At 74.7% G+C, this 56,025-nt stretch carries 49 protein-coding genes, 1 tRNA gene, 1 pseudogene and 1 riboswitch (2 of these 52 cut by a window edge); of the genes and pseudogenes, 27 read left to right on the top strand and 24 right to left on the bottom strand.

What is annotated here, in order from left to right; all coding sequences use genetic code 11:
* On the bottom strand, positions 1-548 hold the 5' portion of the coding sequence (locus ACGF15_RS23085) for a glycosyltransferase family 4 protein (protein ID WP_362614177.1). The gene continues 766 nt to the left of window position 1, outside the view; only the first 548 of its 1,314 coding nucleotides appear in the window; it begins with the start codon at positions 546-548; its stop codon lies beyond the left edge, outside the window.
* A 275-nt stretch (positions 549-823) separates the two neighbouring features.
* Between ACGF15_RS23085 and ACGF15_RS23080 the strand changes: the two genes are divergently transcribed.
* The 7 genes from ACGF15_RS23080 to ACGF15_RS23050 all read left to right on the top strand — a co-directional run bounded on the left by ACGF15_RS23080 (position 824) and on the right by ACGF15_RS23050 (position 8,584).
* On the top strand, positions 824-1,489 hold the full coding sequence (locus ACGF15_RS23080; protein WP_345610129.1) for a TetR family transcriptional regulator: 666 nt from the start codon (positions 824-826) through the stop codon (positions 1,487-1,489).
* Positions 1,490-1,789: 300 nt separating this feature from the next.
* Positions 1,790-3,049, top strand: coding sequence for a prenyltransferase/squalene oxidase repeat-containing protein (locus ACGF15_RS23075; RefSeq protein ID WP_392801530.1), 1,260 nt, complete (start codon positions 1,790-1,792; stop codon positions 3,047-3,049).
* Positions 3,049-3,744 carry an SCO2322 family protein gene (locus ACGF15_RS23070; RefSeq protein ID WP_345610133.1) on the top strand — a complete coding sequence of 232 codons (696 nt, stop codon included), beginning with the start codon at positions 3,049-3,051 and terminating at the stop codon, positions 3,742-3,744. The genes ACGF15_RS23075 and ACGF15_RS23070 overlap by 1 nt, the downstream gene beginning before the upstream one ends.
* The gene (locus ACGF15_RS23065) at positions 3,741-5,063 is read left to right on the top strand and encodes an energy-coupling factor transporter transmembrane component T (RefSeq protein ID WP_392801527.1); all 1,323 of its coding nucleotides are present in this window, start codon (positions 3,741-3,743) and stop codon (positions 5,061-5,063) included. Before ACGF15_RS23070 ends, ACGF15_RS23065 begins: the two co-directional genes overlap by 4 nt.
* Positions 5,060-6,943, top strand: a complete 1,884-nt coding sequence (locus tag ACGF15_RS23060) for an ABC transporter ATP-binding protein (protein WP_392801524.1) — start codon at positions 5,060-5,062, stop codon at positions 6,941-6,943. The genes ACGF15_RS23065 and ACGF15_RS23060 overlap by 4 nt, the downstream gene beginning before the upstream one ends.
* A 71-nt stretch (positions 6,944-7,014) precedes the next feature.
* Complete coding sequence (locus ACGF15_RS23055; protein WP_345610139.1) at positions 7,015-7,833, top strand: ECF transporter S component; 819 nt, start codon at positions 7,015-7,017, stop codon at positions 7,831-7,833.
* Between the two features lie 325 nt (positions 7,834-8,158).
* On the top strand, positions 8,159-8,584 hold the full coding sequence (locus ACGF15_RS23050; protein WP_345610141.1) for a transglycosylase SLT domain-containing protein: 426 nt from the start codon (positions 8,159-8,161) through the stop codon (positions 8,582-8,584).
* Positions 8,585-8,681: 97 nt separating this feature from the next.
* Here ACGF15_RS23050 and ACGF15_RS23045 read toward each other — a convergent pair whose 3' ends face one another.
* The 4 genes from ACGF15_RS23045 to ACGF15_RS23030 all read right to left on the bottom strand — a co-directional run bounded on the left by ACGF15_RS23045 (position 8,682) and on the right by ACGF15_RS23030 (position 13,983).
* A complete protein-coding gene (locus ACGF15_RS23045; RefSeq protein ID WP_345610145.1) occupies positions 8,682-9,296 on the bottom strand; it encodes a hypothetical protein in 615 nt (204 codons plus the stop codon).
* The gene (locus ACGF15_RS23040; RefSeq protein WP_392801519.1) at positions 9,293-11,173 is read right to left on the bottom strand and encodes an alpha/beta hydrolase; all 1,881 of its coding nucleotides are present in this window, start codon (positions 11,171-11,173) and stop codon (positions 9,293-9,295) included. Before ACGF15_RS23040 ends, ACGF15_RS23045 begins: the two co-directional genes overlap by 4 nt.
* Positions 11,170-11,604: an amino acid ABC transporter permease gene (locus ACGF15_RS23035; RefSeq protein WP_345610149.1), complete on the bottom strand. Its 435-nt coding sequence runs from the start codon at positions 11,602-11,604 to the stop codon at positions 11,170-11,172. Before ACGF15_RS23035 ends, ACGF15_RS23040 begins: the two co-directional genes overlap by 4 nt.
* Before the next feature lie 306 nt (positions 11,605-11,910).
* Entirely contained in the window at positions 11,911-13,983 is a 2,073-nt protein-coding gene (locus ACGF15_RS23030) for a bifunctional glycosyltransferase 87/phosphatase PAP2 family protein (RefSeq protein WP_392801516.1), read from the bottom strand.
* A gap of 328 nt (positions 13,984-14,311) precedes the next feature.
* Between ACGF15_RS23030 and ACGF15_RS23025 the strand changes: the two genes are divergently transcribed.
* The 3 genes and pseudogenes from ACGF15_RS23025 to ACGF15_RS23015 all read left to right on the top strand — a co-directional run.
* Positions 14,312-14,983 (top strand): O-methyltransferase, encoded by a 672-nt coding sequence (locus tag ACGF15_RS23025; RefSeq protein ID WP_392801513.1) that lies wholly within the window; start codon positions 14,312-14,314, stop codon positions 14,981-14,983.
* Between the two features lie 174 nt (positions 14,984-15,157).
* A complete protein-coding gene (locus tag ACGF15_RS23020; RefSeq protein WP_362611612.1) occupies positions 15,158-15,535 on the top strand; it encodes an antibiotic biosynthesis monooxygenase in 378 nt (125 codons plus the stop codon).
* A gap of 108 nt (positions 15,536-15,643) precedes the next feature.
* Positions 15,644-16,120, top strand: a pseudogene (locus tag ACGF15_RS23015) (GNAT family N-acetyltransferase); the annotation flags it as partial.
* Between the two features lie 135 nt (positions 16,121-16,255).
* Here the strand turns inward: ACGF15_RS23015 and ACGF15_RS23010 are convergent.
* Positions 16,256-18,343 carry a DHA2 family efflux MFS transporter permease subunit gene (locus ACGF15_RS23010; protein WP_392801509.1) on the bottom strand — a complete coding sequence of 696 codons (2,088 nt, stop codon included), beginning with the start codon at positions 18,341-18,343 and terminating at the stop codon, positions 16,256-16,258.
* Positions 18,344-18,751: 408 nt separating this feature from the next.
* Here ACGF15_RS23010 and ACGF15_RS23005 point away from each other — a divergent pair, with 408 nt between their 5' ends.
* On the top strand, positions 18,752-19,972 hold the full coding sequence (locus ACGF15_RS23005; RefSeq protein WP_392801506.1) for a peptidoglycan-binding protein: 1,221 nt from the start codon (positions 18,752-18,754) through the stop codon (positions 19,970-19,972).
* A 240-nt stretch (positions 19,973-20,212) separates the two neighbouring features.
* Entirely contained in the window at positions 20,213-20,878 is a 666-nt protein-coding gene (locus ACGF15_RS23000; RefSeq protein WP_392801503.1) for an HAD-IA family hydrolase, read from the top strand.
* A 79-nt stretch (positions 20,879-20,957) separates the two neighbouring features.
* Here the strand turns inward: ACGF15_RS23000 and ACGF15_RS22995 are convergent, their stop codons facing one another.
* Positions 20,958-21,542, bottom strand: coding sequence for a TMEM165/GDT1 family protein (locus tag ACGF15_RS22995; protein WP_392801500.1), 585 nt, complete (start codon positions 21,540-21,542; stop codon positions 20,958-20,960).
* 504 nt (positions 21,543-22,046) lie between these two features.
* On the opposite strand from ACGF15_RS22995, the gene ACGF15_RS22990 reads away from it, so the two are divergent.
* Together ACGF15_RS22990 and ACGF15_RS22985 are read left to right on the top strand one after the other, a co-directional pair.
* On the top strand, positions 22,047-22,700 hold the full coding sequence (locus ACGF15_RS22990) for an HNH endonuclease family protein (protein WP_345610164.1): 654 nt from the start codon (positions 22,047-22,049) through the stop codon (positions 22,698-22,700).
* Between the two features lie 372 nt (positions 22,701-23,072).
* Positions 23,073-23,729 (top strand): VTT domain-containing protein, encoded by a 657-nt coding sequence (locus tag ACGF15_RS22985; protein ID WP_345610166.1) that lies wholly within the window; start codon positions 23,073-23,075, stop codon positions 23,727-23,729.
* Here the strand turns inward: ACGF15_RS22985 and ACGF15_RS22980 are convergent.
* On the bottom strand, positions 23,692-23,940 hold the full coding sequence (locus ACGF15_RS22980; protein WP_345610168.1) for a DUF2277 domain-containing protein: 249 nt from the start codon (positions 23,938-23,940) through the stop codon (positions 23,692-23,694). The two genes, ACGF15_RS22985 and ACGF15_RS22980, sit on opposite strands and share 38 nt — an antisense overlap.
* A 208-nt stretch (positions 23,941-24,148) precedes the next feature.
* Here ACGF15_RS22980 and cbiE point away from each other — a divergent pair, with 208 nt between their 5' ends.
* Complete coding sequence (cbiE, locus tag ACGF15_RS22975) at positions 24,149-25,417, top strand: precorrin-6y C5,15-methyltransferase (decarboxylating) subunit CbiE (RefSeq protein ID WP_392801495.1); 1,269 nt, start codon at positions 24,149-24,151, stop codon at positions 25,415-25,417.
* The gene (gene cobM, locus ACGF15_RS22970) at positions 25,414-26,163 is read left to right on the top strand and encodes a precorrin-4 C(11)-methyltransferase (protein ID WP_345610172.1); all 750 of its coding nucleotides are present in this window, start codon (positions 25,414-25,416) and stop codon (positions 26,161-26,163) included. The genes cbiE and cobM overlap by 4 nt, the downstream gene beginning before the upstream one ends.
* Positions 26,164-26,251: 88 nt before the next feature.
* On the opposite strand, the gene ACGF15_RS22965 is transcribed toward cobM, so the two are convergent.
* Complete coding sequence (locus ACGF15_RS22965; RefSeq protein ID WP_345610174.1) at positions 26,252-27,394, bottom strand: cobalt-precorrin-5B (C(1))-methyltransferase; 1,143 nt, start codon at positions 27,392-27,394, stop codon at positions 26,252-26,254.
* A gap of 11 nt (positions 27,395-27,405) precedes the next feature.
* Here ACGF15_RS22965 and ACGF15_RS22960 point away from each other — a divergent pair, with 11 nt between their 5' ends.
* On the top strand, positions 27,406-28,230 hold the full coding sequence (locus tag ACGF15_RS22960) for a cobalt-precorrin-6A reductase (RefSeq protein WP_392801491.1): 825 nt from the start codon (positions 27,406-27,408) through the stop codon (positions 28,228-28,230).
* A 174-nt stretch (positions 28,231-28,404) separates the two neighbouring features.
* On the opposite strand, the gene ACGF15_RS22955 is transcribed toward ACGF15_RS22960, so the two are convergent.
* The 3 genes from ACGF15_RS22955 to ACGF15_RS22945 are packed head-to-tail and all read right to left on the bottom strand — an operon-like array spanning position 28,405 to position 32,137.
* On the bottom strand, positions 28,405-30,069 hold the full coding sequence (locus tag ACGF15_RS22955; RefSeq protein ID WP_392801488.1) for a precorrin-2 C(20)-methyltransferase: 1,665 nt from the start codon (positions 30,067-30,069) through the stop codon (positions 28,405-28,407).
* Between the two features lie 2 nt (positions 30,070-30,071).
* Positions 30,072-30,713, bottom strand: coding sequence for a precorrin-8X methylmutase (locus ACGF15_RS22950; protein ID WP_345610178.1), 642 nt, complete (start codon positions 30,711-30,713; stop codon positions 30,072-30,074).
* The gene (locus ACGF15_RS22945; protein WP_392801485.1) at positions 30,710-32,137 is read right to left on the bottom strand and encodes a cobalamin biosynthesis protein CobG; all 1,428 of its coding nucleotides are present in this window, start codon (positions 32,135-32,137) and stop codon (positions 30,710-30,712) included. The genes ACGF15_RS22950 and ACGF15_RS22945 overlap by 4 nt, the downstream gene beginning before the upstream one ends.
* Positions 32,138-32,250: 113 nt before the next feature.
* Positions 32,251-32,323: riboswitch (cobalamin riboswitch) on the top strand.
* A gap of 54 nt (positions 32,324-32,377) precedes the next feature.
* On the opposite strand from ACGF15_RS22945, the gene cobN reads away from it, so the two are divergent.
* On the top strand, positions 32,378-36,013 hold the full coding sequence (cobN, locus tag ACGF15_RS22940) for a cobaltochelatase subunit CobN (protein WP_362606801.1): 3,636 nt from the start codon (positions 32,378-32,380) through the stop codon (positions 36,011-36,013).
* A 368-nt stretch (positions 36,014-36,381) separates the two neighbouring features.
* On the opposite strand, the gene ACGF15_RS22935 is transcribed toward cobN, so the two are convergent.
* Positions 36,382-37,020, bottom strand: a complete 639-nt coding sequence (locus tag ACGF15_RS22935) for a flavin reductase family protein (protein ID WP_392801482.1) — start codon at positions 37,018-37,020, stop codon at positions 36,382-36,384.
* A 492-nt stretch (positions 37,021-37,512) separates the two neighbouring features.
* On the opposite strand from ACGF15_RS22935, the gene ACGF15_RS22930 reads away from it, so the two are divergent.
* Positions 37,513-37,908: a hypothetical protein gene (locus tag ACGF15_RS22930; protein WP_392801479.1), complete on the top strand. Its 396-nt coding sequence runs from the start codon at positions 37,513-37,515 to the stop codon at positions 37,906-37,908.
* Positions 37,909-38,012: 104 nt separating this feature from the next.
* Here ACGF15_RS22930 and ACGF15_RS22925 read toward each other — a convergent pair whose 3' ends face one another.
* The 3 genes from ACGF15_RS22925 to ACGF15_RS22915 form a co-directional block, all read right to left on the bottom strand.
* Entirely contained in the window at positions 38,013-38,378 is a 366-nt protein-coding gene (locus ACGF15_RS22925) for a PH domain-containing protein (protein WP_256523863.1), read from the bottom strand.
* Between the two features lie 224 nt (positions 38,379-38,602).
* A complete protein-coding gene (locus tag ACGF15_RS22920; protein WP_362606811.1) occupies positions 38,603-38,920 on the bottom strand; it encodes a hypothetical protein in 318 nt (105 codons plus the stop codon).
* 496 nt (positions 38,921-39,416) lie between these two features.
* Complete coding sequence (locus ACGF15_RS22915) at positions 39,417-40,478, bottom strand: HNH endonuclease (protein WP_362606814.1); 1,062 nt, start codon at positions 40,476-40,478, stop codon at positions 39,417-39,419.
* Between the two features lie 175 nt (positions 40,479-40,653).
* Here ACGF15_RS22915 and ACGF15_RS22910 point away from each other — a divergent pair, with 175 nt between their 5' ends.
* Positions 40,654-41,247 (top strand): hypothetical protein, encoded by a 594-nt coding sequence (locus tag ACGF15_RS22910; protein WP_362606817.1) that lies wholly within the window; start codon positions 40,654-40,656, stop codon positions 41,245-41,247.
* Positions 41,248-41,435: 188 nt separating this feature from the next.
* On the opposite strand, the gene ACGF15_RS22905 is transcribed toward ACGF15_RS22910, so the two are convergent.
* Complete coding sequence (locus ACGF15_RS22905; RefSeq protein WP_362606820.1) at positions 41,436-41,726, bottom strand: hypothetical protein; 291 nt, start codon at positions 41,724-41,726, stop codon at positions 41,436-41,438.
* Positions 41,727-42,309: 583 nt separating this feature from the next.
* Entirely contained in the window at positions 42,310-42,693 is a 384-nt protein-coding gene (locus ACGF15_RS22900) for a hypothetical protein (protein WP_392801473.1), read from the bottom strand.
* 159 nt (positions 42,694-42,852) lie between these two features.
* On the opposite strand from ACGF15_RS22900, the gene ACGF15_RS22895 reads away from it, so the two are divergent.
* Positions 42,853-43,386: an SMI1/KNR4 family protein gene (locus ACGF15_RS22895; protein WP_392801470.1), complete on the top strand. Its 534-nt coding sequence runs from the start codon at positions 42,853-42,855 to the stop codon at positions 43,384-43,386.
* 70 nt (positions 43,387-43,456) lie between these two features.
* On the opposite strand, the gene ACGF15_RS22890 is transcribed toward ACGF15_RS22895, so the two are convergent.
* Positions 43,457-43,531, bottom strand: a tRNA-Val gene (locus tag ACGF15_RS22890).
* A gap of 182 nt (positions 43,532-43,713) precedes the next feature.
* Here ACGF15_RS22890 and ACGF15_RS22885 point away from each other — a divergent pair.
* The 5 genes from ACGF15_RS22885 (at position 43,714) to ACGF15_RS22865 (ending at position 48,271) form a co-directional block, all read left to right on the top strand.
* Entirely contained in the window at positions 43,714-44,490 is a 777-nt protein-coding gene (locus tag ACGF15_RS22885; RefSeq protein ID WP_392801467.1) for a DUF4097 family beta strand repeat-containing protein, read from the top strand.
* Positions 44,491-44,567: 77 nt separating this feature from the next.
* The gene (locus ACGF15_RS22880) at positions 44,568-45,938 is read left to right on the top strand and encodes a hypothetical protein (RefSeq protein WP_392801464.1); all 1,371 of its coding nucleotides are present in this window, start codon (positions 44,568-44,570) and stop codon (positions 45,936-45,938) included.
* A gap of 513 nt (positions 45,939-46,451) precedes the next feature.
* Entirely contained in the window at positions 46,452-47,021 is a 570-nt protein-coding gene (locus tag ACGF15_RS22875) for a DUF4383 domain-containing protein (RefSeq protein ID WP_345610205.1), read from the top strand.
* 103 nt (positions 47,022-47,124) lie between these two features.
* Positions 47,125-47,349: a zinc ribbon domain-containing protein gene (locus tag ACGF15_RS22870; RefSeq protein WP_362606836.1), complete on the top strand. Its 225-nt coding sequence runs from the start codon at positions 47,125-47,127 to the stop codon at positions 47,347-47,349.
* Positions 47,350-47,602: 253 nt separating this feature from the next.
* The gene (locus tag ACGF15_RS22865) at positions 47,603-48,271 is read left to right on the top strand and encodes a DedA family protein (RefSeq protein ID WP_392801461.1); all 669 of its coding nucleotides are present in this window, start codon (positions 47,603-47,605) and stop codon (positions 48,269-48,271) included.
* 98 nt (positions 48,272-48,369) lie between these two features.
* Here the strand turns inward: ACGF15_RS22865 and ACGF15_RS22860 are convergent, their stop codons facing one another.
* The 3 genes from ACGF15_RS22860 to ACGF15_RS22850 form a co-directional block, all read right to left on the bottom strand.
* Positions 48,370-49,230 carry an HAD family hydrolase gene (locus ACGF15_RS22860; RefSeq protein ID WP_392801458.1) on the bottom strand — a complete coding sequence of 287 codons (861 nt, stop codon included), beginning with the start codon at positions 49,228-49,230 and terminating at the stop codon, positions 48,370-48,372.
* Entirely contained in the window at positions 49,227-51,776 is a 2,550-nt protein-coding gene (locus ACGF15_RS22855; protein ID WP_392801455.1) for a phosphoribosyltransferase, read from the bottom strand. The genes ACGF15_RS22860 and ACGF15_RS22855 overlap by 4 nt, the downstream gene beginning before the upstream one ends.
* A 132-nt stretch (positions 51,777-51,908) precedes the next feature.
* Entirely contained in the window at positions 51,909-53,081 is a 1,173-nt protein-coding gene (locus tag ACGF15_RS22850) for an HpcH/HpaI aldolase/citrate lyase family protein (RefSeq protein ID WP_345610215.1), read from the bottom strand.
* A gap of 199 nt (positions 53,082-53,280) precedes the next feature.
* Here ACGF15_RS22850 and ACGF15_RS22845 point away from each other — a divergent pair, with 199 nt between their 5' ends.
* Positions 53,281-54,138, top strand: a complete 858-nt coding sequence (locus ACGF15_RS22845) for a TerD family protein (RefSeq protein ID WP_392801453.1) — start codon at positions 53,281-53,283, stop codon at positions 54,136-54,138.
* A gap of 125 nt (positions 54,139-54,263) precedes the next feature.
* Here the strand turns inward: ACGF15_RS22845 and ACGF15_RS22840 are convergent, their stop codons facing one another.
* Both ACGF15_RS22840 and ACGF15_RS22835 read right to left on the bottom strand, forming a co-directional pair.
* Positions 54,264-54,998, bottom strand: a complete 735-nt coding sequence (locus ACGF15_RS22840; RefSeq protein WP_345610219.1) for a Tellurium resistance — start codon at positions 54,996-54,998, stop codon at positions 54,264-54,266.
* Positions 54,999-55,151: 153 nt separating this feature from the next.
* Positions 55,152-56,025, bottom strand: the 3' portion of a protein-coding gene (locus ACGF15_RS22835; protein ID WP_345610221.1) for a DUF475 domain-containing protein. The gene runs 266 nt beyond the window's last position; only the last 874 of its 1,140 coding nucleotides appear in the window; its start codon lies beyond the right edge, outside the window; the stop codon is at positions 55,152-55,154.

Here is a 56,025-nt window from a genome sequence, read left to right as displayed (position 1 = left end):
ACCGACAGGCGGCGCTTGAGGTCGGCGGCCGCGTCGAGGTCCAGGCGCCGGTCCACCGTGATGGGGTGGTGGATGGTGGTCACCAGCGGGGCGCCCACGTCGCCGAGCAGGCCGTAGCCGAGGGTCTGGTTGTCGTGGACGACGTCGAAGTCCCCGCGGCGGGCGCGCAGGTGGCGGCGGGCGCGCAGGGAGAAGGTCAACGGCTCGGGGAAGCCGCCCGTCCACATGGTGGCGACCTCCAGCGCGTCGATCCAGTCGCGGTACTCGCCGCGGCCGGGCGTGCGGAAGGGGTCGGGCTGGCGGTAGAGGTCCAGGCTCGGCAGCTCGGTGAGCGGGACGCCCTCGTCGAGTTCCGGGTAGGGCTGGGCCCCGATGACCTCGACGCGGTGCCCGAGGCGGGCCAGCTCCCGGGAGAGGTGGCGGACGTAGACGCCCTGGCCCCCGCAGAACGGGTTCCCCTTGTATGTGAGCAGGGCGATGCGCAGCGGTGCGTCACCGTCGGCGGCCGCGTCTGCACGGGGCCCGGTCTGTATGGCCTCTGCGGTCACCCACGGCCCCCTTCTCACTGCGTTTCCGGCGGAGCGTAGTCGGTCGCGCTAACCTAGAACAAGTTTCAGACTTGATCGTCCGAGTGCTCCGAATCTACCGGCAGGTAGCGCACCTGTGACCGGCGGATCAGGTGATTCACGCCACGGCCGGGGGCACTCGTGCGGCACCATGCTGTGCCATCCGGGCACCGGCCCCGGAGCGCGTGCCCACCGGCACCGGACGGCGCCGGGACGCCACCCGGCGACGAGGGAACGACGACCACGGAACGGGACCCATGACAGGGCGAGCACGGCCGGCGGGGGCGGACGCCCCGCCCCTGACCGAGCGCCAGGAGGAGCGGCGGCGCCGGATCCTGCACGCCAGTACGCACCTGGCGGGACGGGGCGGCTTCGACGCGGTCCAGATGCGGGAGGTCGCCGAGGCCGCGGGGGTCGCCCTCGGCACGCTCTACCGCTACTTCCCCTCCAAGATCCACCTGCTGGTGGCGACCATGCAGGACCAGCTCCAGCACCTCCACGCGACCCTGGCCAGACACCCGCCCGGCGGCGCCGACCCGGCGGACCGGGTGGCGGAGACCCTGATGCGGGCGTTCCGGGCGCTCCAGCGGGAACCGCACCTGGCCGACGCGATGGTCAGGGCGCTGATCTTCGCGGACCGCAGCGTCAGCCAGGAGGTCGACGCGGTCTCCCGCCAGACCACCGCGATCATCCTGGACGCCACCGGGCTGGCGGACCCCACACCGCAGCAGCTGTCCGCGGTGCGCGTCATCGAGCACACCTGGCACTCGACCCTGATCACCTGGCTGTCGGGCCGGGCCTCGATCGCACAGGTCCGCGCCGACATCGAGACGGCGTGCCGCCTGATCGACCTCCCGGCGGACGGCCCGTCCGGGCCGGGGGACGCGAGCGGTGCGGCCAGGTCACCCTCGGGATCCCGGTGACCGGCCGGTAGAGTGGGCGGGTCGTCATCACGCCCGTACGGGGCGGGTCCGGAGCCCTCCGGCCCGCCCCGTCCGTTCGGCCGCGCGCCGGAGCGGGCAGCCCGGGGATGCCCCGTGCGTGCGCAAACGGCTCCGGCCGGGGCGCGCCGCGCGGCCCCCGTACGCGGTCGTGACCGGCTCGTGCCGCCGGCGGACCCGCCGGCGGCCAGGCACCGTCCAGGCACGCGGGGCCGGAGCCCGGTGCCGCTCTGCGCGCCCGCGCCCCGGCGGTCCGCGGGTCCACGCAGGAGAGGCACACCCATGACCACCGTCCGCCGCGGCGCAGCCGCGCTCGCCGCAGCCGCCGTGCTCGGCACAGGCTTCGCACCGGCGGCCCTGGCCGCCCCGTCGCCCTCCCCCTCGCCCTCCGCCGACCTCCCCGCGGGGCTGTACGGCACCGGCGACCCGACCTACGACGGCGTCTGGCGGCAGTCCCTGGCACTGCTCGCCCAGGACACCGCCGGGGTGACCCCCGCCGACCAGGCCGTCGCCTTCCTCACCGGCCAGCAGTGCGCCGACGGCGCCTTCGCCGCCTACCGGCCCGACCCCTCCGCCGCCTGCGACGCGAAGATCAAGCCGGACACCAACTCCTCCGGCGCCGCGGCACAGGCCCTCGCCGCGCTCGGCGGGCAGGACGCGGCCGTGGCCAAGACCGTCGGCTGGCTGAAGTCCGTCCAGAACGACGACGGCGGCTGGGGCTTCTACCCCGGCGACGCCAGCGACGCCAACTCGACCTCCGCGGTGATCGGCGCCCTCGCGGCGGCGGGCGAGAAGCCGGCCGAGGTGACCTCGAAGGGCGGCAGGTCGCCCTACGACTCGCTGCTCACCTTCGCCCTGCCCTGCAGCGGGGACGACGGCGGGGCCTTCGAGTACCAGAAGGGCACACCCGGCTTCATCGCCGACTCCACCGCCGCCGCCGTGACCGCGGCCAACGGCCGCGGGCTGGTCGTACCGCCCGCCACGGGCACCGGCGGCCAGGACGCGGAGTGCGGCAGCGGTGCGGACCTCGCGGACGCCGCGCGCAACGGCGCCGCCTACCTGGCGGGCGAGATGGCCGGGACGGGCCACCTGGACACCCCGCCGATGCCGGGCGCCGAGGACTCCGACCCGGCCCCCGACTACGGCAACACCGCCGACGCCGTCGTGGCGCTCAGCGCGCAGGACGTGCCCCGGCAGGCGGCGAAGCCGCTGGACTGGCTGAAGAAGAACGGCGCCTCCTGGGCCGAGCAGGCCGGTCCCGCCGCCTGGGCGCAGCTCGTCCTGGCGGCCCACGCCACCGGCACCGACCCCCGCGACTTCGGCGGCACCGACCTGGTCGCCGGCCTCAACGCCACCGGCCCCGCCCCGAAGAGCGGCGACGCCTCGGCGCAGCCGGAGGCCAACGGCTCCGAGGCCGCCGGCGAGGAGGCCGGGGACGACGACGGCGGCTCGCTGACCACCTGGTGGATCGTGGGCGTGTTCTTCATCGCCGCGGTGGGCGTGGGCTTCCTGTTCAGCGGCCGCAGGAAGAACCAGGGCTGATGCTCCGCCGGTCCACCGCATGGCTGTCCCTCCTCGGGCTGGGCGCACTGCTCGCCGGACTCGCCGCCGCGCCCGCGCAGGCGGCCGGCTACCGGTACTGGTCCTTCTGGCAGGGCGAGGGCGGCGCCTGGCACTACGCCACCGAGGGGCCGGCGACCGCCCGTCCGGCCGACGGGGCGGTGGACGGCTACCGCTTCTCGGTCAGCGAGGACAGCGGGGACGCCGCCACCCCCCGTGAGGCACCGGACTTCGAGGCGGTGTGCGGCACCACCCCCGCCGCGGCGGGGACCAAGCGGGTGGCCGTGGTGATCGACCCCGGCACGCCCGAGGACGCCCCCTCCGGGCAGCGTCCGCCGGCCCGGCGCTCGGCCTGCGCGCAGGTCGGCACCGACGCGACCTCGGCCGAGGCGCTGGCGCAGGTGGCGAAGCCGCTGCGGTACGACGGCAGCGCGCTGCTCTGCGCGATCGGCGGCTATCCGCGCACCGGCTGCGGCGAGCAGGTGGACTCCTCCCGCACGGCCGGAGCGGACGCCGACTCCGCGGAGGCGTCCGCGCCGGAATCCGGCCCCGCGTCCGGCGGGACCGGCTCCGGCGACGGCGGGCAGGGCCCCTCGCTGGGCGTCTGGGCGGGCATGGCCGCCGTCCTCGGGCTGGGCGCGGCCGCCCTGTGGCGGGCCCGCCGACGCCGCGGATGACCGGGGGACCCCTCCGGGGGCGCCCCGCGCCCCGGCCGGAGGGTGCCGCGGGCAGGGCGGACACACAGGCCCCCGAGGAGGGGACGGGGACGCCCCCGACCGCCCCGGGCGCGGCCCCGGGCGCGGGCGAACCAGGTGCCCCGGGCGCGCCCGGGGCCGGCCCGGCGCGGGGCGCAGCCGGCCGGCAGCTCGGCCGCGCCGCCGGCCGGCTGCGCGCCCCGGTGGGCAGCCGCGGCAACGCCCTCCACGCGGGGGCCTGGTGGCTGTGGGCCGTGGGGCTCGCGGTCGCCGCCTCGCGCACCACCAACCCGCTGCTCCTCGGGCTGCTCGTGGGGGTGGCGGGCTATGTGGTCGCGGCGCGCCGCACCGACGCGCCCTGGGCCCGCTCCTACGGCGCGTTCGTCAAGCTGGGGCTGTTCGTCATCGCGCTGAGGGTGGCCTTCTCGGCGCTGCTGGGCTCCCCGATCCCCGGCACGCACACGCTCTTCACCCTCCCCGAGGTCCCGGTGCCCGGCTGGGCCGAGGGCATCCGCCTCGGCGGCCGGGTGACGGGCGAGCAACTGCTGTTCGCCTTCTACGACGGCGCCAAGCTCGCCACCCTGCTGATCTGCGTGGGCGCGGCGAACGCCCTCGCCAGCCCGGCACGGCTGCTGAAGTCGCTCCCGGGCGCCCTGTACGAGGCCGGTGTGGCGGTGGTCGTCGCCATGACCTTCGCGCCGAACATGGTCGCCGACGTCTTCCGGCTGCGCACCGCCCGCCGGCTGCGCGGGCGGCCCACCGGCGGGGTGCGGGCGGTCGCGCAGATCGGCCTGCCCGTCCTGGAGGGCGCCCTGGAGCGTTCGGTCGCCCTGGCCGCCTCGATGGACGCGCGGGGCTACGGGCGGACCGCGCAGGTGCCGGCCGGCGTCCGGCGGACCACCAACGCCCTCACGCTGGGCGGCCTGCTGGGGGTGTGCGCGGGCTCCTACGGGCTGCTCGCCGCCGAAGGCGCGCGCTACGGCCTGCCGCTGACGGCCGCGGGCCTCGCCGCGGCGGCGGCCGGACTCCGGCTCGGCGGGCGGCGCTCGGTGCGCAGCCGGTACCGGCCCGACCGCTGGGGTGCGCGCGCCTGGCTGGTCGCCGGTTCCGGCGCGGCGGTGGCGGCGCTGATGATCCATGCGGGCACCGTCGCCCCGGAGGCCCTGCATCCCGGGGTCGTTCCGCCCACCGTTCCCGAACTCCCCCTGTGGCCGGCCCTGTCGGTGCTGGTCGGGCTGCTGCCCGCCTGGGTCGCCCCGCTGCCCCCCGCTCCCCCCGGACCCCAGGAGTCGTCCCCGTGATCCGTTTCGACGACGTGACGGTGACCTACGCCGACGCGTCCGCCCCCACGCTGGAGCGGGTGGACCTGACGGTGCCCGAGGGGGAGCTGGTGCTGCTGGTCGGCCCGTCCGGCTCGGGCAAGTCGACGCTGCTGGGGGCCGTCTCGGGGCTGGTCCCGCACTTCACGGGCGGCACGCTGCGCGGCCGGGTCACGGTCTGCGGGCGGGACACCCGTACCCACAGGCCCCGGGAGCTCTCCGACGTCGTCGGCACCGTGGGACAGGACCCGCGGGCCCATTTCGTCACCGACACCGTCGAGGACGAGCTCGCGTACGGCATGGAGTCCCTCGGACTCCCCGCGGACGTGATGCGCCGCCGGGTGGAGGAGACGCTCGACCTGCTGGGGCTGGCCGAGCTGCGGGACCGGCCGATCGCGACCCTGTCCGGCGGCCAGCAGCAGCGGGTGGCCATCGGCTCGGTGCTCACCACGCACCCCCGGGTACTGGTGCTGGACGAGCCGACGTCGGCGCTCGACCCCGCCGCCGCGGAGGAGGTGCTCTCGGTGCTCCAGCGCCTGGTGCACGACCTCGGGACCACGGTGCTGATGGCGGAGCACCGCCTGGAGCGCGTGGTGCAGTACGCGGACCGGGTGGTGCTGCTGCCGGGGGCCGGCGAGGCGCCGGTGACCGGCTCACCCGCCGAGGTGATGGCCGTCTCGCCGGTCCACCCCCCGGTGGTGGCGCTGGGACGGCTCGCGGGCTGGTCGCCCCTGCCCCTGTCGGTGCGGGACGCCCGGAGGCTGGCCCCCGCCCTGCGCGACCGCCTGGCGGACCTCTCCCCCGCCGCTGCGGAGCACACGGGCGGGCCCGCCGTCCCGGCGGCTCCGGCCGAGGGGGCCCGGGTGGCCCTCCCGCCGGAGCCGGCCGGGGAGGCCGCAGAGGCGGAGGAGCCCGGTGTCCCGCCGGAGCCGGCCGGGGGTGGCGCAGAGGCGGAGGAGCCCGGTGTCCGCTCCGGGTCCTCACCCCGCCGCGGGCCCCTGCGGCGGGTCCTGGACCGCCTCCGGACGGGCTCCGAGGGCCCCCGCGCCCACGCACCGGCCCCCGCGCCCCGCACGCCGGGCGCCGGGGGTCCGCCCGCCGCGCGCCTGCGCGGGCTCACCGTCCGCCGCGACCGCGTCGAGGCGCTGCGCGGCATCGACCTCACCGTCTCCGCGGGCGAGACCGTGGCCCTGATGGGCCGCAACGGCGCGGGGAAGTCGACCCTGCTCGGCAGTCTGGTGGGCCTGGTCGAGCCGACGTCGGGCACCGTCGCCGCCGGGGGGATGACACCCCGCCGCACCCCGCCCCGCGAGCTGATCCGCCAGGTCGGGCTGGTCCCCCAGGACCCCCGCGACCTGCTGTACACCGAGACGGTGTCGGCCGAGTGCGCGGCGGCCGACGCCGACGCGGGCGCCGCCGTGGGCACCTGCCTGGGGCTGGTCGGCACTTTGCTGCCCGACGTCGGCGGCGCCACGCACCCGCGCGACCTCTCCGAGGGGCAGCGCCTCGCGCTGGCCCTGGCCGTCGTGCTGACCGCGCGTCCGCCGCTGATCCTCCTCGACGAGCCGACCCGCGGCCTCGACTACGCGGCGAAGGGCCGTCTGGTGGGCCTGCTGCGGGGCCTGGCCCGGGAAGGCCACTCGATCGTGCTGGCCACCCACGACGTGGAGCTGGCCGCGGAGCTGGCACACCGGGTGGTGATCCTCGCGGACGGCGAGGTGGTGGCCGACGGGCCCACGGCGGAGGTGGTCGTCTCCTCCCCGTCCTTCGCCCCGCAGGTCGCCAAGGTCCTCGCCCCGCAGCGGTGGCTCACGGTCTCCGAGGTGGCCACGGCACTGACCGGACGGGAGGACCACCGGTGACCGCGGCCGGCGGACCGCACGGCGGAGGCGCAGCAGGCGGAGGCGGAGGCGGCACCGTCGCGGACGGGCGCGTGCGCCCCGTCCGCCTGGGGCCCCGCTCCGTGGCCGCGCTGGTCCTGATCAGCGCGATCGGCGCGATGTTCTTCGGCTGGCCGCTGCTGGCCGACGCGGGATCGGGGCTCGCGGCGCACGCCGGGGACGCGCCCTGGCTGCTCGCCGTCCTGCTGCCGCTCCTGGTCGCCGTGGTCGTCGCCACGATCGCGGACAGCGGCATGGACGCCAAGGCGGTGGCCATGCTCGGGGTGCTGGCCGCCGTCGGGGCCGCCCTGCGGCCGCTGGGGGCGGGGACGGCGGGCCTGGAGCCGATGTTCTTCCTGATGGTGCTCAGCGGGCGGGTCCTCGGGCCCGGCTTCGGCTTCGTCCTCGGGTCGGTCACGATGTTCGCGTCCGCCCTGCTCACGGGCGGGGTCGGGCCGTGGATGCCGTTCCAGATGCTGGCCATGGGCTGGTTCACCCTGGGGGCCGGGCTGCTGCCCGGGGCGGACCGGCTGCGGGGGCGGACGGAGCTGCTGATGCTGGCCGGGTACGGGGCACTGGCCGCGTTCGCCTACGGGACGGTCATGAACCTCTACGGCTGGACCGTGATCACGGGCATGGCCACGGGGATCTCCTTCCACCCCGGGGACCCGCTGCACGAGAACCTGGTGCGGTTCCTGGCGTACTGCGCCGCCACCTCGCTCGGCTGGGACCTGGGGCGCGCGGTGCTGACGGTGGTGCTGACCCTGACGCTCGGCGGCACACTGCTGAGGGCGCTGCGGAGGGCGACCCGGCGGGCCGCGTTCGAGGCGCGGGTCACATTCGAGGAGGCCCGGACGGACCGGGCGGGGTGAGGCGCCCCACAGGGTCGCCGGCCGGTACGAGGCAGCATCGTAGCCACCCGGGACGGGGGCGGGCGGCGTTCCGCGGCCCGGACGCCGGGCCGGAGGGACGTCACCCCGAAGGGGCGACTTGCCCGTTTAGACCCTGATGCGATATGCGGTAGTACATGGGGGTCATTGCCACGGTTCGCGGCGGGGGCTAAGACTGGTCCGGTCGCCGGGCACCCCGCACCTGACAGCGGGGAGCCCACGGGTGGCCCGGACCCCCTCGTACGCCCTACGCCCGGGGGTCCGGCCTGCCCGGCGGCACCCCCGCCCCCGACGTTAGGCAACCCTCTTGTCCCGCTCCGTCCTCCGCCGCTTCGCCGACCGCCCGAAGACCGCTCTCGCCGGCTCCGCCCTGGTACTGGCCACCGCCGGCATGGCCGTCGGCATGAACCCGGCCACCGCCGCTGCCGCGCCCGCCGAGCCGAGCGGGTCGCCCAAGGCGATCGCCCAGAAGATGATCAAGGACGAGGCGCAGTTCGCCTGCTTCGACCGGATCGTGACGCACGAGTCCAACTGGGACGTGGACGCCACCAACGCCTCCAGCGGCGCCTACGGCCTGGTCCAGGCCCTGCCGGGCGGCAAGATGGCCTCCGCGGGCTCCGACTGGCGCACCAACCCCGCCACCCAGATCGAGTGGGGCCTGGACTACATGAAGGACCGCTACGGCAGCCCCTGCGGCGCCTGGTCCGCCTGGCAGGCCCAGGGCTGGTACTGAGCCCCGGCCTGATTCCGGCACCCCTGGCCGAGGGCCCCGGTCGCACGAGCGACCGGGGCCCTCGGCCGCGAGCACATGCCTGCGGGACCCGGCCTCCTCAGCCCGCACCGCCGGAGGGCGACGGCACGGGGGTGCCGGCGGACCAGAAGGGGGACTCGATGTACGGCAGACCCGTGGCCTCGGGGCTGTCCGGGTCGAACGGCTCCCTGTCCGGCTCCACGACCTCGGACTCCGTCACGCAGTTCGACGCGACGCTGAAGAACGCCTGGCCCTTGTAACCGATCTTGACGGTCAGCTGGAACCCCTCGGGGCTGTTCGCGAAGACCGCGGGGTTCTCCTTGCTCGGCCGGACCGTCGAGATCTCGTACCCCTGGGCCTTCCAGTGCCGCTCGACCACGCCCACGAAGCTCCCCCGGCGCTCCGGAGAGATCACGGTGACCACATACCGCCGACGGATTACCTGCCCCGCCCCCGTGGCGTCGTTCTTGAAGTCCGTGCAGATGCTGTCGGTGGACGGCCCGCGCCGCGCCTCCACACCGGGCCGGACGGCGGCCAGGGTGGCGTCGAGGATCTCGTCCGCCCGGTCGGACGCCTGCTGCATGTTCACGGTCTGCTCTCTCCCCTGGTCGCGGCCACCGGAGTCCCCACCGGCCGGACCGCAGCCGGAGGCGGCGAGCGCCACCAGGGCCACGGCGACTGCGCGATACCTCATCGATGCCTCTCCATCACGACGTTCTGCGGCTGCCCCGACACCACCGCGGCGATGTTCTCGGCCGAGGCGCGGTCCCTCTCGGGGTTGAAGTAGTTGGAGTGCGCCGGCGTCGGCCCCTCGCCGTCGATCAAGGGCCGGGGGCCGTCGTCCACCACGAACCGATGTGCGCCGAAGGCCTCGCTCGCGGGGTCCTTGCCGAACCAGATGTCGTCGTCACCCTGATCGGCGATGTCCGCCGCCAGATAGGCGAGCGGTGGTGACGCGGAGAGGAGCGCGCCGACCGCCGCCTCCTTCTTCGAGGGCAGCATCGTCACCGGGTCGTTCTCGGCGGCGCCCACGAACACGTGGTCCTTGCCGACCCCGAGGTCCTGCGCCCGGTCGACCCCGACGCCCGGGCTGCCGACGAGGACGATGTCGTCGGCCCCCGGTATCCCGCCGCTCTCCTGGGTGGCCGCACCCACGAGCCGAGAGCCGTAGGAGTGGCCGATGGCCGTCAGGTGCGGGTCCGCGTGGTCGTTGGTGGCGGAGAGGCCGCTCATGAAGGAGTTGTACGCAGGGGCTCCCTTCTCGGCGGGTGCGGAGGACATCACTTCGATGTTGTCGAGCAGGTTGGGCGCGTCGGCGCCGTCGAGTTGCGGGGGGTCGTAGCCGAGCCAGACCAGGGCGGCGCTGGAGGGGTCGTTCTCCCGGGCCAGGACAGCCGTGTCGTAGGCCCTCCTGACGTCGTTGCGGGCGAAATGGTCGTCCAGGGCCGTCCCCAGGCCGGGGACGTAGGCGGCGACGTTCCGCGACGTGTCCGGGTTGCCGACGGCGACGATGGCGCGCCCCGTGCCCTCGTCCCCGATGCCCAGCAGCATCATCGGGGGCTCCTTGGGGTCCTTGAGACGGGCCGCTGCGTTGAGTTCCAGCTGATGGCGGATTTCCTTCAGCCCCCCGTACCGGGCCTCCTCCGCCTCGCCCCTCCGCTCGGCGTAGGCGGCGATCAGCAGATCGAGGTTCTCCCGGTTCGCCTCGTCGCGCACGACGGCCGGAACGCCGTCCAGGTTGCCGATGACGTCGGGGTAGCTCGCGAGGTACTCGGTGCGCTGGGCGTCGCTCAGGCCGTCCCACCACGCCCTGCGTTCGGCCGGCGTCGCGTCCATCGGGATCTCACGCTTCACCTGCTCGTACGCGGCGTCGCGGACGGCCTCCATGTCGGCGGCGGCGTCCGCCCATGTCCCGGCGTCGACGGTGAGTCCCTCCGGCGCCCTGAGCTTGGCGAGCGTCTGCCGGTACCGCTCGTCGACCTGGCGGGCCTCGCGCATCGCCCGGGCGATCCGGTCGGCGACGCCCTGCGCGACGGCGTGGTGCGGGTTGGGGTTGAGGAGCTGCGTCGAGCCCGGTCCGAGCCCGGGCGTGAGCAGCCGCGGGCCGCCGGGTGCGTAGGGACCGACGGGAGGGGCGAGCGGACTGACGCGGCCCCCCACGGTGCCGCCGGGGACGGGGGCGCCGGTCAGCTCGTTCGTGCCGCCGGCCGGATAGGTGACGCTGCCGTCGTCGTGGACGGTGAAGCCGTGGGCCGCGGCGTCGTCCAGCGCCCCGGTCAGGGTGCTCCTCGGCGCGGCCAGGTCGGCGGAGAGCCCGCTGACGGCGGTACGGACCAGGCCGCACTCGGTCGTGATGTAGTCGTAGTTGCGGCTCAGGCGCTTGAACCTGCCCACGGCCGCGGTGGCGGACTCGCCCTCCTGGGACTTGGACAACGCCCCGGCCAGGTCCCCGTCGACGCGGGTCTGTGCGGCGTCGGCGAACCGGGACACGGCGCCCCATCCCTCGGCCGCCTCGTCCAACTCCGTCAGCTTCAGGTCGCGCAGCTGCTGCCACGTCAGGGCGGACGTCACCGGCCCTCACTCTTCTTCGGCGTGTGGACCGCGTCGGCCTTCGCCCCGGTCGCGGTGTCCACGCCTCCCAGGTCCGTGGCCACCTGTCGGAGCTTCGGTTCGAGCGAACGGCACTCGTCCCGAACGGAGTCGAGACGCTTCTCCCAGGAGTCGAGGACGGTGCGGAGCTCTGCGAGACTCGCGAGGCCGGTGAGGCCCGCGGTCATACCCGCATGCCCCTTGGACAGATCGCCCTTGGCCTTGCCCGTGTCGGTGCCGAGGTGGCCCGCGGTGACCGCCGCGCGGGTCCAGGGCTTCGCGGAGTGCCTGAGTCCGCCGGCCTCCCCGGCGGCCCCGCCGCCCGCTTCGGCGGGTCTCCCGTCCAGCTGGACGGCGGTCGACCCGCTCGCGCCCCGTGACTCCTTCAGCTGTTCCCACTCGTCCCAGGCCATGTCCGATCGCCCCCGTGGCTCGTCGGTGCTCGACCGTCCGCCGCAGGAGCGGTGCCCGTGGTACGGCGGACCGCGCCCGGCGGACGGCACTGTGGACGAACCATCCTAGGCCGCCCTGCCATGAGCACGATCGCGAGGGCGGGCGCGCCGGGCTGCGGCGCTCCGTCCGGTCGGCGTCGGCCGACGGAGGCGCAGCCCGGCGGTGGGATCGGCCCGGCCCGGCGGGGTGCGCCGCTGCGCCCACGGTGACGCGGTGGTCCGTCTCCGGCCGCCGCAGCGGTCACGCTCCCCCTGGGCCCGGCGGATTCACGCGCGTGCGGGCTCGGGCTCGTCCGAGCCGCCGGGCGCGGCCTGTGCCCGGCCGCCCGGCGCCTCCGCCGCGGCGGCACCGTCCGGGCGCGCCGGGGCCTGCGGGGGCACCGCGCCCGGCGGCAGGCGCAGCCTGCGCGGCCCGGACAGCAGATAGGTCAGCCCGAAGCCGAGGCCGACGACGGCCGCGCCGCCGACCGCGTCCAGGACCCAGTGGTTGGCCGTCGCCACGATCGCGCAGACCGTGAGCAGCGGGTGCAGCAGGGCAAGGAGCTTCATCCACAGCCTCGGCGCGAGGGCCACCACCACCAGGCCGCACCACAGGGACCACCCGAAGTGCAGGGACGGCATGGCCGCGTACTGGTTGGTGACCGCGGTCATGGCGCCGTAGTCGGGGTTGGCCAGGTCCTGGGGGCCGTGGACGGTGTCGATGTACCCGAGGCTCGGCATCAGGCGCGGCGGGGCCAGCGGGAACAGCCAGAAGCCGAGCAGCGCGAGCAGGGTGGCGAAGGCCAGCGAGGCGCGCGCCCAGCGGTAGTCGGAGGGCCGCCGCACATAGAGCACCCCGAGGATGCTCAGGGGCACCACGAAGTGGAAGGACGTGTAGTAGAAGTTGAAGAACCCCTCCACCCACGGCAGGTCGACCACGGCCCGGTTGGCCCAGTACTCGATGTCGATGCCGAGGGCGCCCTCCAGCGACAGCACCTGGCGGGCATGGGACTCGGCGGCGTCCACGCTCCCGGTCGCGGCGGCGCGGATGTGCGAGTAGGCGGAGTAGCCCACCCGTATCACGAGCAGTTCGAGGAGCAGGTTCGGGCGGCTGAGCACCCTCCGCCAGAACGGCAGCAGCGGCACCCGGCTCCAGCGTGCGGCCACGGGGGCGGCGTACTCGGTGGGGACGGGACGGCGGAAGTGCGGGGAGCCGAGGCTCAGGAAGGGGACCGCGCAGGCGGCGGCGAGCGCGGCGACCAGCAGGGCGTTGTCGCGCAGCGGGTGCAGCGGCGCCATGTTGGGCAGCAGCATCGAGCCCGGCAGCGTCACCACCAGCACGACCAGCACGGGCCACAGCATCCGGTCCGAGGCCCGGGTGCCCACCCGTCCGACGACGGCGAGCAGGATCCACAGCAGTTGGTGCTGCCAGGCGGTGGGGGAGACCGCGACGGCCGCGCAGCCGGTGATCGCGACGGCGAGCAGCAGCTGGCCGTCGCGGGCGTAGCGGACCGCCCGCCGCAGGGCCACGGCGACGACGGCGGCCGCGAGCACCAGGTAGAGCGCGATCTCCAGCGGCCCGGTCAGGCCCAGGCGGAGCAGTGCCCCGTGCAGCGACTGGTTGGCGAGGCTGTCGGGCCGGGCGCCCAGTCCCGCCCCGGCGGCATGGTGCACCCAGTACGCCCAGGAGTCGCCGGGCAGCGCTGCCCAGGCGAGCGCGGTGAGCCCCGCGAAGGTCCCGGCGGTGCTCGCCGCGGCCCTGCGGCGGCCGGTGAGCCACAGCAGGGGCGCGAACAGCAGCACCGTCGGCTGGAGGGCCGCGCCGAGGCCGATCAGCAGGCCGCCGCTGCGCTCGCCCCGGGCGGCGAAGCAGCCGAGGAGCACCAGGAGCACGGGGATGATGCTGGTCTGCCCCAGGTGGAAGCTGTTGCGCACGGGCAGGGAGAGCATGAGCAGGCTGATGGCGACCGGGGCGGCCAGCAGCGTGCTGCGGCGGGAGACGGGTACGGGCAGGGCGCGTGCCACCACCAGGCCGATCGCGACGACGAGCAGCAGCGTGCCGAAGGTCCAGGCGACGCCCAGGCTCTGCTCGGCGGAGCGGGCGAAGGGCTTGAGCACCAGTCCCGCGAAGGGGGTGCCGGTGAAGCGGTCGCCGTCGTACAGGGAGCCGCCGACGTGCAGGACCCCGTGCTCGCCGATCCAGGTCTCCAGGTCCGTCAGGCGCTCGCCGGGGGGCCGGGTCAGCACGGCGGTGGCCTGCCGTACGCCGAGCACCGCGGCCACGAGCCACAGGACGGCCCTCGCCGCGCCGATTCTGGATTCCGTCGCGCTCCCGCGCACGCTGTGCTCCGCGTTCACCACGTCGCGCCGCGCCTCCCCACCATGGTCCGTCCGCCGTCAGGGCGTCCACCGAAGCGTCGCACCGCCCCGTGGAGGAGACTCAGGCAACCCCCTCTTCACCTGACCGTCACCCTGTCCACTGTCTTGATTTCGCTTCCCGGTCGCACCCGGAGGCAGCGGCGGGCGGGGACGCGCCGCGTCGGCGGCCCCGTCACAGGAGGTATGCGGGGGAACATACAAGAAACGCGGGGTACCCGTGCGCCGTGCGACCCGGCCGGCGGACACGCGGAACCGTCCCGGCGGGGGCGGGCCCTCGCCGGGGACACGGGGGCGGGCTTACGTTGGCGGCATGACGACCGATCAGTGGAACCCTGTCGACGACTACCTCGGTGAGCTCCTCGTGGGGCCGGACGAGGTCCTGGCCGAGACCCTGGAGGCGAGCGAGGCGGCGGGGCTGCCGTCGATCGCCGTGGCTCCGAACCAGGGCAAGCTGCTGAACCTGCTGGCACGCGTCCGGGGGGCGCGCACGATCCTGGAGATCGGGACGCTCGGCGGCTACAGCACGATCTGGCTGGCGCGCGCGCTGCCCGAGGACGGGCGGATGATCTCGCTGGAGTACGACGCCCGCCACGCGGAGGTGGCGCGGGCGAACCTGGCGCGCGCGGGGCTGGACCACGTCGCCGAGGTCCGCACCGGAGCGGCGCTGGACCTGCTGCCGCGCATCGAGAAGGAGCCGGGCGCGGGCCCCTTCGACCTGGTCTTCATCGACGCGGACAAGGTCAACAACGCCGCGTACGTGGAGTGGGCGCTGCGGCTGAGCCGCCCCGGCAGCGTGATCGTCGTGGACAACGTGGTGCGCGGCGGCGCCGTGGTGGACGCGGGGAGCGGGGACCCGGCGGTGGTGGGTACGCGGCGGATGTTCGACCTGGTGGCCCGGGAGCCTCGACTGGACGCGACGGCCTTCCAGACGGTGGGGGCCAAGGGCTGGGACGGCCTCCTGGTGGCCCTGGTGACCGCCTGAGCGGTGGCCCGCCGCCCGCCCGCGCCCGCCGCCCGCCGCCCGCCGCCCGCCGAGAGGGCACTCCGACCGGGGCCGGTCGGGGTCCGGTCGGGGCGGGCGGGCCGGGCCCGCTGTGCGGAGACCGGGGTACGCCTCACACCGCCGTGACGGGCGGGTGTAGGAGACTGCTCACGCATGATCACGCCCAGGTCGCCGTCGCGGCGGCCGCATGTCGAAAGGTGCCACGTGCCGAGCATCGTGAAGATCAATGTGCTGACCGTCCCGGACGAGCAGCGGGAGACCCTGGAGAAGCGGTTCGCCTCGCGCGCGGGCGCGGTCGAGTCCTCCGACGGCTTCGAGTGGTTCGAGCTGCTGCGCCCGGTGGAGGGCACCGACCGGTACCTCGTCTACACCCGCTGGCGCGACGAGGCCTCGTTCCAGGCGTGGATGGAGGGCCCGATGAAGGCGGCCCACCGGGGCGGCGGCGACGCGGGCGGCCGTCCCGCGCCCGCGGCCTCGGACTCCCAGGTGTGGTCCTTCGAGGTCGTGCAGCAGGCGGCCCCGAAGTCCTGAGCGCTGCCGTGCCGGGCCGGAAGGGGGTCCGCCCGGCACGGTCTCCCTAGTTCCCCGCGGGCAGAAATCCGCTCGACGGCCGGTCCGGGCCGGCGGTAGGCAGGGACCATGACGCAGTGGAGCTTTGCCGCCGAGCCCTTCGACAGCCCGGAGTCCCTGGAGCTGCGGCGCGACTACTACGCCGATGTCGCGGGGAGCTACTGGGGACGGCCCGCCACCCGGGCTGAGGTCGACGAGGGACTCGCGGGCGACGGCGCGGAGCTGCTGACGCCGCCGACCGGCCTGTTCGTGCTCGGGCGCCGCGGCGGCTCTCCCGCGGCCTGCGGCGGTGTGCTGATGCTGGAGGACGGACGGGCGGAGCTGACCCGGGTGTTCGTGCGGCCCGGCCACCGCGGCCGCGCGGGCGCCGGGCTGCTGCTGGAGCGGCTGGAGCGGGAGGCGCGCGCGCTGGGGGCGCACCGGATGGTGCTGAACACCCGGCTCGATCTGCTGGCCGCCCGGGCGCTGTACCGGCGGCACGGCTACACCGACGTCCCCGCGTACTGCAGCGGCCCCTACGCGGAGGTCTGGTTGGGCAAGGAACTCCCCGGCGGGGAACCGCCCGCTGGGGGACTCCCCGGCGGGGAACCGCCCGCTGGGGGACTCCCCGGCGGGGAACCGCCCGGCGGGCGCCGGGAGGCCGCGGCCGGACGGCGCTGACGCGGTGCGCCCGGCGGCGGCTCAGTGCCTGCGGTGCGGGTGGCGCGGGTAGGAGGCCGCGGGCCGCTCGTGGTCCCCGCGGGCGTACTCGTGGGGCCGTTCGGCGTCCGATCCGCAGAGTTCGGCGCTCAGGTCGTGGACCAGTCGGACCAGGTCCGTCGGCCGGTCGGGGCCCCACCAGTCACCGAGCAGTTCCGCGAGCGACTGCTCGCGCGCGGCCGAGAGGCGGACGGCCGCCTCGGCCCCCTCGTCGGTGAGCAGCAGGGAGACGCCGCCCTCGCGGCGGGCGAGACCGCGCCCCTCGACCTCCCGTGCCGCCTCGGTGATGATCCGCAGGGGTACGGGGGTCGTCTCGGCGAGCCGGGCCGGCTCGACCAGTCCGTGGCGCCGGATGCGCAGCAGCAGCCAGCTGGAGGCCGGCAGCAGGTCGTAGCCGGCGCGCTCGGTGATCCGCTCGTAGATGTGCCGTCGGCCCTCCCGTGACCCGAGGACGGACAGGGCGCGGGCCACCTCGTCGTGCGAGGAGCGCTCGACCGGGTTGGAGGCGAGGGTCTCGGTGGTGTCCGGTGCGGTGACGGATCCGCGCAGCGGGTCCTCGCGGAGGAACAGGGCGACGACGAAGGCCACCGCCACGACGGGCACGGCGTAGAGGAACACGTCGGTGATGGCGGTGGCGTAGGCGTGGAGCACGGACGGCCTGAGCGCGGCCGGGAGTTCGGCGATGGCACGCGGGTCGGCGGCCAGTTCCGCGGGGCCCGCCCCGGCCGGGACCTGCCGCCCGGCGAGGGCGCCGGCGAGCTTGTCCTCGAGCCGGTTGGTGAAGACCGTGCCGAAGACGGCGACGCCGAAGGAGGCGCCGATGGACCGGAAGAAGGTCGCTCCGGAGGTGGCGACTCCGAGGTCCTCGTAGCCGACGGCGTTCTGCACGACGAGGACCAGGACCTGCATCACCAGGCCGAGCCCCGCGCCGAAGACGAGGAAGCACAGGCTCAGCTGCCAGTCGGAGCTGTTCTCGGTGAGCCGGTGCAGCAGCAGGAGCCCGACGGCGGTGACCGCGGTGCCGAGGACGGGGAAGACCTTCCACCGGCCGGTACGGCTGACCAGTTGGCCGGAGAGGGTGGAGGTGATCAGCAGGCCCAGGACCATCGGCAGCATGTGGACACCGGACATGGTCGGTGTGACGCCGCGCACCACCTGGAGGAAGGTGGGCAGGTAGGTCATGGCGCCGAACATCGCGAAACCGATGACGAAGCTGATCACCGCGACGAGGGTGAAGGTGCGGATGCGGAACAGCTTCAGGGGCAGCACGGGCTCCGCGGCGCGGCGTTCGACGGCGAGGAAGGCGGCCAGGAGCACGGCGCCGAGCACGGCCAGCCCGACGATCTGGGGCGAGCCCCACTCCCAGGTGGTGCCGCCCAGGGAGGCGACGAGCACCAGGCAGGTGGCGACGGAGGCGATGAGGAAGGTGCCGAGGTAGTCGATGGTGTGGCGCTCGTCCCGCACCGGGATGTGCAGCACGGCCGCGATGACGAGGAGGGCGACGACACCGACGGGGAGGTTGATGTAGAAGACCCAGCGCCAGCTGAGGTGCTGGGTGAACAGGCCGCCCAGCAGCGGCCCGAGGACACTGGTGGCCCCGAAGACCGCGCCGAACAGGCCCTGGTAGCGGCCCCGCTCCCGGGGCGGGACGAGGTCCCCCACGATGGCCATGGAGAGCACCATCAGCCCGCCGCCGCCGAGGCCCTGGACGGCGCGGAAGGCGATGAGCTGGGTCATGTCCTGGGCGATGCCGCAGAGCGCGGAGCCGATGAGGAAGATGACGATCGCGGTCTGGAAGAGCTTCTTCCGGCCGTACTGGTCGCCGAGCTTCCCCCACAGCGGGGTGGCGGCGGTGGACGCCAGCATGTAGGCGGTGACCACCCAGGACAGGTGGTTCATGCCGCCCAGTTCGCTGACGATCGTGGGCAGGGCGGTCGCCACGATGGTCTGGTCGAGTGCGGCCAGCAGCATGCCCAGCAGCAGGGCGCCGATGGCGACGAGGACGGTCCGCCGGTTCCGCTCCTCACCCGGCGCCGGTGGCGCCGGGAGCGAGCCGACTTCGTGGGCCATACGGGTCTCCTTTGCGCCTCCGCCCTTGTGGTGGGCGTCTTCTCCATCGTGGTGGCTTCCACCGGTTGCGGCCTGCCGAGCCCGCGCGGGGGCCGGCGGGCAGGGGCACGCGGCGGAGGGAGGCGGTCGGGCGGAGGCGGCCGGGCGCAGGCGTGAAAGGGACGTACGGGGAGGTTCACGGGCGCCGGGGACCGAACGGGGTGCTGCCGTGGGGTGCATCACACCGACGCTGCATAATTTGGCGCAATCCAATGGGGAGGGGTACCGGCCATGACCGGAATCAGCTGTCCGGTGTGCGGCAGACCGCGGTCCGCGGAGGGGCGCGGCGCGGACCGCACGTGCTCCTGTGCGGAGCCGCGGCGGCCCGGGGGGCCGGGGGCCCGGGACACCCCGGGGGCCTTCGACCCCTTGCGGATACGCCCGTACGTCACGCTGGGAGCACCGCGGGGCGCCTGGCCGGCCGGCTCCCCGCCGGAACCCGAGGAGCCCGGCCCCGCCACGGACCCGGCCCACCCCGTCCCGCCGTACGACCGGGGCCCGCAGCCCCGGCACCGGGAGGCCCCGCACCCGACGGGCCCGTCGTACGCCCCCGGCGGGGCACCGGTCCACGGGCCCGGACCGTCCGGGGAACACGGAGAGCCCGGCGCCGCCAACCCCCCGGCCCCGCCCGGCCCCTACGCACCCGACGCCTACGGACAGGCCCCCGGCACCCCCGACGCCTACGGACACCCGCCCGGCACCCCCGACGCCTACGGACACCCGCCCGGCACCCCCGACGCCTACGGACACCCGCCCGGCACCCCCGACGCCTACGGCACTCCGCTGCCCGCCTACGGCACTCCTCTGCCCGCGTACGGAACGGGCGGCGGCCCCGGGCAGGCCGGGGAGGACGCCGGGGTGTACGCGGTCGGCCCCGGGGACTTCGACACCCGGGAGCTGCCGCCGCTCGTGGGCCCGGCGCCGGGCAGCCCGAGCGGGGCGCCGGTCCCACGGCGCCGGCGGCGCGGGGCGGTGATCGCGGCGGCCGCGGCGATCGCGGTCGCGGGCACCGCCGCGTACGCCTCCGGGCTGCTCCAGGGGGGCGAGGAGCGCGACCGGGTGTCCATGCCCGACCGGGACACGGCTCAGCCCAGCCTCGACGTCGCGCCCGACCTGCCCTCCGCCTCGGTGCCGCCCGACGCCTCACCCTCCGCGTCCGCGTCGGCCACCTCCTCGCCGACGGCCACGGCGTCCCCCTCCGCCTCACCGACGGCCACGGCGTCCCCCTCCGCCTCCGCCTCGCCCTCGGCCTCGGCGACGCGTTCCGTCCCGGTGACCACGGCCCCGCCCACGCCGTCCTCGGCGGCGCCCTCCACGGTCCAGGCCACGGGCACGGTGTCACAGGAGCCGGAGACGCCGAAGGGGACGCTGCGTCTCGGCGACACCGGCGCGGCGGTCGTGGAACTGCAGGTGCGCCTCCAGCGCATGTGGCTCTACCCGCGCGACTGGGAGGCCGACGGAGTCTACGACCAGCAGGTGGAGTACGCGGTGAAGGTCTACCAGTGGGACAGGGGCCTCACCAAGGACGGCCTCGGCGTCTACGGCCCCAGGACGCGGCGTGCGCTGGAGGCGGAGACGGGGCGGCTGTGAGGGGGCGCCTCCCCGGCGGCCGCGCATGCCCGTGGTGCGCCCGGCCGCCGGGGGCGGATTTGGCGTAGCGGCACCCTCTTTGTATCGTGAGCGAACAAAGTGGTTCCGCCCGTACTCCCTGACCGGCGGGCGGGACCGCTTGTCCTCTCCGGCCTCGGCGACCTGCGCCCGGCGCCGCGCGGCCGCGCCGCCCCGCCCCGGGTCACCGGCCGGCCCCGCCCCGCCCCTGGAGCACTCCTGATGCCGGCCACCGCCACTCCCGCCCTGACCGCCCGCGCCGTCCTGCTGGACATGGACGGCACCATCGTCGACTCGGATGCCGCGGTGGAGCGGATCTGGCGCCGGTGGGCCGTCGAGCACGACCTGGACCCCGAGGCGGTACTGAGGGTCGTCCACGGCCGCCAGGGGCACGCCACCATGGCCGCACTGCTCCCGGACCGCCCCGCGGAGCAGAACCACGCCGACAACCGGGTCCTGCTGGCCCGCGAGACGGCCGACACCGAAGGGGTCGTGCCGGTGGCCGGCGCCCCCGCCTTCCTCGCCGCGCTCTCCGGCGTCCCGCACGCCCTGGTGACCTCGGCCGACCTCGCCCTCGCCACCGCCCGCATGGCGGCGGCCGGACTCCCGATGCCCGCCGTGCGGGTGACGGCGGAGTCGGTGGGCGCCAGCAAGCCCGACCCCGAGGGCTTCCTGAAGGGCGCCGCCGAACTGGGGTACGCGCCGGGCGACTGCGTGGCCTTCGAGGACTCGGAGGCCGGGATCGCGGCGGCCCGTGCGGCGGGGATGCGGGTGGTCGGCGTCGGGCCGCGCGCCGGTGCCCACGCGCCCGACCTGGCGGTGGCCGACCTGACCCGCCTCTCGGTGACCGTCCGGGAGGACGGCGCGGTCGGGTTCCGCGCCGTCTGACGCCCGGCGGGCGCCGCCCGCGAGGCGGACGGCGCCACCCCGAAGACCCGCCCCGCCCCCGGCGGACCCGCCGGGGGCCTCAGCCCGCGACGGCCTCGTAGAGGCTGAACGCCGAGAGCGCCAGCATCAGGCCCGCGGCGACCCTGGTGATCAGCCGCAGGGGCACGTACCGCATGAGGGTGCGACCGCCCAGGATGCCGATGGCGGCGACGGACCACAGCGCGAGCACCGCACCCACGCCGACCGAGACCGGGTCGTCGTAGCGGGCGGCCAGGTTGGCGGTCATGATCTGGGTCAGATCGCCGAACTCGGCGACCAGGATGAGCATGAACCCCGCCCCCGAGACCTTCCAGAAGGACTGGTCCGCGGGCGCCCTGACGCCCTCCTCCCCGCCGTCGTCCTTCTTCAGCAGCAGCACCAGCGCCCCGGCCAGGAACAGCACGCCGACCACGGCCTGCACCAGCCGGTGGGGCAGCAGGGTCAGCACGCTGCCCGCGGCGACGGCGAACGCGACATGGACGGCGAAGGCCGCCGCGACACCGGCGAAGACGTAGGAGGCGCGGTAGCGCGTGCCGAGCACCAGACCGGCGAGTGCGGTCTTGTCGGGCAGCTCGGCGAGGAAGACCACGCCGAAGGCGAGCGCCGTGACGGTGAAGCTGATCATGGATGGGGTTCCTCGATCGGTCGGGCGCCGCCTCGCCGAGAGTCCCGAGCAGGTTCCAGGGGTCGCTTCGGCACGACAGCGCCATGGACGAATGCATGGGCACTGCTGCCGAAGGTCTCGCTGGCGGTCCCCGTACGAGGCCGCCTCCGGGCGCCGGCCGGGCACGAGGCCCGGCAGTATGTCGACGTTCCGGCGAAGAGCTACTCCCCTTCTGCTCCCACCACCCTACGCGACCGGCCGCGGCAGGCGGCAGCGGCCTCCTCCGCACCCGTGCGCCCGGTGGCCGGGCAGGGCCCCGGCGGGGCCCTGCCCGGCCACCGGCAGGTGAAGACCCGGTGGCGGTCCGCCGCACCCCTTGATGTGACGTGAACATGTCGCCACGCTGTTACCCGGCGCCCATCCCCGTGCAACCCGGCGCCACCAGCATGGCCACGCCCCGATACCGCACCCGCGCCCCGACGGCGCGCGGGCGAGGCCGAGTTCCCCCACCACCGAGGAGTTCACATGAGTCGTGTCTACGCGCGTGGACACCGTCGCGCCGGCGTACTCGCCGCCGCTGCGGCCGTCGCGGCGGCCGGTCTGCTGTCGACCGCTCCCGCCGCCCAGGCCGCACCGCCCACCCCCGTCAGCGCCGCCACCGCCCGCAGCTACCTCGGGCAGCTCACCGTCGCCGCCGAGGGCTCGGGCAGCGGCTACAGCCGCGACCTCTTCCCGCACTGGACCACCCAGTACGGCAGCTGCAACACCCGCGAGGTCGTGCTCAAGCGCGACGGCGCGAACGTCCAGCAGAACTCCAGCTGCGCTGCGGTCAGCGGCAGTTGGTACTCCCCCTTCGACGGCGCCACCTGGTACGCCGCTTCCGACGTCGACATCGACCACATCGTCCCGCTGGCCGAGGCCTGGCGCTCCGGCGCGAACAGCTGGACCACCTCCGAGCGCCGGAGCTTCGCCAACGACCTCACCCGCCCGCAGCTCATAGCCGTCACCGACAACGTCAACCAGTCCAAGGGCGACAGGGACCCGGCCGAGTGGCTGCCGCCGTCGACCTCCTACCGCTGCATGTACGCGCGGATGTGGGTGCACACGAAGTACTACTGGGACCTGACCGTGGACTCCGCGGAGAAGAGCGCGCTCCAGTCCGTCCTCAACGGCTGCTGACGGCGGGCGCGGACGGCGGTGGGGCGCCGTCCGCGCCACCCGGCCCCGCGGGCCACCGGGCGGCCGTCCTGCCCGGTGGCGGCCCGCGCAGCCACCCGTGCCGCCGCCCCACCCGGTCGACTGCTCCCACGCGCGGTCACCCCCCGAGGCGACCCGCGCCGCCGTCCCGCCCCGTCCCCGGTTCGCATGGCTGTCCTCCGCATATCCGTGCCGCACGACATCGCGCCCCCCTCCGGCCCCGTTGTCGTACCCCGCGCGTAGGCTGTAGTGCTGATCGTGCCGCCTGCGCGCCTCCCGCGGCCCGGCGGCCCTGCCGTCGGGCGGCCCCGGTGGCCGCTCGGCCGCCTTGTCGTCCGAGCGGGGAGAGTCGACGTGCTGGAGAGCCTGGCCGCGCTGGCCGGTAGCCCGTGGATCTACGCCGTGGTGGGCCTCTCCGTCCTGCTCGACGTCTTCCTGCCCGTGCTCCCCAGCGGCGTGCTGGTGATCACCGCGGCCACCGCCGCCGCGGCGGGCAGCACCGCCGGCAGCGCCGCCGTCGCGGGGGCCGCCGGAGCAGCGGACACCGTGCAGCGGGAGGTGCCCTCACTGCTCGTCCTCGTGCTGTGCGCGGCCACCGCCTCGGTCCTCGGCGACCTGGTCGCCTACCGGCTGGCCCGCCGCGGAGGCGACCGCTTCGACCGGGCCATCGCCCGCTCCCGCCGCCTCACCCGGGCACAGGAGCGCCTGGGCACCGCGCTGTCCAAGGGCGGCGGCGCGCTCGTCGTCATCGCCCGCTTCGCGCCCGCCGGGCGCTCGGTGGTGTCCTTCGGAGCGGGCAGCGCCCACCGCAGGGTGGGCGAGTTCCTGCCCTGGTCCGCCCTGGCCGGAACCGCGTGGGCCTGCTACAGCGTGGGGCTCGGCTACTTCGGCGGCCAGTGGCTGGGCGCCGGCTGGGTGGGGGCCGCGGTGTCGGTGCTCGCCCTGTTCGCCGCGGGGCTGCTCGCCGCCTACGTCATGCGGCGTCCGGCGCTGACCCGCTCCGCCGCGTAGCAGCGCCCCGCACCTCCAGGCCGTCGAGGAGCCGGCCGGTGGCCTCGGCGATCTCCTCGACGGCGCGGTCGAACACCTCGCGGTTGTGCGCGGCCGGGGCGCGGAAGCCGGACACCTTGCGCACGTACTGGAGTGCTGCGGCGCGCACCTCCTCCTCGGTGGCCTCCCCGGGGAGGGCGGGTGGACGGAGGGTCTTGATGCTGCGGCACATGCGTCCAGTGTGCCGCGCCCCCCGGCGGCGGGTCGAGCGCGGCGGCGCGCCGCCGGGCACCCGGCGGCCGGGGGTCCGCGCCGGGGGGCGCACGGACGCCCGGCGGCCCGCGCCGTGCACACGGCCAGTAGAGTGCGGCGACGATCCCTGCACCCGATCCCCGCACCCCAAGAGGGCCCCGCCGGGCCCGCCCCGAGGACCCGACCCCGTGAACGCGAACCCCCCGCCCGCCGCCTCCGCCCGCCGCAGCCCGCCGTCCGCCGCCGTCACCGTCGTCGGGATCGGGGCCGACGGCTGGGGCGGCCTCTCCCCCGCGGCGCGGGACGCCCTGCGCGGCGCTGCCGTACTGCTGGGCGGGGCACGCCAGTTGGCACTGCTCCCCGCCGAGTGCACCGGTGAGCGGGTGGCCTGGCCGAGCCCGCTGCGCCCCGCCGTGCCGAGGCTCCTGGCCGAGCACGCGGGCCGGCGCATCGCCGTACTGGCCAGCGGGGACCCGATGTTCCACGGCATCGGCCGGGCGCTGACGGAGGAGCTGGGCCCCGGCGGGCTGCACGTCCTGCCGCACCCCTCGTCGGTCTCCTACGCCTGCGCCCGGCTCGGCTGGGCGGTCGAGGACACCGAGGTGGTCACCCTGGTGGGCCGTCCCGCGGCCCGCCTGGCGGCCGCCCTCCACGACGGCCGCCGGGTGCTCGTCCTCAGCGCGGGTTCGGGCACGCCCGCCGAGGTCGCCGCACTGCTGCGGGAGCACGGCTTCGGGCCGAGCCGTCTGCGGGTGCTGGAGCAGCTCGGGGGGACGGCCGAGCGGATCACCGACGGCCGGGCCGCGACCTGGTCCGCACCGCCCGGCGACCCGCTGAACATCGTCGCGGTCGACTGCCGGCGCGCACCCGGCTCCCCGCGCCTGGCCGCCGTGCCCGGCCTGCCCGACGACGCCTACGAGCACGACGGCCAGCTCACCAAGCGGCATGTGCGCGCCGCCACCCTGGCCGCGCTGGCGCCCGCCCCCGGCGAGCTGCTGTGGGACGTCGGCGGGGGCTCCGGCTCGGTCTCCGTCGAGTGGATGCGCAGCCACCCCTCCTGCCGGGCGGTCGCCGTGGAGCGGGACCCGGCGCGCGCCGCCCGCATCGCCCGCAACGCGGAGGCCCTCGGCGTGCCCGGCCTGCGGGTGGTCACGGGAGCGGCGCCCGAGGCGCTCGGCGGACTGCCGCGCCCCGACGCCGTGTTCATCGGGGGCGGCCTGACCGCCCCGGGGCTGCTGGACGCCTGCTGGGACGCCCTCCCGCCCGGCGGGCGGCTCGTCGCCAACACCGTGACCCTGGAGTCCGAGGCGGTGCTGGCGGCCCGTCACCGCGCCCACGGCGGCGAACTCGTCCGCCTGGCGGTCTCCCACGCCGTGCCCGTCGGCGGCTTCACCGGCTGGCGCCAGGCCATGCCGGTCACCCAGTGGTCCCACACCAAGTCCGGAGAGACGTCGTGACCGTGTACTTCATCGGGGCGGGCCCGGGGGCCGCCGACCTGATCACGGTGCGCGGTGCGCGCACCCTCGCCTCCTGCGGCGTCTGCCTGTACGCGGGGTCGCTGGTCCCCCGCGAACTGCTCGCGGAGTGCCCGCCGGACGCCCGGCTGGTCGACACCGCGCGGCTCGACCTGGACACCATCACCGCGGAGCTGGTCCGGGCCCACGGGGAGGGCCACGACGTCGCGCGGCTGCACTCGGGGGACCCCTCGGTCTTCAGTGCCGTCGCCGAGCAGATGCGCCGCCTCGACGCCGCGGGCGTGCCCTACGAGGTGGTGCCGGGCGTGCCCGCCTTCGCCGCGGCGGCGGCGGCGCTGAAGCGGGAGCTGACGGTCCCGACGGTCGGCCAGACCGTCATCCTGACCCGCGTCGCGCAGCAGGCCACACCGATGCCCGAGGGCGAGGACCTGGCGACCCTCGGCCGCAGCGGGGCCCTGCTGGTGCTGCACCTCGCCGCGCGCTACGCGGACCGGGTCGTCGAGGAGCTGCTGCCGCACTACGGGGCGGACTGCCCGGCCGCGGTGGTCGCGATGGCGAGCCGCCCCGAGGAGCTGGTGCTGCGCGGGACCCTGGCCGACATCGCCGCACGGGTGAAGGAGGCGGGCGTGGTCCGCACCGCGGTGATCATCGTGGGGCGCACCCTGGCGGCCACCCAGTTCCGCGACAGCCACCTGTACTCGGCGGACCGCGAGCGGCACGACTGCTGACCCGCGCGGGCGCGGAAGGTCCGAGGCGGGCGCGGAAGGCCCGGGGCGGGCGCGGGAGGCCCGGGCTCCGGAGGGGCCCGCGACCGGTTCAGCCGGCCGGGGAGCCGACCGGGGAGCGCCCGACGACGGTGCCCGCCCGGTCGATGCACACCACGTCCACGGCCACCGGCGCCCCGCGCAGGACGGCCAGGGCCTGGTCCCGGGCCTCCACCGCGACCAGGTCCCCGAGCGGCACGCCCGCCGCGGCGCACGACTGGAGCGCGGCGAGCCCCGTGTTGGCCCCGGCGACGGCGTCCGCGAGCGCGCGGTCCGCGCCGCCGCGGACCGCGAGTTCGGCGAGGAAGCCCTTGTCGACCTGCGAGCGGGCCGAGTGGAGGTCCAGGTGCCCGGCCGCGAGCTTGGAGAGCTTCGCGAACCCGCCGCAGACGGTGAGCCGTGCCACGGGGTGGCGCCGCAGGTACTTCAGCACGGCCCCGGCGAAGTCGCCCATGTCCAGGAGGGCGTCCTGCGGCAGCCCGTAGAGGGAGGCCACCGTCCGCTCCGAGGTGGAACCGGTGCAGCCGGCGACATGGGTGCGTCCGGCGGCGCGGGCGACGTCGACGCCCCGGCGGATGGAGTCGATCCACGCCGAGCACGAGTACGGGACCACGACACCGGTCGTGCCGAGGACGGACAGCCCGCCGAGGATGCCCAGCCGGGGGTTCCAGGTGGAGCGGGCGATCTCCGCACCGTGGTCGATGGAGACGGTCACCTCGACGTCGCCCGTGCCGCCGTGGCGTTCGGCCACGGCGGCGACGTGCTCCCGCATCATCCGGCGCGGCACGGGGTTGATCGCGGGCTCCCCGACGTCCAGGGGCAGCCCGGGGCGGGTGACCGTGCCGACGCCCTCCCCTCCGCGGAAGACGACCCCCGAACCGGCGGGCAGGGGGCGGACCTCGGCCCGGACCAGGGCGCCGTGGGTCACGTCCGGGTCGTCGCCCGCGTCCTTGACCACGCCCGCCATGGCCGCGGACCCGGGTGCCAGCCGCTCCGCGGCGAGGGCGAAGGACGGTGTCTGGCCCTTGGGCAGGGTGATCGTCACCGGATCGGGGAAGTCCCCCGTCAGCAGGGCCGTGTACGCGGCGGTCGTGGCCGCGGTGGCGCAGGCGCCGGTCGTCCACCCGGGCCGCAGACCGGTGTGCTTGAGTTGGGCCTCGCGCCCGCCCCCGCCGGGGCCGCCCGACTCACCCATGGAGGGATCCGATGCCGACGGAGGCACGGCAGGACCCGAGCCCGCACCCGGCCCCGGACCCGGTCCCCGGCGCACGGCGGCCGGGGCGGCCGGGGCACGTCCTGGTGCTCGGCGGCACGGGTGAGGGCCGCCGCCTGGCGGAGCTGCTGCACACGGGCGGGGTGCGGGTCACCAGCAGCCTGGCGGGGCGGGTCGCCGCACCCCGCACGCCACCGGGCGAGGTGCGCATCGGCGGGTTCGGCGGGCCCGCCGGTCTGGCCGACTGGCTCCGTGAGCACGCCGTGGACGCGGTCATCGACGCCACCCATCCTTTCGCGAGTGCGATCAGCTTCCATGCGGCCCGGGCCGCCGCCGAGGCCCATGTTCCCCTGCTGGGGCTGCGCCGGCCCGGCTGGGCCCCGGCCGAGGGGGACGACTGGCACCCGGTCGGGTCCCTGGAGGAGGCGGCGCGGGCCGTCCCCGGGCTCGGCGGCAGGGTGTTCCTGACCACCGGGCGCATGGGCCTGGCCGCGTTCGCCTCCGTGGACGCGGCCTGGTTCCTGGTCCGCTCCGTGGACCCCCCGGAGGGGGACCGCCCACCGCGGATGCGGCTGCTGCTGGACCGGGGGCCGTTCACCCTGGACGGCGAGCGGGAGGTGCTGGCCCGCCACCGGATCGACGTCCTGGTCACCAAGGACAGCGGGGGCGCGGCGACGGCGCCGAAGCTGGCCGCCGCCCGGGAGGCGGGCGTGCCCGTGGTCATCGTGCGCCGGCCGCCGGTGCCGGAGGGGGTGGAGGTGGTCCCGGGACCGCCGGAGGCGGCCGCCTGGGCCCGGGAGGTCCTCGGCCGAGGCTGAGGCGCCCCGCTCCGGGAGCAGGCCGGGCGGGGCTCCCCTCCGGCCCCCGCCGCCCGCTCCAGGCCCCGCCGCCCGCTCCGGGCAGCGGCGCGGGACCCTGCTCCGGGCAGCGGCGCGGCGGCCCGGCGGCGCGCCGTGCCCGCCGCCGGACGGCACCGCCCGGGCCGCGGGGTCCTACTCCGGGTAGCGGCGCGGGGTCCAGACGATCTCCTCGCCACCGTCGCCGCGCCGCACGGCCCGGGTCTGGGAGGACCCGACGAGCAGGATGGTGCGCATGTCGACCAGGGCGGGGTCCAGTTCGCCGAGGCGGACGATCCGCACGCGCTCCTCCGGGCCGCCGACGTCCCTGCCGAGGACGACCGGGGTGTCCGGGGCGCGGTGCTCCAGCAGCAGCTCGCGCGCCTTGCCGACCTGCCAGGTGCGGCTGCGGGAGCCCGGGTTGTAGAGCGCGAGCACCAGGTCCGCGGCGGCCGCCGCGCGCAGGCGCTCCGCGATGACCTCCCAGGGCTTGAGCCGGTCGGAGAGCGAGACGACCGCGTAGTCGTGGCCGAGCGGTGCGCCCGCCCGTGCGGCGGCCGCGTTGGCCGCGGTGACCCCGGGCAGCACCCGGACGGGCACGTCCCGGTAGGCGTCCTGCGAGGCCGCCTCCAGCACCGCCGTCGCCATGGCGAAGACCCCGGGGTCGCCGCCGGACACCACGGCCACCCGCCGTCCCCGGCGCGCCAGGTCGAGCGCGAACTCGGCGCGCTCGGACTCGACCCGGTTGTCTGATCCGTGCCTGGTCTGGCCCGGGCGCACCGGCACCCGGTCGAGGTACGTGGTGTAGCCGACGAGTTCGTCGGCGTCGGCCAGGGCACGGCGGGTCTCCGGGGTGAGCCACAGGGGCCCCGCGGGACCGGTGCCGACCACCGCGACCTCGCCCCGGGCGGCCGGGGGCCGCGGGGTGGCGATCCTGCTGGGCACCACGGCCACCGAGAAGTACGGCACGGACCCCGGGTCGACGTCGGCCAGGGGCCCGGTGCGCTCGCCGGGCATGGTGGCGCGTTCGACGTAGCGGGCCTCCGCCAGCCTCCCCGAGGTCTCCAGCGCCGCCCGCACGGCGGGGAAGGTGCGGCCGAGCTTCATCACGACGGCCGAGTCGGTGGCGGCCAGCCGCGCGGCCAGCTCCTCCTCGGGCAGGGTGCCGGGGATGACGGTCAGCACCTCCTCCGCCTCGCACAGCGGGGTGCCCAGGCGGGCGGCCGCGGCGCTGACCGAGGTGACACCGGGTATCACCTCCGTCGGGTAGCGGTGCGCGAGCCGCTTGTGCATGTGCTGGTAGGAGCCGTAGAAGAACGGGTCGCCCTCGGCCAGCACCGCGACGGTGCGGCCGGCGTCCAGATGGGCCGCCAGCCGGGCGGCGGCCTCCTCGTAGAAGTCGTCGAGGGCGCCCCGGTAGCCGCCCGGATGGTCGGTGGTCTCCACCGTGACCGGGTACATCAGGCGCTCCTCGATGTGCTCGGGGCGCAGGTGGGGGGCGGCGATCGAGCGGGCGATGGAGCGTCCGTGGCGGGCGCAGTGGTAGGCGACGACGTCGGCCTCGGCGATGGCCCGGGCGGCGCGCAGGGTCATCAGCTCCGGGTCGCCGGGGCCGAGCCCGACGCCGTAGAGGCGGCCGGTGCGCGGGGCGGCCGCGGGCGCGGGCGCGCCGGGGGTGTGCGCGGTCGCGGGCGCGGACGGGGTGCCCGCGGTGCGGGTCGTGCCGGGCTCGGACGGGGTGCCGGTCGTCCCGGTCGTGCCCGGCTCGGACGGGGTGCCGGTCGTCCCGGTCGTGCCGGGCTCGGACGGGGTGCTCCGCATGCTCATTCCGCCTCGCTCGCGATCGCGTTGACGGCGGCGGCGGCCATCGCGCTGCCGCCGCGGCGCCCGCGCACCACCAGGTGCTCCAGGGCGAGCGGGGAGGCGGCGAGGGCGTCCTTGGACTCGGCGGCGCCGATGAAGCCCACGGGGGCGCCGATCACGGCGGCCGGCCGGGGCGCGCCCTCGGCGACCATCTCCAGGAGGCGGAAGAGGGCGGTCGGCGCGTTCCCGACGGCGACCACGGCGCCATCGAGACTCCCGCGCCAGAGCTCCAGCGCGGCCGCGGAGCGGGTGGTGCCCAGGCTCCGGGCGAGCTCGGGGACGGAGGGGTCGGAGAGGGTGCAGAGCACCTCGTTGTCCGCCGGGAGCCGCTTGCGGGTGATGCCGCTGGCGACCATCTGCGCGTCGCACAGGATCGGGGCCCCGGCCCGCAGCGCCTCCCTCGCCCGCAGGACGACCTCCGGGGAGTAGGCGAGGTCGCGGACGAGGTCGACCATGCCGCACGCGTGGATCATGCGGACCGCGACCTGCGACACCTCGGCGGGCAGCGCCTGGAGGTCCGCCTCGGCGCGGATCGTGGCAAAGGACCGGCGGTAGATCTCCGCTCCGTCCTTCTCGTAGTCGAACACGGTGCTCTCGCTCACTTCGTGGTGGAGGGTCGGTGGTGGGCCGGGGCGGAGCGTACCGCCGCGAGGGCGGCGGCCAGCCGCCCGGGGTCGAGGCCGGGCAGGGCGGCGGCCGGGGGGTCCGGGTGGTCGGCGGGGGAAGGCTGCGGCCCGGTCCCGCCCGCCACGGTCAGGTCGTAGCGCCCGTCGCCGGTGGCGACGACGTCGATGCGGGCGCCGTGCGGGTGGCCGCAGCGCCGCTCGCAGCCGGACCAGTACACGGGCAGCTCCCCCGGCGGGCCCCCGCCTGGGGTGCCCGAGACCGCCGCGGTGGCGTCGGCGCGGACGTCGGAGAGGGCCTTCGCGCAGCCGGGGCGTCCGATGCAGGCGCCGGTCCCGTACCAGGGGGAGGCCGGGTCGGTGACGAGCCCGGCCTCGGCGAGTGCGGGCAGGAACCGGGCCGGGAGGCCGGGCAGGACCAGGCCGCGCCACGGGGTGGCCCGCAGCTCCCCGGTGCCCCGGCGGTCGGCCAGGTCGGCCGCGGCGCGCCACTGGGCGGCGGTCAGCCGCCCCAGCGGGGCGAGGACGTAGGCGGCGCCCGGCGGGGCGCCGCCGGAGGCCGCGCGGCCTGCGGAGGGCGGGCGGTGGCCCGGAGCCGGCGGGGGCACCGCGGGGCCGGGCCGGGGTGCCGGGGCGGCTTCGGCAGCGATCCCGGCGGCCGCGGCGCGGTCCAGCAGTGCGGAGGTCGAGGGGCCGCGGCCGGGCGGGAGTTCGGCGACCCGCCAGGCACGGGTCCCGCTCGCCTCCGCGGCGTCGAGGAAGGCCTCGGCGGCGAGGAGCATGGTGCGGGGGCCGTCGGCGCACGGCACGCGGACCGCCGCCCCGCCCGCGACCACCACGGCCGCCTCCCGGTCCGCGGGCGCGCCGGGGTGCGCGTCCTCGACGGCCGCCGCGCGCAGCGTCACGTCCGCGCCGAGCCCCGCCATGTCCCCGCGCCCGTCGTCGAGGGCGAACAGGAAGCGGCCGGACAGCGCCGCGGCCCGCTCGCTCGCGCACAGCAGGGCGTCCAGTTCCCGTGCGAGGGGCTGGACGTCACGGGTTCCGCGACCGTCCAGCCCGCTGAACGGCGAGGCGACGATGTTGCGCACCCGCTCGTGACGCGGAGCGGGCAGCAGCCCCGCACCGTGCAGCAGCTCCGCGAGCGGTCCGCCGCAGGCGGCTCCGAGCCCCCTGAGCTGGAGGTTGCCGCGCGAGGTGAGGTGCAGGGCGCCGTCGCCGAGCCGCTCGGCGGCCTCGGCGAGGGAGTGCGCCTGGCGGGCGGTGAGCACACCGGCCGGGAGGCGCACGCGCGCCAGTGCCCCGTCGTCCGCCGTGTGCAGCCGCAACGCGCCGGGACAGGCATCACCGCGCTCCCGTACGGGAGTTTCGTCCCGATTCAGGTGGTTGGCGGGGGGTGGAGGCATGGCGGTGAGCATACCGACGCCGCCCCGGGCCACCTCGTCCCGGAGCGGTGACGGCCCTTACTATGCTCCTCGGCGGGCCAGACGGCCCGTCACCGCCGATGACGGCGCCAGGGGAGGAAGCCCGGTGAGATTCCGGCGCGGTCCCGCCACTGTGAGCCCGGCCCCTGCCGGGCGAGTCAGGAACTCCCGCCGTCCTCCACCGCCCGGGGCGCGGAAACCCCGAGGAAGGCCAGCCGTCGCATGCAGCTTCCGTCCCAGGAACCGACGCAGCACACCACCGTCCTGCTCCTGTCGACGTCCGACACCGACCTGCTCAGCGCGCGCGCCGCGGCAGGCCCGGTGGCGTACCGCTTCGCCAACCCCGCCCGTCTGCACCTCGACGACCTGCCCGCCCTCCTCCAGGGCACGGACCTGGTCGTCGTCCGGCTCCTCGGCGGACTGCGCGCCTGGCAGGAGGGCGTCGACCTGCTGCTCGCCCAGGACCGCCCGGTCGTCGTCCTGACCGGCGAACAGGCCCCGGACGCACAGCTGATGGAGGCGTCCACCGTCCCCATCGGCATCGCCGCGGAGGCCCACGCCTACCTCGCCCACGGCGGCCCCGCCAACCTGGAGCAGCTGGCCCGGTTCCTCTCCGACACCGTGCTGCTCACCGGCCACGGCTTCGAGCCGCCCGCGGCCGCTCCCTCGTGGGGGCGGCTGGAGCGGACCGTCCGCCGGGAGAACCCTTCGGGACCGCGGATCGCCGTGCTCTACTACCGCGCCCACCACATGAGCGGGAACACCGCCTTCGTGGACGCCCTCTGCTCCGCGGTCGAGGAGGCGGGAGGCCGTGCCCTGCCGCTGTACGTCGCCTCCCTGCGCACCCCCGAGACCGAGCTGCTGGAGCAGCTGCGCGAGGCCGACGCGCTGGTGACCACCGTCCTCGCCGCGGGCGGCACCCGGCCCGCCGAGGCCTCGGCGGGCGGGGACGACGAGTCCTGGGACGCGGGGGCGCTGGCCGACCTGGACGTCCCCGTGCTCCAGGCGCTGTGCCTGACCGGCTCCCGCGCGGCGTGGGAGGAGAACGACGAGGGCCTCTCCCCGCTGGACGCCGCCACGCAGGTGGCCGTGCCCGAGTTCGACGGCCGGCTGATCACGGTGCCGTTCTCCTTCAAGGAGATCGACGCCGACGGCCTTCCCGCCTACGTCCCCGACGCCGAGCGCGCGGCCCGGGTCGCCGGCATCGCCGTGCGCCACGCCCGGCTGCGCACCCTCGCCAACGCCGACAAGCGCATCGCGCTGGTGCTCTCCGCGTACCCGACCAAGCACTCCCGCATCGGCAACGCGGTCGGCCTGGACACCCCGGCCTCCGCGGTGGCGCTGCTGCGCCGACTGATCGACGAGGGCTACGACTTCGGCCCGGCCGACGAGATCCCGGGCCTGTCCTCCGGCGACGGCGACGAGCTGATCCGCGCCCTGATCGAGGCCGGAGGACACGACCAGGAGTGGCTCACCGAGGAGCAGCTGGCCCGCAACCCGGTCCGGATCCCGGCCGCGGACTACCGGCGCTGGTACGCCGCCCTGCCCGCCGCGCTGCGCGAGGCCGTGGAGGAGCACTGGGGGCCCGCGCCCGGCGAGATGTTCCTGGACCGCTCGCGCAACCCCGAGGGCGACATCGTGCTGGCGGCCCTGCGCCGCGGCAACCTGCTCGTCCTCATCCAGCCGCCGCGCGGCTTCGGCGAGAACCCGATCGCGATCTACCACGACCCCGATCTGCCGCCCTCCCACCACTACCTGGCCGCCTACCGCTGGATCGCCGCACGTGCGGACGACGGCGGTTTCGGCGCCGACGCCATGATCCACCTGGGCAAGCACGGCAACCTGGAGTGGCTGCCCGGCAAGAACGCGGGGCTCTCCGCCGCCTGCGCGCCGGACGCCGCGCTCGGCGATCTGCCGCTGGTGTACCCCTTCCTGGTCAACGACCCGGGCGAGGGCACCCAGGCCAAGCGCCGGGTCCACGCGACGCTCGTGGACCACCTGGTGCCGCCGATGGCGCGCGCCGACTCCTACGGCGACATCGCGCGCCTGGAGCAACTGCTGGACGAGTACGCGCAGATCAGCTCGATGGACCCGGCCAAGCTGCCCGCGATCCGGGCCCAGATCTGGACGCTGATCCAGGCCGCCCGGCTCGACCACGACCTCGGCATGGACGACCGCCCCGACGACGACGGCTTCGACGACTTCCTGCTGCACGTCGACGGCTGGCTGTGCGAGGTGAAGGACGCGCAGATCCGCGACGGACTGCATGTGCTCGGCTCCGCCCCGACCGGCCCCGAGCGGGTCAACCTGGTGCTCTCCATCCTGCGGGCGCGGCAGATCTGGGGCGGCACCGCGGCCCTGCCGGGCCTGCGGGAGGCCCTCGGGCTGGACGAGTCGGCGGCCACGCGCACCACCGCCGACGAGGCGGAGGCCCGGGCGCGGGAGCTGGTCGAGGCGCTGGAGGCGGCCGGCTGGGACCCGTCGGCGGTCCCCTCCGAGCACGGCGAGGAGGTCGCGGCGGTGCTGCGGTTCGCCGCGACCGAGGTCGTGCCCCGCCTGTCCCGCACCACGGACGAGCTCACCCACGCCGTCCACGCGCTCGACGGCGGCTTCGTCCCCGCGGGCCCGTCCGGCTCGCCGCTGCGCGGACTGGTCAACGTGCTGCCCACGGGGCGGAACTTCTACTCCGTCGACCCCAAGGCGGTGCCCTCGCGCCTCGCCTGGGAGACCGGTCAGGCGCTCGCCGAGTCGCTGCTCACCCGCTACCGGGAGGACAACGGGGAGTGGCCCGTCTCGGTGGGCCTCTCGCTGTGGGGCACCAGTGCGATGCGCACGGCCGGCGACGACGTGGCCGAGGCGCTGGCCCTGCTCGGCGTCCGTCCGGTGTGGGACGACGCCTCGCGCCGGGTCACCGGTGTGGAGGCCGTGCCGCTGGAGGAGCTGGGACGTCCGCGGATCGACGTCACACTGCGCATCTCGGGCTTCTTCCGTGACGCCTTCCCGCACGTCATCGGCCTGCTCGACGACGCCGTCCGCCTCGCCGCCTCGCTGGACGAGCCGGCCGGGGACAACCACGTCCGCGCCCACGCGCAGGCCGACCTGGCCGAGCACGGGGACGAGCGCCGCGCCACCACCCGCATCTTCGGCTCCCGGCCGGGCACCTACGGCGCGGGGCTGCTCCAGCTGATCGACTCGCGGGACTGGCGCACCGACGCCGACCTCGCCGAGGTCTACACCGTGTGGGGCGGCTACGCCTACGGCCGCGGGCTGGACGGGCGCCAGGCCCGGACGGAGATGGAGACGGCGTACCGGCGGATCGCCGTGGCGGCGAAGAACACGGACACCCGCGAGCACGACATCGCCGACTCGGACGACTACTTCCAGTACCACGGCGGCATGGTGGCCACGGTGCGCGCACTGCGGGGCACCGCCCCGGAGGCGTACATCGGCGACTCCACCCGCCCGGAGACGGTCCGCACCCGCACCCTGGTGGAGGAGACCTCCCGGGTGTTCCGGGCCCGTGTGGTCAACCCCCGCTGGATCGAGGCGATGCGGCGCCACGGCTACAAGGGGGCCTTCGAGCTGGCCGCCACCGTGGACTACCTGTTCGGCTACGACGCCACGACCGGCGTGGTGGCGGACTGGATGTACGACAAGCTGACCGAGACCTACGTGCTGGACCCGGAGAACCGCGCCTTCCTCCAGGAGGCCAACCCCTGGGCGCTGCACGGCATCGCGGAGCGGCTGCTGGAGGCGGAGTCCCGCGGCATGTGGGAGAAGCCGGACGCGGAGGTCCTCGCCGCGCTGCGGCAGGTGTACCTGGAGACCGAGGGCGACCTGGAGGCGGACGACGCCTAGCCGCCGTGCCGGAGCCCCGGGCAGCCGCGCCCGGGCGCGGGTGCCCGGGGCTCCGGACACCTCCGTTCCGCAGTCCGGTTGCCGTGCTGCCGACAGCTCGGCGGTCCCGCGCACGACGCGGCAACCGGGGCGGGGAGCCCGACGGGCTGGGCTGGTGACGGCGGTGCAGGGGCGGTCCCGGGGCTGCCGCGTCGCCGACGGCGGTGGAACCGGTGGGGTGGGCCCCTCCGGAGCCCGGCGCCGACCACTGCCGGACGCACCCGCAGCCGCCTCGGCCCCCGGGCCTGGGCGTCCCGGGGCGGTCGCACAGGCACGCCCGAGCGCGCCTGCCCCGGGAGCTGCGGCCGGGGCGTCGCCGGGGCGCCTCCTCAGGAGACGGCCGAGGGACGCCGGTGCGGCATGTCCCAGCCCTCGGCGAGCCTCGACGGGTGCACGGTGCGTCCGCCGCCGAAGAACTCGCAGAACTTCATGATGAGCGGGTCCCAGCCGAGCGGGTCCACGTAGTGCGTCCCGGGGATGACCAGGTCCTCTTCGACATGGGCGCGCAGGACCTCGACCTCGAAGGCGGTGGCGTGCGGCTCGGGGACGCCGAAGGGATGGGCCGAGACCACCCGGCACTCCAGCTGGACCGGGCACTCGGCGACCCTGGGGGCCCGGACCAGGTCCGCCGCCTGCTCGGTCAGACCTGCGGCCGAGAACTTGTCCGGCTCGTACCGGTAGCCCTGCCGCCTCTTGAAGTCCACGATGTCCGGCTTCCCGGTGGTGAGCGCGATCCGGTCGACGGCGCCGACCATCGCCGACGAGGGCAGGTTGAGCACGCACTCGCCTTCCCGCAGCAGGTTGGCGGTCGTCTGGGCGTTGTCGCCGAGACCGAGCATGCACGACATGCCCAGCCACCACGCCGAGGACATCGGCGCGAGGTTGGCCGTCCCGTCCTCGTTGAGCGAGCTGACCAGCACCACGGGAGTGCCGAAGTAGAGGACCTTGAGACCGGGGACGACGTGCATACGCGGTGCCTTTCACGGGAAGCGGCCGGACGGACGGGACCCGCGAGCCGAACCACGAGCCGTCGCCGACTCTCTCGCGCCTCGGACCGCCCGCGCTGGCGGAAATCCGGCATCACGTTCGACGCTGCCGGACCGCACCCCGGACCCGGGGCCGACCGGATGCCGGCCTACGGGCAGCGCTCCCGGGAGCAGCCGTCCGGTCCCGGCGGCGGACACCGCCCCGGACCGACGGCGCCCGGCCCTGCGTCGGCGGCCACCGGGCTGAGCCTCTGCCCCACCCGACGGGACAAGCCATCCGTCCGACCGAGCCGGGGCCAGGCCGGCCCGCCGCGGCGAGGGACCGACAACCAGTCCGCCCACGAGCGGCATTGACGGAGCAACAGGTCGTAGAGTGCCCTCCATGACGCATCGACAGCAGCGGGCCCACGGCCCCTCCGGCTTCCGCTAGGTCCGCCGGGAGATCCCCGGCGGCTCCTCGACCAGGGAGCACCCGTGGCACGTACCGCCCACCACATCCGCAGCCGTCGCGCCGGAACCGTCCCGCCGGGCCACCGGCCCTGGCGCCGCGTCGTGCTGCGCGACCTGCGCTTCAGCACACACGCCGCCGAGGAGGCCGAACGGCGGGGCGTCCGCGTACGACCGGCGACGGTGCTCCGCACCGTCGAGGTCCGCACCCTCCTGCGCTCCCGGAACGACCGGGGCATCTCGGCCGAGGCGGGCATCGAGGAGCGGCGCGCCCGCGCGCGCTGCCGCGACCGCCTTCGCCTGCTGCTCGGGGTGGCCCGCTCTCTCGACGGCCCCCTGGACCGGGCCGTCCGGGAAGCGGCCGACGGGCATGACGACTTCGACGTCCCGCCCGTCCGCCACCGGCACGGTGTGCTCCGCTGACGCCCGCCGGGGCTCCCGCCCGGGCCCCGGCCGCGCGCACCGGCGACCCGGTCAGGTCACCGGGTCACGACGTCACCGGACCACCGGACCACCGGATCACCGGATCACCGGGCCACGAACTGCGTGAGTATCGCCTGCACCTCGTAGATGTCCACGCCCTTGGTGAAGGTCTTCTCGATCGGCACCGAGCTTCCGGAGAGCCAGATCTTCAGCTCGGCGTCGAGATCGAAGGTGCCCGCGGTCTCCACCGCGAAGTGGGTGATGCTGCGGTACGGGACGGAGTGGTACTCCGTCTTCCGGCCGGTGATCCCCTGCTTGTCCACCAGCAGCAGACGCCGGTCGGTGAACAGGATCGTGTCCCGGATCAACTGGAACGCCGCCTGGACCTGCTCCCCGTGCCCGAGGAGCCGCGCGTACTCCTGCTGGGCCTGGGCGGGATCGACGGTGTGTGCGTTGCCGAAGAGCGCCATGAGAATCCCCCGTTGTGTGCGGATCGCAACCTGCACCCCACTCTAGACCGGGGGTCGGACAGGCGCCCCGCGCGGCGGCTGCCGCCAGGTTCCACCGCAGGGGCGGGGCGCACGCCTCAAGCTGACTGCGATCGATGTACGTGAACACAACACCGCAGCGAGTGCCCCCGACCTGAGTCAGGCCGGTGGACAGGCCGATCGGCCGACAGTCGTCTGACGTCTTCTCACCGGACGATCAGGCGGGCGACTCCGGCGACGACGAGCACCGGCCCCACTACGGCGAAGACCCATCCGACGCTCTTGACGATCAAGCGCCTCGCCCTGTCCTCTCCTGGCGTGACCTCGCGGCTCCTTCCGCACGATTCCCGGAAGTCGCCCTGCATCTGGTTCCCGTACTGGACCATGGACTCGCCGAACCCTGTCCTGTTGAGCACGAGTCCCCAGCCGACGAGACCGGAAAACGCTCCCATGAGCAGGAGGAACACGCATTCTCCCACCGGTGAGAGCCGAGCAGCGCCAGCAGCGTATATGAGCGGGTCCATGACCTTCCTCCTTGCTTGGTCGAGTACATGAGGGCGAGCGCCGAGGCCGGGGGCAGCGGCTTGGAGCGCGACCTGCAGTGGGGCTTCGATCGCCCCGATGGAGTCGATGCCGTCCTGTAGCGCCATCGGGCTCGAAGCACTGGTGGTCCGCCCCTGGGGCCCTCGCAGATCGCCGTCACCGTGAACATCTGCACCACCGTCTCCGACGTATGTCGGCGCGAGGCGATGGGGCACACGGGCCGGGTGCTCCGCCGACGCCGTGCCGAAAGACACTGCCGTCAGCCGCTGCCGTCAAAGGCCCCCGCAGCGAGGAGATGCGAAGAGCGACAAGGGCCTTCGCACCGGTGCGCGCGGACGGTTTCGAACCGCTGACATCTGCTCTGTACGTTCGCCCGATGGCGGCTGAGCATCCTGGCGACCTTGGCTATGGCTGCCATCCGCAGTCCTGCGGCACTGCCTCCACACAGCGACGTTGACGTCAGCGGTGGATGTCAGATCACAGATTCAGCCTCTGCTCGTCAGCCGCCCTGCGTGGCCGGGCAATGATTTCCGCGGCACGCCTGTCAGCTGCATGCTTCCGCTCGATGGAAGCGCGCAGCTCCGAAGGGGTCGGCCATGGCGCACGCCGGTGGATCATACGGTGGCAGTTGGCACATATGAGGGCGAGGTCGCTAAGCCTGGTCCGCCCCTCGCCTGCTTCGTGCAACGGCACGACGTGATGGCACTCGATGTACCCGGCACCGCGCTCGCCGTAGACCTCCTCGAAGTCGAACCCACACGCCTCACACGCAAGCCGTCCACCGCGCTGAACCACAGAGGCAATCTTCTTCCTCCGCAAGCTCTTGTTCCGCTCGCGGGCCTGGTGCCGGCGCATGAGGAGCCGCCCCTCAGGAGCGCTGTAGTCGTCGAACTCCTCGTCCTCGGTCGGGGCAAGGCCCTGCAGCTCGCCGGTCGCGATGCCCTGCCGAATGAGTCGAGCCACCCCGGTCATCTCATCGGGACGGTCGAGAAACTCCCTCAGCACCGCAACGTCCAGGGCGCCACCGTTGGTTGGCTTGCCCCGGTACTCCGGATGCCGCGTGGCGATATCGAACGTCTTGCGCGCCACTCCGTTCGGGTTGCGGAACTTCTCGTTGCGCTCCCCCTCGGCGTGAACGGGAAACAACTGGAGCAGGCCAGACAGCTCGACCACCCTGGCGTCCTGAGCGTCCAGCCCCTTCCATCCGTTCTCCATCACAAGCTGACAGGCGATGATAATTTCGTCCCGAGTCCAGTCAGGGTTCTTGACGGCCTTGACGTGGAAGCCTGCCCGCTTCAGCCACTCCGCGGCGTGCTCCCTGCCTCCGCTGAACTCATCAGGCCTGAGGGCTCGCCCCTGATCCCACTGGTGTGCCACGCCGGCTATGGCTTTGGAGTCGTACTCCCGCCCCTCGTGCACTACAACGTACGAGCGAGCCTCGCCAAAGCCATACTTCGCCAGGAACGTAGCCTGCCCCAACTCGTCGTACTCCGCGATGGCCTTGAGTACGGATCCCTGCGTGATCGCTCCTCTGCGCATGGTGGCAGCGTACGGCCTGCCACTGACGGGCACCTGCCACCCGACCCAACCGATACTGGGCACCATCCGACCGGCCGTGCGCCGGATGCCCTCTTGCGCGGATCACACCCGGCCTGCACGGTTTCGTTGAATGCTGCTCGGCACTCAGGTGCCACAAGAGGGGAGGGCGGTAGGCATGGCAACCGTGACAGGGTGGTCCGAGAAGACCTTCGGCGACGCCGCCGGCCCATTGACCGAACTGATCCCCTCCAGCTTGGTTCGCGCCCATGCCCGAGCCCGTAGCGGTCACGAGGGAGTCCAAACGCAGACACTGGAGGCATACGGGCACGGCCTTTACGCTGCGCAATTCGAGGAACTGGAAGCGGGTCTCGCCTCGCTCCCCGCGGCCACCCCTATCCGCTTGCAGGGGCGAACGCTCATGTTCCTTGGCGGCCATGTGATCTACCCACTCCGCTACGCGAAGCGGGATGTCCCCGTCACGGCGGCTCGACTACGAAGCGCCACAGGCTTCCGAGCTGAGCTATTCCGCCGGCATGGCCCCGAGCCCATGCAACAAGCCTTCGATCTGGGCCTCAACGACTTGGTCGAGCAAGACCCCCATCCCGACCTCGCCTTGTTGTCAGAAGACGCCAAGCTCGTGCTCGTCGCCTACGCCTGCTCCATGGCTCTGGGCGTCATGCGCATCGAATGGGGCTCCGCCGAACTGCGCCGCGAGGACCGCTACCTCATCTGGCACCACCACGAGCCGCTTCAGCTACCGCCGCGGTGAGAAGCACCCCATCTCTCCTGACCACCACCCCACGAGTGAACCAGCAGGTCAGGCACTACCAGACCTGCAGGTTCCCGCGTCATCCTCTCAGCTGATCTGTCGTCGTTGGCCGCCTCCGCTCCCCCCTGAGCCCACTCGCACCGCCCACAACCGCCCAGCGAGAGCCGTCCGCGCGCACCCCGGCGGTGCTATTCCCCGTCGCTACGCTCCAGCACCAATCCGACGGAGCCTTCCTCCAATCCATTGCTGTCTTCGAGGTGCAGGTGGGCCCCATCGGGAACGCCGTCACCGGCCAGCACCAGCAGATGCCGGGCCAGCGTCTCAAGACCCGCCGCGTTCGCCTCGATAACAACCTCGCCTCCGAGGTCCCGCACCTCGATCCGCGCGTCCGCGTTCCATGTGAAGACCAGCGCGGCACCGTCCGCCACGGCCGTGACCTGTGTGCTCTCCATCCAGGGACCGCCAGATTCAGGGTTCATGCCGACCATGATGACGCTGACCGCACGCGAGAGCCTCGCTCTGAGTAGAGAGCAGCACCTCAGGAGAGTGGGAGGGCGGGTCCAAGCCTGACCTGCACAGAGGTTGCGAGAGCTGATCGATACCCCAGAGCCCGACAGTGCCCCTCGTTCCCCGTGGTTCCCCGCCTGCTCTCGCATGGATGCGGCACGGGCTTCGCCGCTGCCTGTCAGTACCCCGGGTTAGCGTCCACCTGCGCGCGGTCGGCTTCCGAGGTATCCAGCTCTGTAATGCAGCTGCATCCCTGGCATTGTCCGGGGGTGCCCCGGTGCAAGCCCGGGACCCAACCGGCGGCCAGGCTCCGCCGATGGCCAAGAGTGCCCTGCCAGCGCCGACCGCGCGCGAACCTTCCTCGAGTCTGTCCGGCGGATCTTGTGGCCCTCGCGGTGTCGGGTCGTCGGCGTGGTCTCTGGCGGGGAGATCCCTCGAACGCGGCAGCGGCACCCAGCTCGGCATCCAAGCCACGGGTAGCCAAATCACGTTGGCGTGACCCGACTACACCAGGGGCGGTCGAAGTCGGGGGCGCCTTCGACCAGAAGACCGTGATCAAGCTCGTTGACGACGCCGCGCAAGGACGGCGGCAATCGCCATCGCGAAGGTAGTGCCGGCGGCGGTCCAGAACACGAGCTTGGCAGTCGCCCCATTCACTGTCCGCAACTCCCCGTCTGCGTGGAGACAGAACGAGTCGGGCGGGAAATACTGCGAGACAGGCGTACCGCCCGTGCCGTAGCAGGGCGACGTATCGGGGAACAGGGTCGGCTGCGCACGCTGCGAGAGGGCCCCGCCAGTGAACACTGTCAGCCACCCGGCCAGCAAGAACACGACCAGTATCCAGCTAGGGATTCCCGCTCGCCGCCCCAGCAGCCAAAGCAGGGAGGTTGGCATGCCGAAAACGACAAGCACAACGGACAGCAGGATCAGAGCACTCATGGTCTTACGACCGTACTAGTACTCCAGCAGCGGCTCCGGAGGCCCGGTGTGTCCCACGCGTTTCCACCGCCCAGAGGTCACACCTACCAGAACGTCACGTGCACAGCCGGTGAGGCCAGCGGCCTCGTGGGCCTCCCGAGCGGTCACTAATCTGTTCGCATGATCCCGAACAAAGACCGCCAGTTTCCCGCTGCGCTCGCCGCTGCCATGGCGGTCCGGCTCGACTGCATAGGCGAGGACGGCGTGGACTTCGAACCCTACGAGTCCTTCCTGCGTACCGACGAGACAACGGACTGGCTCCGTACATGGACGGGCAACAGCGACCTGACCGGCGATGGCTTCCGCGTCTTCGGCCAGGACGGCACCGGCGGGAACGCAGCCTTCTGGCTCATCCGTCCAGGCCGGGAACTGGCAGAGCAGCCCGTTGTCTTCATGGGCTCCGAAGGAGAGACCGGAGTCGTCGCCCGCGACCTGGGCTCGTTCCTATGGCTGCTGGCTGACGGCTTCGGCCCGTGGGAAGCAGCCGCCTTCTACGAACCCGAGCCCGACTGGGCTCCGCAGGTCAACGAGGACCTAGCGGCCATCGCGGAGCAGCACGCTCCGTCCTGCTGTGCCTCGGCGGCGGCGATCGTCGAGCAGGCCACACAGGAGTTCCCCGACTTCGACGACATCATCATGGGGTTGTGCCGCTGAACGAGGGAACGAACAAGGCCCAGGCTGCCGGTGCAGCACCGGTGACCTGGGCCTTTGCCGTGCTACCTGCTGGTGGGCGCGGACGGTTTCGAACCGCCGACATCTGCTTTGTAAGAGCAGCGCTCTACCCCTGAGCTACGCACCCGTGGATGAGGGCACAGCCTACATGGCAGGGGCCGCAGGCCCGCAAACCGTCGTCGGTGCGGGGGCTGTCCCCACCCCGGAGAGGGTGGGGAGCCGGATCGAGGCGGGGGTGCCGCGGACCTAGGTTGGGGAGGGTCAGGGGACAGTCGGACGGGCCTTGGGGGAATCACCACCATGCAGCACATGTCAGGTATGCGTCAGCATCTGGGTCGGGGGGTCGCCATGCTGGCCGCGGTGGCCGTGGGGGTCGGCGTGCTCTCCGGGTGCGGGAGCGCGGATCTCGACGACGCCCCCCTGGAGCGCAAGACGTTCCCCTTCGGCGGCGAGAGGCTGAGGATCGAGTCCGACGACTCCGAGCTGGAGATCACCGCGGCCGACGTCGACGAGGTCGAGGTGACGCGCCGGGTCGACGGCTGGGTGGTGATCGGGAACGGGCCGGACGCGTCCTGGAAGCTGGAGGACGGGACGCTCAGGCTGACCATCGGCTGCAAGGGCCTGGCGGCCCACTGCGCCGGGCACCACACGGTGAAGGTGCCGCGCGGAGTGGCCGTGACCGTCGAGGACGGCAACGGCGGGGTCGAGGCCGGCGGGTTCGCCGACGCGCTCACCATCCGGTCGGACAACGGCCGGGTCGTCGTCCGCGACTCCAGCGGTCCGCTGGACCTGGAGACCCGGAACGGCGGCATCCGCACCGAGCGGGTCACCTCCACCCGCGTCCGTGCGCATTCCGGCAACGGGTCGGTACGGCTGGACCTGGACGCCGCGCCCGAGCGGGTGGAGTCGTCCAGTAACAACGGGGGCGTGGAGGTGAGGCTGCCGGACGGCGGCGGGCCGTACGCGGTGACGGCCGAGAGCCGCAACGGGGGCGTGGACGTGTCCGTCCCGACGGACGACGCCAGTGAGCGGAGCGTCACCGCGCGCAGCGGAAACGGGAAAGTGCGGGTGGGCACCGCGAACTAACGGACCCCGGTGTTCGTCCTTACTGATGGGAGTATGGACCCGGTACGGGCGGGGCGGACACGGCACGGGAGAGGGATGTGACGGCGAGACAGCCGCAGCCGAGGGACGAGGCGGGAACGCGTGCCGTCCGGGACGTGCTGGGGCTGGTGCTGCTGCCGGCACCGCTGCTGGCCGCCGCCCTGACGGCCTCGTTCGCCGGCGGGGGCACCCGCCGCTGGTTCGGCGGAGGGCGCAGCGAGAGCCTGCGGGCCGAGGCGCAGGCGGCCAAGGACGCGGCGGCCGCCGCGTTCTACGCCCTCGACACCGCCCAGCGCGATCTGCGCATCTCCATCGAGACGATCACCGCGGTCGACTCCTCCCCGGGGGCGCGCCGCGCGGTGGAGGAGTTCGCCGCGCTGGGCGAGCGGATCGACGCGGCCAGCCATGCCTACATCACCGCGGTCGACTCCTACGACCTGGACCGCGACGACCTGGAGTCCTCCGTCGCCACCCGGGCGCGTACGGAGCTCGACACGGCGCGCGGCGAGCTGGAGCAGGTCAAGAAGCAGCTGGACCGCTTCGAGCGGGATCTGGGACCGCTGCTGGAGTCTGCGGAGACGCAGCTGGCACGCCTCGCCCCGGCGGTCGAGCGGGCGCGGCAGGCGCTCCTGTCTGCGAGCACCGCTCTCGACGCGGTGCGGGGCTCCGGGCTGCGGGCGGACGATCTCGCGGCCCGTCTCGCGGCACTGGGCCCCGAACTCACCCGGCTGAACGAGGGCGCGGGACGCCATGGCGTCCCGGCAACGCTCCAGCGTGCCGACGGGGTGCTGCGGGACGCGGAGGCGGTGCGGGCGGAGGCGGAGCGCCTGCCGGAGCGGGCCGCGGAGATCGACAAGCGGCTGGTGTCGCTGCGGACCCGGGCCCAGGCGCTGGCCAACCGGGCCCGGCAGGTGGAGCCGGTGCTCAGCGAACTGCGCCGCCGCTTCTCGGCCGCCTGCTGGCAGGACCTCCAGCCCGTGCCCGAGCAGGCCGCACGCGGTGTCCGCCAGGCGGAGGAGAAACTGCGCGAGGCGGCCGCGGCGCGCGAGGAGCAGCGCTGGCCCGATGCGACGGCGCTGCTGTCCACGGTCCGGGCGCTGCTGAACTCGGCGGACGAGGCCGTGTCCGCCGCCGGGGAGCGGCTGCGGCGGCTGGACGCCGTCGCGAAGGACCCGCAGCAGGAGACCGAGCGGGCCCGGTTCGCGATCCGGGACGCGCAGCGGCTGGCCATGGCCGGACGCCACACTCCGGACCCCCGGCACGCCCGTCCGCTGGACGAAGCGGTCGCGCGGCTGGAACGCGCGGTCGCGGGGCTGGAGGGGCGCCACCCGGACTACTGGCACTTCCTGCAGGAGACGGAGGCGGTGCGGGGCGTGGTAGCGGGGGTCGTGGAGCAGATTCGCGGCGAGCGGGGCGGCGCCGGGCACTGAGCGTGCGGTGCCCGGGGCCCGCGGTGGGCGCCGCACGGTCGGGACCGCCCCCGCGGGAAGGAGCGGGAAGGCCATCCCCTACGCGGTCCACCGGCCGTATCGAGACCGCCTCCGCGGGGAGGAGCGGGAAGGCCATGCCGGGACCGCCTCCGCGGGGAGGGTCGCCGCGGTACGGGCGCGCGGGCGCGCACCCGCCCCGGTGGCTTCTCACGGCCCGTGACCGCGCTCCGTTCGTGCTCCGCGCGCAGAGGCCCCCGTGAGATGCCCCGGGCCCCCGGGACCGTAGGTCCAGGGCCCCGCCCCGCGCGCAGAGGCCCCCGGGTGCCGCCCCCGTCCCCCGAGGCCGCCCGCCCGCGACCCCGCCCGCGCGCGGCCGGAGCCGGTGGGCGTCCGCGGCCGGGCGTCGCGGGCCGCCGTTGTCACCCGGCGCCTCCGGGCGGATGCTGGAGGGGAAGGAGCCCGAGCGCGCAAGGAACCGCGCGGGTGCCTGCGCGGGTGCGAAGGAGGCCGACCATGGCCGGACACGTACAGCACGCCCCCAGGCTGCGGCGCCGAACCAGAGCCCGCATCACCTTCGACGAGCACCTGCCCGTCGACCACAGCCTCAGCCGGTTCTACCGGATCGGCGCCGGACTGATGGGCGTGGTGCTGGTGACCTTCGGCATCCTGGGCCTGTTCGACCGCATCGGCTTCTTCGACACCCAGGGCGACACGGTGGCCGGTCTGAGCACCAACGGCGCGCTGAGCGTGCTGTCGATCTGCGTCGGCGTCCTGCTCTTCGCCGGCATGGTGGTCGGCGGCAACTTCGCGTCCACGCTCAACATGGTCCTCGGGGTGCTCTTCATCGCCAGCGGGTTCGTGAACCTCGCCCTCCTGGACCGCAGCTTCAACCCGCTGGCCTTCCGGATGCAGAACGTGATCTTCAGTTTCGTGGTGGGCCTGATGCTGATGTTCTTCGGCATGTACGGGCGGGTGAGCGCGGGGCTTCCGCACGACAACCCGTACTGGCGGGCCCGCCATCCCGAGGAGGCCGAGCGGGAGCAGCGGGCGCGGCGCCGCCGGGAGGGCCTCCCCCAGGGGTGAGGCCCTCCGGGCCGGGAGCGGGGCATGCGCGGCCCCCGCGGCGCGGGCGGGGATCGCGCAGGAGGCCCGGTGCCGGGGCCCGGTGGCCGGTAGCCTGGGGCGCATGCCCCGTTACGACTTCCGCTGCCGCACCTGCGGCGACACCTTCGAAGTGAGCAGGCCCATGGCGGAGGCCTCCGAGCCGGCCGACTGCCCCGCCGGCCACGCCGACACCGTCAAGCTGCTGTCCACCGTGGCGGTCGGCGGCACGGCCGCAGCCTCCGCCCCCGCGGGCGGGCCCGGCCCCGGCGGCGGGGGCGGCTGTTGCGGCGGAGGCTGCTGCGGCTGACGCGGCCGGACCGCGACCCCGCAGAAACGGGACCGGGACCGCGCCGCACCAGGACCGCAACCCCGCAGGAACGGGACCGCTCCGGACCAGGACCAGGACTTGGACCAGGACCACGGCCCACCGGGCCAGGACCGCGACCCCACCGAACCGGAACCAGGCTCCCACCCGGCCCACCCCCACGCGGCGCCCTGCGGGGGGCCCCTCGGCGCCGCGCTTCAGGAGCGCTTCAGCTTCGGTTGCCTAGCGTGCCGCCATGGACAGCGTCATGGCGGCAGGCGGGATCGACGGCGGTGCACCGGGCTGGGTGAACGGCCTGATAGAGACACTGGGGGCGCCGGGGGCGGGCATCGCCATCGCGCTGGAGAACCTCTTCCCGCCCATCCCCAGCGAGGTCATCCTCCCGATGGCCGGCTTCGCCGCGAGCACCGGCACCATGAACCTCTTCGCCGCCCTGGTCTGGACGACGGCCGGGTCGGTGGTCGGCGCCCTCGCCCTGTACGGGGTGGGCGCGCTGCTGGGCCGCGACCGGACGGTCGCCATCGCCGCGAAGCTGCCCCTCGTCAAGGTGGGCGACATCGAGCGGACGGAGGCCTGGTTCCTGCGGCACGGCCCGAAGGCGGTGTTCTTCGGGCGGATGATCCCGGTGTTCCGGTCGCTGATCTCGGTCCCGGCGGGCGTCGAGCGGATGCGGCTGCCCATGTTCCTGACCCTGACGACGCTGGGCAGCGCGATCTGGAACACCGTGTTCGTCCTGGCCGGCTATCTGCTCGGCGAGAACTGGGAGGACGTGGCGGGGTACGTGTCCGCCTACTCCAAGCTGGTGCTGGGCGCGGCCGCACTCGCGGTGGTGGCCTTCCTGCTGGTGCGGCTGCTGCGTCCGGGAGCGGGTACCCGCCGGGCCTCGGGCGCGCCGCGGGCCTGAGCCCGGGCGCGCACCGGGGCGGGCCGGATGCGGTCGAGCAGTTCCCGGGCGCTGACGCGAGCCCGGGCGCGCAGCGGGGCGGGCCGCCCCCCGCGGTGTCAGACCGCGGGCTCCCGGGCGGCCGCCAGGGCCCGGCGCAGGATCTCCTCCCCCGCCGCGGCACCCTGCTGGGCCAGGGCCTCCACATGCGCGGCGTCCCAACCCGCCTCCGCGAGTTCGCCGTGGCCGGGGCGCCAGCCGCGGTCGGCGGCCGCCAGCAGGTCCGCGTCGAGCAGGGAGTCGCCCGCCGCGAGCGTGAGGCGGGCTCCCGTGCGCCGTGCCACCTCGCGCATCGCGGCGCTCTTGGTGAGCGGCCTCGGCACCACGTAGACCTTGCGGCCCTGGAGGGAGACGGAGTAGCCGCGCTCCTCCGCCCAGCCGGCCAGGTCCTTCAGCCAGCTCTCGGGCAGCAGCGGCCGCTCCACGACGAGGTAGGCGAACAGGTCCTCGGCGATCCGCTCCTTGCGGAGCCAGGCCCGGTCGGCCGTGGCGGCGAGGTGGGCGCGGATCTCGGCGAGCGGGGCGCACTCCGCGGCCAGCCGCCGCTCGACGGAGCGGTGCCAGTCGGGGTCGCTGACGCCGTCGACGAGGAGATGGCCGCCGTTGGCGCAGATCGCGTAGCGGGCGGGCCCGCCCGGCAGGTGGATGCGCTGGTACTGCTTGCGGGTGCGGGTGGTGGTGGGGACGAAGACGGTCTCCTCGGCGAGGCGTGCGAGGAGCCCGGCCGCGGTCTCCGTCAGGTACGACAGCGGCTTGTGCTCGTGGACCTCCACGCACAGCAGGCGGGGGGCGTCGGCATCGGGCATCGCCAGCGCGAGGGCCGCGGAGGAGTAGATGAGCGTCCGGTCCAGGTCGCTGGCGACGAGCACGGGGCCGCCGGGGTGCGCGGGGGTGGGAGAGGAGGCGGGCGCGGTGGTCATCGGGCGTCCACCGCCCTGCCGTCGGCGCCGGTCGCGCCGCGGGTGTAGCGGGGGTGGATCAGCCCGACGCAGGTGTAGGGCAGGCCGTCGACCTCCTCCACGGGCACCCCCCGCTGCTCGGCCAGCAGCCGGACATGGGCGAGGTCGCTCCCGGCCCCGCGCCGCGCGAGCACCTTCCAGGGGACGCGGCGCAGCAGCACCCGGGTGGTCTCGCCGACGCCCGGCTTGACCAGGTTGACGTCGTGGATGCCGTACTCCTCGCTGATGCGCTCGACGGCCGCCCAGCCCTCCCAGGTGGGCTCCCGGTCGGGGGCGGCGAGCAGTTCCTTCACCTCGGCGGCGACGGAGTCGGCCACCTCGTTGAAGCGCGCGGCGACGGTGTCCAGGAAGCGGCCCGAGACGTCCGAGCCGGCGAGGTCCCGGTAGAACTTGGCGCCGTGGAAGTCGTGGGGGCCGACCAGGTCCGGGCGGAGCACGGTGCGGGATATCAGCCCCGAGACGGTGGAGTTCAGGCACGCGGAGGGGATCAGGAAGTCCTCGCGGGTGCCGTAGGTGCGCACGCAGCCGCCCGGGTCGGCCAGCACCGCGATGCCGGGGTCGAAGCCCGGGAACGCGCTGAGGGCGTCGGCGAGTTCACGGGTGATGGCGCCCTTGCCCGTCCAGCCGTCGACGAAGACGACGTCGGCCGGGTCGTGGTGGGCGGCCAGCCAGCGCAGCGCGTTGGCGTCGATGCCCCGGCCGCGCACGATGGAGACGGCGTAGTGCGGCAGGTCCAGGCCGTGGCGGTGGAGCGCCCAGCGGCGCATCAGGACGCCGACGGGTGTCCCGGCCCGGGCGAGGGAGACCAGGACGGGTCGCGGGGTGCGCTCGGCGAGCACGGTCTCGGTCACGGTGCCGACGGCGCGGGCGATCCGGGCGGCGGAGGCCTCCAGCGCGTCCGCGAACAGCTCCTGGTAGCGGGCGCTCGGCTGGTACTCGACGGGCAGTGACTCGGCGTAGTGGGCTCCCCCGCTCTGGACGGCCTCCTCGCGCTCCTCCGTGGGCGCCTCCAGGTCCGCGTCCGAGAGGTCCTGGAGGAGCCAGCCGACCTCCTCGGGTGCGTAGGAGGAGAAGTCCGGTCCGCGGAGCGGGTCGGGCAGCATGGGGGCCCTTTCGGGAGTGCGGTGCGGTGCACCGGCAGCGGTGCGCCCGGCGTCCGGCACGGTGCGCGGGGGGAGGTAGGACACCGGGCGCGGGGGGACGTAGGAGGGGACGACGGCGAGGACGACCCGCCCCGTGTGCCCGGCGAGGCGCGCGAGCAGGCCGTCCCGGGCGTGCAGGGCGGCGGTGTCTCCGGCGGAGTCGACGACGGCGACCACCGCGTCGAAGCCCGCTCCGGCGACGTTGTAGGCGTAGCGCTCGCCCGGGCCGTCGGCGGGGTCGTCGTGGGCGGGGAAGACCAGCCGGGTGCGGATGGCGTAGCCGGGGTCGTCCACGGCGAGGACGGGCGAGCGGGTGGTGGTGGAGTAGCGCACCTCCCGGCTGCCGTCCGCGGACTCCTCCAGGGCGAGTGCGAGGCGCAGCGGTGTGTACATCAGCTCCTCGGTGCCGAGGACGAGGACGCGGCGGGCGCCGTGCAGTGCGGCGGTCAGGGCGTCCGCCATGGCGGGGAGCGCGGCGTCGAGTTCCGCGCGGTGGGCGGGTGTGAAGCCGTGGCGGCCTCCGTCGGGGAGCCGCGCGGGCCAGCGGAGGTCGATGCGGACGGGGGTGTGCGCGGCCTTCCCGGGTGCCGGCTGCTCCTCCGGCCGGGTGCCCACCGCCCCCGCTCCCGCGGCCCGCTCCTCGTGGGCCTCGACCAGGGCGCGGCCCCGGGCGAGTACGTCGGCGGGGAGGCGCACGGTGCCCGAGGCGAGGGTGACCAGGTCGAGGCGTGCGCCGATCTCGTCGGCCGCCTCGGCCAGCGCTCTGCGGTGCTCGGGGCCGCGCATGTCGACCAGGGCGACGATGACGTACCGCTCGCGGGGGAACCTCCCGTGCAGGGCGCGGACGGTGTTGAGCACCGTGTTGCCGGTGGAGAACTCGTCGTCGACGAGGACCAGCGGGCCGTCCCCGGCGAGGAGGTGCGGGTCCTCGGGCAGCAGCAGGTGGGAGGTGGCGTGGGAGTGGGACTCCTCGAAGCCGCCGGCCGGGGCCACGCCCTCGACGGGGCGGCGGGTGGAGTGGAGGTAGGGCGCGCCGCCGAGCCCGTCCGCGACGCAGTGGCCGAGCCCGGTGGCGGTCTCGGCGTAACCGAGGACGGTGGCGCGGGCGGCCTCCGCCGGGGTGAGCAGCTCCCGTACGCGGACGCCGAGCCCGTACCCGGCGTCGCGGACGACGGACGGCCGCTGGGGGACGTGCTTGCCGAGCACGGTGGAGACCAGCAGATGGGCCCGCTTGGGGTTCCGCCGCAGGGCCAGGCCCAGCAGTTCGGGGAGCCGTGCGTCGCCCTCGATGCCGACCCCGAGCCGCTCGGCGACCCAGCTTCCCGACCACACCACCGCGCCGCCGTCCTTCGTCGTCTGTGTCATCAGTCCCTCTCCCGGCGGCGCGGTGCCGCCGGAGCCCTGCCGGGCCGCTGCCCGGCCGTGTGCCCGGTCGTGGTGCCCGGGGCGCGCCCGCGCGACGGTCCGGCGGGCGCCGCTTTCGATCCTGCCCCACCCTCAGTCGCCGAGGCACGCCGCCAGCAGGTCGACGAAGCCGACGTCCGCGGCCGCGACGCCGAAGACCTCCGCGCGCTGCAGGGTGCGCTCCGCCCAGGCCCGGTGGGGCTTCACCTCGTTCATCTTGTTGGTGTAGGCGGAGCGCAGCACTCCGCCGCCGTCCCGCTCGGGCCGCAGGATGTCGCGGGCGTCGCTGTACTCCTCGTGGCTGACCACGGACAGGGCGTGCACGGGGGCCACATGGGTGGGGTGGATGCAGGTCTTGCCGAGCAGTCCGTTGGCCCGGTCCAGTTCGATCTCGCGGAGCAGCCCGTCCATGTCGCGCTCGATCAGCGCGGTGCGCAGCTCCTCCGCGCTGCCCTCCAGGAAGGGGCTGCGGCGCAGCTGCGGCTTGAACATGCGCTCCGGTGCCGGGAAGTACTCCCAGACGGGCCCGGTGATGGTGAAGCCGGTGCCGTCGGAGCGGCCGAGCACGTTGACCACGTCGGCGATGACGGAGGTGACGATGCGCACGTCGTAGGCGGTCATCTCCTGGGAGCGGCGCAGTCCGTAGGCGGAGCAGAAGTCGGTGACGCCGAGCCGGAGGGCGAGGACCCGTTCGCGGTACTTGTCGACGGCGCGCGCGATGCCCAGGAGGGTGTCCGTCCGCGTCTCCAGGTAGAGCAGTTCGGGCGACTCCAGGACCGGCATGGCGAACAGGCGCCGGCCGGTGGCGGCCTCGGCGGCGGCGAGCGCCTCCAGGAAGGGCACGCCACGGGCCTCGGTGAACTTGGGAAGTACGAATCCGGACAGGAGTCGCCTGGCCGGTCCCAGTCGTTCGGTGAGCGTGGGGATCTGCTCGGGGTGGCGGACCCGGATGAAGAGCAGGGGCACCTCCGCTCCCGCGTCACGGAGGTCGGCGAGCGCGGAGAACTGCCGGACCAGATTGGTCTCGGCCTCCTCCACCTCGGCGTCGTCGATGGAGTCCTCCAGGCAGAGCACCATGGACACCACGCCGCGACCGGCCTGTTTGGCCACGTCCTCGGCGAGCCGGGGCCGCGTGGCGGGGCTGTAGAGGGTGGCTCCGAGCGCGGCGGAGAGCACCGCGGCCGGTGAGTCCGCGTCGAACTCGCACGGCTGCCGGTGGAACAGCCGGTCTCGGGACGCGGCCGGGATGTGCCCGAAATGACGCATGGAAATCCCCTGTAGCAGCCTCGACGGCCCTGGTGACGTATGGCCGGTAATAGTACGTAGGGCCGGGTGTCCGGAGTTCCCGGTGTGCATGAAATCCAGGTAACCCGTCCGCTTCCGCCCGGTGGGAGGCCGGGCGGCGGCGGGTGCGACCGGCCGGTGCCCGCCCCCGCGTTGTCCCCTCGCCCCTCGGCCAGGCAGGATGACGGGCATGACGCACGCGATGACGAAGGGCTCGAACGTCCCCCTCGGTGCCGCGGCCGTGCGGGCCGTGCTGCGCTGGACCCCGGGTACGGGGGTCCCGGACGTGGACGTCTCGGCGCTGCTGCTGGGCCCGGGCGGCCGTGTGCGGAGCGACGAGGACTTCGTCTTCTACAACCAGCCCCGGCATCCGTCGGGCCTGGTCCGCCGTCTGCCGAAGAAGCGGGTGGCGGAGCACCTGACGGACACGGTGGAGGCCGACCTGACGGCGCTGGACGCCTCCGTCGAGCAGGTGGTGATCGCCGCCTCCTCGGACGGCGGGACCTTCGCCCACGTGCCCGACCTGCGGATTCTCGTGCATGACGCGGCGGCGGGCGACGGGGAGCCGCTGGCCGTCTTCGACGTGCGGCCGGAGACCGGGGAGGAGACGGCCGTCATCTGCGGCGAGCTCTACCGGCGCGGGGAGGGCTGGAAGTTCCGTGCGGTGGGGCAGGGCTACCCCACGGGCCTGGTGGGGCTCGCGACCGCGTTCGGGATCTCCGTGGACGAGGCGGAGGCGGACGGGGAGGACGGCGGTGACGGGGCTCCGGCGGTGACGGAGCCGGAGGGGGCCCCCGCGGCACCGGAGCCGGAGACGCAGGTCGTCCCCGCTCCGCCCGGCCGGCCGCCGGCGTACGGCTACCCGGGGGACGGCGGGGCCGCCCCGGCCTACGGCTATCCGCCCGCGGCGCCGCCTGTCCCGGCCGCGGCCCCCGCGGCCGGGTACGGGTACCCGCAGCCCGCGGGCGCGGCCCCGGGCGCCGGGCCCGATCCGTCGTTCCGGCTGCCGCCGATGGGGCCGCAGTTCCTGCGCAGGTGACCCGGCCCCGGGGCGGGCGCGCCCCGTTGCGGGGCTGACGGCCCCGGCGGGCGGCCTCGCGGGCGGCACGGGCGGTGCGGGCGCCTCCGGGCCCGCACCGCGGCCTCCGGAGCCGGGTCCGGCCGTCACACCCGGCTCTTGTAGCCCCTGCCCCACTGGAGGCCCCAGCCGTAGAGCCGGTCCAGCTCGGCCTGGAAGCCGTAGACGAACTTCACCTCGCGGCGGACGACCAGCTCGCCCTTGGTGTTGTCGACGGAGAACACCGCGCAGGACCGGGCCTCGGGGGCGCGCTCGTCGAGTTCGATCTCCAGCCGGGGCCCGTTGCTCGGGTAGAGCGTGCAGGTGGCGTGGGTCCGGTCGAAGGCCGGGGTCTGGTCGTAGATGTAGACGAAGAAGAGCAGCCGCCTGATGTCCTCGCGGTGGTCCAGGTTGACGAAGATCGTCTCGCCGGAGGGAGCGCCGAAGCGGTCGTCGCCGCTGAGGCGGACGTAGGGCGGCTCGTTGAGGTCGCCGAAGAAGCCGCCGAGGGGCTGGACGACTCCCTTGGTGCCGTCGGCGAGCTCGTAGAGGCAGCCGAGGTCGAGGTCGACGTTGACCATGCCCTGGGTGTGGGCCTGGACGACCTCCGGCTGGAACATCCTCAGCGGGTTCCTCAGCAGGCCGCCGGGGCGCGAGGGGCCCTCGATGTCCGAGGTGCGCATCCGCCAGGAGAGGTTGACGCGCAGGTTGCCGCTGGCGGCCCCCTGCTTGGACAGCGACACCGAGGGGCGCCGCCTGGTCAGCTCGATCGCGTTGGAGGCGGCGCTGCCGGAATCGAACTGCGCCGCGCCGCCTCGAAACAGGTTGTCCCAGAAGGCCATGCCCCACCCCACACTCGCCGTGCCCGACTGTCCGTGCCTGTGCGCGCCTGCGCGGGCGCCCTGCGCCGGTGCCCGTGCATGCGGCGGGGCGGTCGCGAGGCTCAGCACCTCGCGACCGCCCCGCCGGGAAGCGTTCCCGCCCGGGGGCGGGTGTCACACCCCGGAGGAGACTCCGGCCTTCTCGCCGGAGGAGCCGCCTTCGGCCGCCGCCACCTTCCTGTTGCGCTGCAACGAGGAGAGGAAGGAGGCCGCGATCAGCACGACGCCGATCAGGCCGGTGATGATCTCGCTGATCTCGTGCTGGATGGTGATCAGCAGGATGACGGCGAGGGCGCCGATCGCGTAGTGCGCGCCGTGCTCCAGGTAGACGTAGTCGTCCAGGGTGCCCTGGCGGACCAGGTAGACCGTGAGGGAGCGGACGTACATGGCGCCGATGCCGAGGCCGAGTGCCATCCAGAAGATGTGGTTGGTGATGGCGAAGGCGCCGATCACTCCGTCGAAGGAGAAGGAGGCGTCGAGGACCTCCAGGTAGAGGAAGAGGAAGAAGGCGGCCTTGCCGGCCAGGCCGACGGCGGAGACCTGCTTGCCCTCGCGCTTGGCGCGCTCCTCCTCCTCGTGCTCGCGCTCCTCCTCTTCCTCCAGCTTGTCCTCGAAGTAGCCGGAGAGGCCGCCGACGACCAGGTAGGTGATCAGGCCCGCGACTCCGGACAGCAGGACGGTGGCGGACTTGTCGGCGTGGCCCGTGCTGGTGTGGGCGTGGGTGGCGAAGGTGATCGCCGTGACCAGCAGGATGATCAGGGCGACGCACACCGAGAGCATGTCGATCTTGCCCAGCTTGGCCACCGGGCGCTCCAGCCAGGCGAGCCACTTGTGCTCCCGCTCCTCGAACAGGAAGTCGAGGAAGATCATCAGGAGGAACATGCCGCCGAAGGCGGCGATGGCCGGGTGGGCGTCGGTGACGAGCGCCTCGTAGCGGTCCGGATCGTCCATGGCCAGTTGGACGGCCTCGATCGGCCCGACCTGGGCG

This window comes from Streptomyces sp. NPDC048001 (assembly GCF_043203115.1).
In the GTDB taxonomy this organism is placed as follows: domain Bacteria; phylum Actinomycetota; class Actinomycetes; order Streptomycetales; family Streptomycetaceae; genus Streptomyces; species Streptomyces sanyensis.
Note: the sequence above shows the minus strand (reverse complement) of the source record. Positions and strands in the feature narration are given on the sequence as shown.

Excerpts from the sequence above, each read along its gene's own strand:
- ACGF15_RS22965 (WP_345610174.1), bottom strand. The coding sequence starts at position 27,394 with ATGGGTGAGTCGGGCGGCCCCGGCGGGGGCGGGCGCGAGGCCCAACTC.
- ACGF15_RS22980 (WP_345610168.1), bottom strand. The coding sequence starts at position 23,940 with ATGTGCCGCAGCATCAAGACCCTCCGTCCACCCGCCCTCCCCGGGGAG.
- ACGF15_RS22925 (WP_256523863.1), bottom strand. The coding sequence starts at position 38,378 with ATGGCGCTCTTCGGCAACGCACACACCGTCGATCCCGCCCAGGCCCAG.
- cobN (WP_362606801.1), top strand. The coding sequence starts at position 32,378 with ATGCAGCTTCCGTCCCAGGAACCGACGCAGCACACCACCGTCCTGCTC.
- ACGF15_RS23045 (WP_345610145.1), bottom strand. The coding sequence starts at position 9,296 with ATGAGGTATCGCGCAGTCGCCGTGGCCCTGGTGGCGCTCGCCGCCTCC.
- ACGF15_RS22860 (WP_392801458.1), bottom strand. The coding sequence starts at position 49,230 with ATGACCACCGCGCCCGCCTCCTCTCCCACCCCCGCGCACCCCGGCGGC.
- ACGF15_RS22935 (WP_392801482.1), bottom strand. The coding sequence starts at position 37,020 with ATGCACGTCGTCCCCGGTCTCAAGGTCCTCTACTTCGGCACTCCCGTG.
- ACGF15_RS22960 (WP_392801491.1), top strand. The coding sequence starts at position 27,406 with ATGCCGACGGAGGCACGGCAGGACCCGAGCCCGCACCCGGCCCCGGAC.
- ACGF15_RS23070 (WP_345610133.1), top strand. The coding sequence starts at position 3,049 with ATGCTCCGCCGGTCCACCGCATGGCTGTCCCTCCTCGGGCTGGGCGCA.
- ACGF15_RS23065 (WP_392801527.1), top strand. The coding sequence starts at position 3,741 with ATGACCGGGGGACCCCTCCGGGGGCGCCCCGCGCCCCGGCCGGAGGGT.
- ACGF15_RS22875 (WP_345610205.1), top strand. The coding sequence starts at position 46,452 with ATGGCCGGACACGTACAGCACGCCCCCAGGCTGCGGCGCCGAACCAGA.
- ACGF15_RS23075 (WP_392801530.1), top strand. The coding sequence starts at position 1,790 with ATGACCACCGTCCGCCGCGGCGCAGCCGCGCTCGCCGCAGCCGCCGTG.
- ACGF15_RS22900 (WP_392801473.1), bottom strand. The coding sequence starts at position 42,693 with ATGAGTGCTCTGATCCTGCTGTCCGTTGTGCTTGTCGTTTTCGGCATG.
- ACGF15_RS22885 (WP_392801467.1), top strand. The coding sequence starts at position 43,714 with ATGTCAGGTATGCGTCAGCATCTGGGTCGGGGGGTCGCCATGCTGGCC.
- ACGF15_RS22840 (WP_345610219.1), bottom strand. The coding sequence starts at position 54,998 with ATGGCCTTCTGGGACAACCTGTTTCGAGGCGGCGCGGCGCAGTTCGAT.
- ACGF15_RS22850 (WP_345610215.1), bottom strand. The coding sequence starts at position 53,081 with ATGCGTCATTTCGGGCACATCCCGGCCGCGTCCCGAGACCGGCTGTTC.
- ACGF15_RS22895 (WP_392801470.1), top strand. The coding sequence starts at position 42,853 with ATGATCCCGAACAAAGACCGCCAGTTTCCCGCTGCGCTCGCCGCTGCC.
- ACGF15_RS23080 (WP_345610129.1), top strand. The coding sequence starts at position 824 with ATGACAGGGCGAGCACGGCCGGCGGGGGCGGACGCCCCGCCCCTGACC.
- ACGF15_RS23000 (WP_392801503.1), top strand. The coding sequence starts at position 20,213 with ATGCCGGCCACCGCCACTCCCGCCCTGACCGCCCGCGCCGTCCTGCTG.
- ACGF15_RS22910 (WP_362606817.1), top strand. The coding sequence starts at position 40,654 with ATGGCAACCGTGACAGGGTGGTCCGAGAAGACCTTCGGCGACGCCGCC.
- ACGF15_RS23025 (WP_392801513.1), top strand. The coding sequence starts at position 14,312 with ATGACGACCGATCAGTGGAACCCTGTCGACGACTACCTCGGTGAGCTC.
- ACGF15_RS22845 (WP_392801453.1), top strand. The coding sequence starts at position 53,281 with ATGACGGGCATGACGCACGCGATGACGAAGGGCTCGAACGTCCCCCTC.
- ACGF15_RS22915 (WP_362606814.1), bottom strand. The coding sequence starts at position 40,478 with ATGCGCAGAGGAGCGATCACGCAGGGATCCGTACTCAAGGCCATCGCG.
- ACGF15_RS22905 (WP_362606820.1), bottom strand. The coding sequence starts at position 41,726 with ATGAACCCTGAATCTGGCGGTCCCTGGATGGAGAGCACACAGGTCACG.
- ACGF15_RS22855 (WP_392801455.1), bottom strand. The coding sequence starts at position 51,776 with ATGACACAGACGACGAAGGACGGCGGCGCGGTGGTGTGGTCGGGAAGC.
- ACGF15_RS22990 (WP_345610164.1), top strand. The coding sequence starts at position 22,047 with ATGAGTCGTGTCTACGCGCGTGGACACCGTCGCGCCGGCGTACTCGCC.
- ACGF15_RS22920 (WP_362606811.1), bottom strand. The coding sequence starts at position 38,920 with ATGGACCCGCTCATATACGCTGCTGGCGCTGCTCGGCTCTCACCGGTG.
- ACGF15_RS22865 (WP_392801461.1), top strand. The coding sequence starts at position 47,603 with ATGGACAGCGTCATGGCGGCAGGCGGGATCGACGGCGGTGCACCGGGC.
- ACGF15_RS23010 (WP_392801509.1), bottom strand. The coding sequence starts at position 18,343 with ATGGCCCACGAAGTCGGCTCGCTCCCGGCGCCACCGGCGCCGGGTGAG.
- ACGF15_RS22945 (WP_392801485.1), bottom strand. The coding sequence starts at position 32,137 with ATGCCTCCACCCCCCGCCAACCACCTGAATCGGGACGAAACTCCCGTA.
- ACGF15_RS22955 (WP_392801488.1), bottom strand. The coding sequence starts at position 30,069 with ATGCGGAGCACCCCGTCCGAGCCCGGCACGACCGGGACGACCGGCACC.
- ACGF15_RS22995 (WP_392801500.1), bottom strand. The coding sequence starts at position 21,542 with ATGATCAGCTTCACCGTCACGGCGCTCGCCTTCGGCGTGGTCTTCCTC.
- ACGF15_RS22870 (WP_362606836.1), top strand. The coding sequence starts at position 47,125 with ATGCCCCGTTACGACTTCCGCTGCCGCACCTGCGGCGACACCTTCGAA.
- ACGF15_RS23020 (WP_362611612.1), top strand. The coding sequence starts at position 15,158 with ATGATCACGCCCAGGTCGCCGTCGCGGCGGCCGCATGTCGAAAGGTGC.
- ACGF15_RS23035 (WP_345610149.1), bottom strand. The coding sequence starts at position 11,604 with ATGGCCTGGGACGAGTGGGAACAGCTGAAGGAGTCACGGGGCGCGAGC.